At 72.0% G+C, this 55417-nt stretch carries 59 protein-coding genes (2 of these 59 only partly in view); 37 read left to right on the forward strand and 22 right to left on the reverse strand.

The features are described 5' to 3' along the window. On the forward strand, positions 1–425 hold the 3' portion of the coding sequence (locus QRN49_RS02910; protein ID WP_042538188.1) for a histidine phosphatase family protein. Its footprint begins 232 nt before the window's first position; 425 of the gene's 657 nt are visible here — the last part of the coding sequence; the start codon falls outside the window, past its left edge; it ends in the stop codon at positions 423–425. Between the two features lie 133 nt (positions 426–558). Here QRN49_RS02910 and QRN49_RS02915 read toward each other — a convergent pair whose 3' ends face one another. Then, entirely contained in the window at positions 559–2292 is a 1734-nt protein-coding gene (locus QRN49_RS02915) for a glycerol-3-phosphate dehydrogenase/oxidase (RefSeq protein ID WP_042538186.1), read from the reverse strand. A 192-nt stretch (positions 2293–2484) separates the two neighbouring features. Between QRN49_RS02915 and QRN49_RS02920 the strand changes: the two genes are divergently transcribed. The 3 genes from QRN49_RS02920 (at position 2485) to ald (ending at position 5706) form a co-directional block, all read left to right on the forward strand. After that, complete coding sequence (locus tag QRN49_RS02920) at positions 2485–3447, forward strand: sugar-binding transcriptional regulator (RefSeq protein WP_284753889.1); 963 nt, start codon at positions 2485–2487, stop codon at positions 3445–3447. A 48-nt stretch (positions 3448–3495) separates the two neighbouring features. Next, a complete protein-coding gene (locus QRN49_RS02925; RefSeq protein WP_284753890.1) occupies positions 3496–4455 on the forward strand; it encodes an AraC family transcriptional regulator in 960 nt (319 codons plus the stop codon). Positions 4456–4596: 141 nt separating this feature from the next. Beyond that, positions 4597–5706: an alanine dehydrogenase gene (ald, locus tag QRN49_RS02930; protein WP_284753891.1), complete on the forward strand. Its 1110-nt coding sequence runs from the start codon at positions 4597–4599 to the stop codon at positions 5704–5706. Positions 5707–5859: 153 nt separating this feature from the next. Here the strand turns inward: ald and QRN49_RS02935 are convergent, their stop codons facing one another. Further along, complete coding sequence (locus tag QRN49_RS02935) at positions 5860–6669, reverse strand: TspO-related membrane protein (protein WP_284753892.1); 810 nt, start codon at positions 6667–6669, stop codon at positions 5860–5862. Positions 6670–6822: 153 nt separating this feature from the next. Here QRN49_RS02935 and QRN49_RS02940 point away from each other — a divergent pair, with 153 nt between their 5' ends. The 7 genes from QRN49_RS02940 (at position 6823) to QRN49_RS02970 (ending at position 13940) form a co-directional block, all read left to right on the forward strand. Further along, positions 6823–7806: a magnesium and cobalt transport protein CorA gene (locus QRN49_RS02940; RefSeq protein ID WP_284753893.1), complete on the forward strand. Its 984-nt coding sequence runs from the start codon at positions 6823–6825 to the stop codon at positions 7804–7806. Positions 7807–7931: 125 nt separating this feature from the next. After that, positions 7932–10043, forward strand: a complete 2112-nt coding sequence (locus QRN49_RS02945; RefSeq protein ID WP_284753894.1) for an alpha-galactosidase — start codon at positions 7932–7934, stop codon at positions 10041–10043. Between the two features lie 100 nt (positions 10044–10143). Further along, a complete protein-coding gene (locus tag QRN49_RS02950) occupies positions 10144–11427 on the forward strand; it encodes a chloride channel protein (RefSeq protein ID WP_071405054.1) in 1284 nt (427 codons plus the stop codon). 95 nt (positions 11428–11522) lie between these two features. After that, positions 11523–11735: an Rv0909 family putative TA system antitoxin gene (locus QRN49_RS02955; RefSeq protein ID WP_071247674.1), complete on the forward strand. Its 213-nt coding sequence runs from the start codon at positions 11523–11525 to the stop codon at positions 11733–11735. 135 nt (positions 11736–11870) lie between these two features. Continuing rightward, the gene (locus tag QRN49_RS02960) at positions 11871–13163 is read left to right on the forward strand and encodes an aminotransferase class V-fold PLP-dependent enzyme (RefSeq protein WP_111032084.1); all 1293 of its coding nucleotides are present in this window, start codon (positions 11871–11873) and stop codon (positions 13161–13163) included. Next, a complete protein-coding gene (gene sufU, locus QRN49_RS02965) occupies positions 13160–13609 on the forward strand; it encodes a Fe-S cluster assembly sulfur transfer protein SufU (RefSeq protein ID WP_111022150.1) in 450 nt (149 codons plus the stop codon). The genes QRN49_RS02960 and sufU overlap by 4 nt, the downstream gene beginning before the upstream one ends. 196 nt (positions 13610–13805) lie before the next feature. Continuing rightward, positions 13806–13940 (forward strand): N-acetyltransferase, encoded by a 135-nt coding sequence (locus tag QRN49_RS02970; protein WP_284753895.1) that lies wholly within the window; start codon positions 13806–13808, stop codon positions 13938–13940. Positions 13941–13943: 3 nt separating this feature from the next. On the opposite strand, the gene QRN49_RS02975 is transcribed toward QRN49_RS02970, so the two are convergent. Continuing rightward, positions 13944–14753: a hypothetical protein gene (locus QRN49_RS02975; protein ID WP_284753896.1), complete on the reverse strand. Its 810-nt coding sequence runs from the start codon at positions 14751–14753 to the stop codon at positions 13944–13946. Positions 14754–14771: 18 nt separating this feature from the next. Further along, positions 14772–15824: a zinc-binding alcohol dehydrogenase family protein gene (locus tag QRN49_RS02980; protein ID WP_284753897.1), complete on the reverse strand. Its 1053-nt coding sequence runs from the start codon at positions 15822–15824 to the stop codon at positions 14772–14774. 95 nt (positions 15825–15919) lie between these two features. On the opposite strand from QRN49_RS02980, the gene QRN49_RS02985 reads away from it, so the two are divergent. Then, complete coding sequence (locus QRN49_RS02985; protein ID WP_284753898.1) at positions 15920–16495, forward strand: TetR family transcriptional regulator; 576 nt, start codon at positions 15920–15922, stop codon at positions 16493–16495. On the opposite strand, the gene QRN49_RS02990 is transcribed toward QRN49_RS02985, so the two are convergent. Then, positions 16449–16904, reverse strand: a complete 456-nt coding sequence (locus QRN49_RS02990) for a GNAT family N-acetyltransferase (protein ID WP_284753899.1) — start codon at positions 16902–16904, stop codon at positions 16449–16451. The two genes, QRN49_RS02985 and QRN49_RS02990, sit on opposite strands and share 47 nt — an antisense overlap. A gap of 53 nt (positions 16905–16957) precedes the next feature. Here QRN49_RS02990 and QRN49_RS02995 point away from each other — a divergent pair, with 53 nt between their 5' ends. Then, positions 16958–17527 carry a uridine kinase family protein gene (locus QRN49_RS02995; RefSeq protein ID WP_284753900.1) on the forward strand — a complete coding sequence of 190 codons (570 nt, stop codon included), beginning with the start codon at positions 16958–16960 and terminating at the stop codon, positions 17525–17527. Here QRN49_RS02995 and QRN49_RS03000 read toward each other — a convergent pair. Then, positions 17515–17967 carry a MarR family winged helix-turn-helix transcriptional regulator gene (locus QRN49_RS03000; protein WP_209082194.1) on the reverse strand — a complete coding sequence of 151 codons (453 nt, stop codon included), beginning with the start codon at positions 17965–17967 and terminating at the stop codon, positions 17515–17517. The genes QRN49_RS02995 and QRN49_RS03000 overlap by 13 nt on opposite strands. 62 nt (positions 17968–18029) lie before the next feature. Between QRN49_RS03000 and QRN49_RS03005 the strand changes: the two genes are divergently transcribed. The 3 genes from QRN49_RS03005 to QRN49_RS03015 all read left to right on the forward strand — a co-directional run bounded on the left by QRN49_RS03005 (position 18030) and on the right by QRN49_RS03015 (position 20435). After that, entirely contained in the window at positions 18030–18398 is a 369-nt protein-coding gene (locus QRN49_RS03005; RefSeq protein ID WP_284753901.1) for a VOC family protein, read from the forward strand. Between the two features lie 137 nt (positions 18399–18535). Beyond that, positions 18536–19939, forward strand: a complete 1404-nt coding sequence (locus QRN49_RS03010) for an LLM class flavin-dependent oxidoreductase (RefSeq protein ID WP_284753902.1) — start codon at positions 18536–18538, stop codon at positions 19937–19939. A gap of 4 nt (positions 19940–19943) precedes the next feature. Then, positions 19944–20435, forward strand: coding sequence for a GNAT family N-acetyltransferase (locus QRN49_RS03015; RefSeq protein ID WP_284753903.1), 492 nt, complete (start codon positions 19944–19946; stop codon positions 20433–20435). A gap of 6 nt (positions 20436–20441) precedes the next feature. Here QRN49_RS03015 and QRN49_RS03020 read toward each other — a convergent pair whose 3' ends face one another. The 4 genes from QRN49_RS03020 to QRN49_RS03035 all read right to left on the reverse strand — a co-directional run bounded on the left by QRN49_RS03020 (position 20442) and on the right by QRN49_RS03035 (position 24633). After that, positions 20442–21209: an SGNH/GDSL hydrolase family protein gene (locus QRN49_RS03020; RefSeq protein WP_284753904.1), complete on the reverse strand. Its 768-nt coding sequence runs from the start codon at positions 21207–21209 to the stop codon at positions 20442–20444. 75 nt (positions 21210–21284) lie between these two features. Then, on the reverse strand, positions 21285–22214 hold the full coding sequence (locus QRN49_RS03025; protein WP_284753905.1) for an acetamidase/formamidase family protein: 930 nt from the start codon (positions 22212–22214) through the stop codon (positions 21285–21287). Continuing rightward, the gene (locus QRN49_RS03030; protein ID WP_209131112.1) at positions 22211–23617 is read right to left on the reverse strand and encodes an APC family permease; all 1407 of its coding nucleotides are present in this window, start codon (positions 23615–23617) and stop codon (positions 22211–22213) included. The genes QRN49_RS03025 and QRN49_RS03030 overlap by 4 nt, the downstream gene beginning before the upstream one ends. Positions 23618–23727: 110 nt before the next feature. Further along, positions 23728–24633: a proline iminopeptidase-family hydrolase gene (locus tag QRN49_RS03035; protein ID WP_284753906.1), complete on the reverse strand. Its 906-nt coding sequence runs from the start codon at positions 24631–24633 to the stop codon at positions 23728–23730. Positions 24634–24719: 86 nt separating this feature from the next. Between QRN49_RS03035 and QRN49_RS03040 the strand changes: the two genes are divergently transcribed. After that, entirely contained in the window at positions 24720–25451 is a 732-nt protein-coding gene (locus tag QRN49_RS03040) for a FadR/GntR family transcriptional regulator (RefSeq protein ID WP_284753907.1), read from the forward strand. 34 nt (positions 25452–25485) lie between these two features. Here the strand turns inward: QRN49_RS03040 and QRN49_RS03045 are convergent, their stop codons facing one another. Next, positions 25486–26049 (reverse strand): VOC family protein, encoded by a 564-nt coding sequence (locus QRN49_RS03045; RefSeq protein ID WP_035808811.1) that lies wholly within the window; start codon positions 26047–26049, stop codon positions 25486–25488. A 273-nt stretch (positions 26050–26322) separates the two neighbouring features. Between QRN49_RS03045 and QRN49_RS03050 the strand changes: the two genes are divergently transcribed. The 6 genes from QRN49_RS03050 (at position 26323) to QRN49_RS03075 (ending at position 33568) form a co-directional block, all read left to right on the forward strand. Continuing rightward, positions 26323–27888, forward strand: coding sequence for an NCS1 family nucleobase:cation symporter-1 (locus QRN49_RS03050; RefSeq protein ID WP_284753908.1), 1566 nt, complete (start codon positions 26323–26325; stop codon positions 27886–27888). Positions 27889–28047: 159 nt separating this feature from the next. Then, entirely contained in the window at positions 28048–28812 is a 765-nt protein-coding gene (locus tag QRN49_RS03055) for an aspartate/glutamate racemase family protein (RefSeq protein WP_284753909.1), read from the forward strand. Then, a complete protein-coding gene (allB, locus tag QRN49_RS03060) occupies positions 28809–30185 on the forward strand; it encodes an allantoinase AllB (RefSeq protein WP_284753910.1) in 1377 nt (458 codons plus the stop codon). The genes QRN49_RS03055 and allB overlap by 4 nt, the downstream gene beginning before the upstream one ends. A gap of 43 nt (positions 30186–30228) precedes the next feature. Beyond that, positions 30229–31482 (forward strand): pyridoxal-phosphate-dependent aminotransferase family protein, encoded by a 1254-nt coding sequence (locus QRN49_RS03065; RefSeq protein ID WP_042538143.1) that lies wholly within the window; start codon positions 30229–30231, stop codon positions 31480–31482. Next, entirely contained in the window at positions 31479–32738 is a 1260-nt protein-coding gene (locus QRN49_RS03070) for an allantoate amidohydrolase (protein ID WP_284753911.1), read from the forward strand. The genes QRN49_RS03065 and QRN49_RS03070 overlap by 4 nt, the downstream gene beginning before the upstream one ends. Continuing rightward, complete coding sequence (locus QRN49_RS03075; RefSeq protein WP_284753912.1) at positions 32735–33568, forward strand: MurR/RpiR family transcriptional regulator; 834 nt, start codon at positions 32735–32737, stop codon at positions 33566–33568. Before QRN49_RS03070 ends, QRN49_RS03075 begins: the two co-directional genes overlap by 4 nt. Here QRN49_RS03075 and QRN49_RS03080 read toward each other — a convergent pair. Both QRN49_RS03080 and QRN49_RS03085 read right to left on the reverse strand, forming a co-directional pair. Then, complete coding sequence (locus QRN49_RS03080) at positions 33535–34044, reverse strand: SRPBCC family protein (protein ID WP_284753913.1); 510 nt, start codon at positions 34042–34044, stop codon at positions 33535–33537. The genes QRN49_RS03075 and QRN49_RS03080 overlap by 34 nt on opposite strands. Further along, positions 34041–34616 (reverse strand): GNAT family N-acetyltransferase, encoded by a 576-nt coding sequence (locus QRN49_RS03085; RefSeq protein ID WP_284753914.1) that lies wholly within the window; start codon positions 34614–34616, stop codon positions 34041–34043. Before QRN49_RS03085 ends, QRN49_RS03080 begins: the two co-directional genes overlap by 4 nt. Positions 34617–34659: 43 nt before the next feature. On the opposite strand from QRN49_RS03085, the gene QRN49_RS03090 reads away from it, so the two are divergent. The 3 genes from QRN49_RS03090 (at position 34660) to epsC (ending at position 37479) form a co-directional block, all read left to right on the forward strand. After that, entirely contained in the window at positions 34660–35697 is a 1038-nt protein-coding gene (locus tag QRN49_RS03090) for a dipeptidase (RefSeq protein WP_284753915.1), read from the forward strand. A 262-nt stretch (positions 35698–35959) separates the two neighbouring features. Beyond that, positions 35960–36898, forward strand: a complete 939-nt coding sequence (cysK, locus tag QRN49_RS03095; RefSeq protein WP_111022171.1) for a cysteine synthase A — start codon at positions 35960–35962, stop codon at positions 36896–36898. 20 nt (positions 36899–36918) lie between these two features. Further along, on the forward strand, positions 36919–37479 hold the full coding sequence (epsC, locus tag QRN49_RS03100) for a serine O-acetyltransferase EpsC (RefSeq protein WP_110863472.1): 561 nt from the start codon (positions 36919–36921) through the stop codon (positions 37477–37479). A 153-nt stretch (positions 37480–37632) separates the two neighbouring features. On the opposite strand, the gene QRN49_RS03105 is transcribed toward epsC, so the two are convergent. Beyond that, the gene (locus QRN49_RS03105; protein ID WP_209049853.1) at positions 37633–37932 is read right to left on the reverse strand and encodes an excalibur calcium-binding domain-containing protein; all 300 of its coding nucleotides are present in this window, start codon (positions 37930–37932) and stop codon (positions 37633–37635) included. A 141-nt stretch (positions 37933–38073) separates the two neighbouring features. On the opposite strand from QRN49_RS03105, the gene QRN49_RS03110 reads away from it, so the two are divergent. After that, positions 38074–38457: an MmcQ/YjbR family DNA-binding protein gene (locus tag QRN49_RS03110; RefSeq protein ID WP_284753916.1), complete on the forward strand. Its 384-nt coding sequence runs from the start codon at positions 38074–38076 to the stop codon at positions 38455–38457. 23 nt (positions 38458–38480) lie between these two features. On the opposite strand, the gene QRN49_RS03115 is transcribed toward QRN49_RS03110, so the two are convergent. Further along, the gene (locus QRN49_RS03115; protein ID WP_284753917.1) at positions 38481–39110 is read right to left on the reverse strand and encodes an MOSC domain-containing protein; all 630 of its coding nucleotides are present in this window, start codon (positions 39108–39110) and stop codon (positions 38481–38483) included. Positions 39111–39300: 190 nt separating this feature from the next. On the opposite strand from QRN49_RS03115, the gene QRN49_RS03120 reads away from it, so the two are divergent. The 7 genes from QRN49_RS03120 to QRN49_RS03150 all read left to right on the forward strand — a co-directional run bounded on the left by QRN49_RS03120 (position 39301) and on the right by QRN49_RS03150 (position 44174). After that, positions 39301–40137 carry an alpha/beta fold hydrolase gene (locus tag QRN49_RS03120; protein WP_111032061.1) on the forward strand — a complete coding sequence of 279 codons (837 nt, stop codon included), beginning with the start codon at positions 39301–39303 and terminating at the stop codon, positions 40135–40137. Positions 40138–40261: 124 nt separating this feature from the next. Further along, on the forward strand, positions 40262–40411 hold the full coding sequence (locus tag QRN49_RS03125; protein ID WP_163342694.1) for a hypothetical protein: 150 nt from the start codon (positions 40262–40264) through the stop codon (positions 40409–40411). A gap of 9 nt (positions 40412–40420) precedes the next feature. Continuing rightward, on the forward strand, positions 40421–40975 hold the full coding sequence (locus QRN49_RS03130; protein WP_284753918.1) for an RNA polymerase sigma factor: 555 nt from the start codon (positions 40421–40423) through the stop codon (positions 40973–40975). Continuing rightward, positions 40972–41667, forward strand: a complete 696-nt coding sequence (locus QRN49_RS03135; protein WP_259532203.1) for an Asp23/Gls24 family envelope stress response protein — start codon at positions 40972–40974, stop codon at positions 41665–41667. Before QRN49_RS03130 ends, QRN49_RS03135 begins: the two co-directional genes overlap by 4 nt. Then, entirely contained in the window at positions 41664–41972 is a 309-nt protein-coding gene (locus QRN49_RS03140) for a hypothetical protein (protein WP_284753919.1), read from the forward strand. The genes QRN49_RS03135 and QRN49_RS03140 overlap by 4 nt, the downstream gene beginning before the upstream one ends. A gap of 219 nt (positions 41973–42191) precedes the next feature. After that, on the forward strand, positions 42192–43469 hold the full coding sequence (locus QRN49_RS03145) for an NAD(P)/FAD-dependent oxidoreductase (RefSeq protein WP_284753920.1): 1278 nt from the start codon (positions 42192–42194) through the stop codon (positions 43467–43469). A gap of 15 nt (positions 43470–43484) precedes the next feature. Beyond that, the gene (locus QRN49_RS03150; RefSeq protein WP_152376640.1) at positions 43485–44174 is read left to right on the forward strand and encodes a hypothetical protein; all 690 of its coding nucleotides are present in this window, start codon (positions 43485–43487) and stop codon (positions 44172–44174) included. Positions 44175–44210: 36 nt separating this feature from the next. On the opposite strand, the gene QRN49_RS03155 is transcribed toward QRN49_RS03150, so the two are convergent. Continuing rightward, positions 44211–44570, reverse strand: coding sequence for a UBP-type zinc finger domain-containing protein (locus tag QRN49_RS03155; protein ID WP_111022178.1), 360 nt, complete (start codon positions 44568–44570; stop codon positions 44211–44213). A gap of 140 nt (positions 44571–44710) precedes the next feature. Between QRN49_RS03155 and QRN49_RS03160 the strand changes: the two genes are divergently transcribed. Beyond that, positions 44711–45370 carry an acetolactate decarboxylase gene (locus QRN49_RS03160; protein ID WP_284753921.1) on the forward strand — a complete coding sequence of 220 codons (660 nt, stop codon included), beginning with the start codon at positions 44711–44713 and terminating at the stop codon, positions 45368–45370. Between the two features lie 33 nt (positions 45371–45403). Here the strand turns inward: QRN49_RS03160 and QRN49_RS03165 are convergent, their stop codons facing one another. Together QRN49_RS03165 and QRN49_RS03170 are read right to left on the reverse strand one after the other, a co-directional pair. Beyond that, positions 45404–48271, reverse strand: a complete 2868-nt coding sequence (locus tag QRN49_RS03165; RefSeq protein WP_284753922.1) for an ATP-binding protein — start codon at positions 48269–48271, stop codon at positions 45404–45406. Between the two features lie 179 nt (positions 48272–48450). Continuing rightward, a complete protein-coding gene (locus QRN49_RS03170) occupies positions 48451–50412 on the reverse strand; it encodes a LuxR C-terminal-related transcriptional regulator (protein ID WP_284753923.1) in 1962 nt (653 codons plus the stop codon). 261 nt (positions 50413–50673) lie between these two features. Here QRN49_RS03170 and QRN49_RS03175 point away from each other — a divergent pair, with 261 nt between their 5' ends. Together QRN49_RS03175 and QRN49_RS03180 are read left to right on the forward strand one after the other, a co-directional pair. Next, positions 50674–51729 (forward strand): Dyp-type peroxidase, encoded by a 1056-nt coding sequence (locus QRN49_RS03175; RefSeq protein ID WP_284753924.1) that lies wholly within the window; start codon positions 50674–50676, stop codon positions 51727–51729. Beyond that, positions 51726–52532: a family 1 encapsulin nanocompartment shell protein gene (locus QRN49_RS03180; RefSeq protein WP_284753925.1), complete on the forward strand. Its 807-nt coding sequence runs from the start codon at positions 51726–51728 to the stop codon at positions 52530–52532. The genes QRN49_RS03175 and QRN49_RS03180 overlap by 4 nt, the downstream gene beginning before the upstream one ends. 168 nt (positions 52533–52700) lie before the next feature. Here QRN49_RS03180 and QRN49_RS03185 read toward each other — a convergent pair whose 3' ends face one another. The 4 genes from QRN49_RS03185 to QRN49_RS03200 form a co-directional block, all read right to left on the reverse strand. Continuing rightward, positions 52701–53573: an aggregation-promoting factor C-terminal-like domain-containing protein gene (locus QRN49_RS03185; RefSeq protein WP_284753926.1), complete on the reverse strand. Its 873-nt coding sequence runs from the start codon at positions 53571–53573 to the stop codon at positions 52701–52703. Positions 53574–53871: 298 nt separating this feature from the next. Next, complete coding sequence (locus QRN49_RS03190; protein WP_027466277.1) at positions 53872–54327, reverse strand: MarR family winged helix-turn-helix transcriptional regulator; 456 nt, start codon at positions 54325–54327, stop codon at positions 53872–53874. Positions 54328–54503: 176 nt separating this feature from the next. Beyond that, positions 54504–55154, reverse strand: a complete 651-nt coding sequence (locus QRN49_RS03195; RefSeq protein ID WP_111022186.1) for a GntR family transcriptional regulator — start codon at positions 55152–55154, stop codon at positions 54504–54506. A 175-nt stretch (positions 55155–55329) separates the two neighbouring features. Further along, a protein-coding gene (locus QRN49_RS03200; protein ID WP_284753927.1) for a DUF1810 domain-containing protein crosses the window boundary here: on the reverse strand, positions 55330–55417 show its 3' end. Its footprint extends 380 nt past the window's final position; 88 of the gene's 468 nt are visible here — the last part of the coding sequence; the start codon falls outside the window, past its right edge; its stop codon occupies positions 55330–55332.

Raw genomic sequence — 55417 nt, forward strand, 5'->3', positions numbered from 1 at the left:
CGGGCCTGCGCGAGATCGAGGCGGGCGACACCCAGGGCAAGAGCGACAAGGTGTCCGTGCAGACCTACATCTCCACCGTGCACGGCTGGTCCGGCGGCGACCGGACGACCCGGATGCCCGGTGCCGAGAGCGGCGTCGAGTTCTTCGAGCGCTATGACGACGCCGTCCGGCAGATCGAGGCCACCGGGGTCGCGGTCGCCGCCGCCGTCAGCCACGGTGCCGCGATCCGCACGTGGGCGAGCGCAGCTGCGCAGAACACCCCGGACCACTTCGGCACGAAGCGTCACCTGGAGAACACCGGCATCGTCGAACTCGAGGGCTCGTTCGCCGACGGCTGGCGCCTGGTCGACTGGGAAGGCGAGCCGGTCGGCGGCGACCAGCTCATCGACCGCACGGCGCTCGACCCCACCGGCGAGCGTTTCTGACGCGACCAGCAGACAGACGGGAGGCCCGGTACCAGCTGGTACCGTCCTCCCTCGCAGGCTCGGTCGGCGCGCCCCGCACAACGCTTCGCGTTGCCGCTGAGCGGGGCGCGCCCGTCCGTTGTCCTTGCGTCGACTACGCGAGCTGCGACGCCGACGCGGACGTCAGCGGCACGATCACGCCGTGCGACTCACGCAGCACGTCGAGCGTGCGCTGGACCTCGTCCGCGCGCTCCTCGGTCGTCCAGCCGAGCGCACCGGCGAGCACATCGGCCAGCTCGTCGAGCAGGTCGATCGTGACCCCGCCGACGAACGCCAGGTTCGTGCGGCGCAGGACGACGTCGACCAGGTGGACGGCCTGCTCGTGGCGGGCGAAGTACGCGACCTCGGCGCGGGTGAGCGACGGGTCGGACTCGAGCGGCTCGACCGGGCCGTCGGTCAGGACGTCCACGACCTCGGCGGCACGGGTGCCGTAGCGCTCGAGCAGCCCCTCGACCAGGGACTCGTCCAGGCCGTCGCGGTGCGACTTGATCCACAGGGCACGCTGCGCGTCCGTGGTCGGGAACTCCTTGCCACCGCCGATCGGCATGCCGGTGGTGTCGACCTTGCGGCTCATGCCGAGCTTGGTCGTCGCCTCGGTGGACAGGTGTGCAGCGAGGGCGCGGAAGGTCGTCCACTTGCCACCGACGAGCGACAGCACGGTCGACTTCGGCAGCCCGGCGATCTGCGTGTCCACGATCCGGTAGTCCCGGGACACGAAGCCGGGGGCGGTGTCCTCGTGGCGGGGGAGCGGACGGATCCCGGAGTAGCTGTAGACGATGTGGTCGCGGGTGACGTCGATCTGCGGGAACACGTGCTTGACGAGCCCGAAGAAGTAGTCGATCTCCTCGTCGGTCGTCGTGACCGGCTTCGAGGGGTCGGCGTCGATGTCGGTCGTGCCGATGAGCACCCGGCCCTTGAGCGGGTAGATGAGGACGATGCGGCCGTCGTCGTTCTCGAAGAACAGCTCGCGGCCCTTGGTGGCCTCGAGCAGCTCGTCGTTGTGGACGACGATGTGCGAGCCCTTCGTGCCGCCCATGAACTTCGTCTCGCCGCCGAACGCCTCGTTCGTCAGGTCGGTCCAGGGGCCGGAGGCGTTGATCACGACGTCGGCCGTGAAGACGAACTCGTCGCCGGTCTCGCGGTCACGCAGCAGGACGCCGCCGTCGCGGGTGCCGGCTGCCTCGACGTAGTTGACGGCGCGTGCCTTGTCGGCTCCCGCGGCCAGGCCGTCCTTCAGGACGTCGAGGGCCAGGCGCTCGGGCTCGTGCACGCTCGCGTCGTAGTAGGTGCCCGTGTACTTCAGGTCCTTGTTGAGGGCGGGCATGTCCTCGAGCGCGGCCTTCTTGGTGCGGAAGACGTGCTTCGGGACGGAGCCGCCGTCGCGCGAGAAGGAGTCGTAGATCGTCATGCCGATCTTGATGAGCATCGCGCCGCGCTCCTTCGTGGAGCGCTGCTTGTGCGTCAGCATGCGCAGCGGGGCGTTCATGATGCCGGAGAACGTCGAGAAGATCGGCATGGTCGTCTGCAGCGGCTTGACGTAGTGCGGGGCGATGCGGATCAGGCCGTTGCGCTCCTGCACGCTCTCGCGCACCAGGCGGAACTCGCCGTTCTCCAGGTAGCGGATGCCGCCGTGGATCATGTGGCTCGAGGCCGCGGAGGCGCCGGAGGCGTAGTCGCCACGCTCGACCAGGGCGACGTCGACGCCCTGGAGCGCCAGGTCGCGGAACGTCGCGATGCCGTTGATGCCGCCGCCGACGACGAGGACCTGCGCGTTCGGGCGCTCGGTGAGTGCGGTCACCGTGTTCCGGGGCTGTGTCTTCTTCGACATGGTTCGTCGCTTCCTTCGTCTGTTCGTGGGGTCAGGATCGATCGTGCGCTCGTTCGACAGGGCGGGCAACTCGCATGCACGAACGTGCAGCACACGTATCGTCCAGGCCCGACACGGCGGTCAGGAGGCGCGGCAGGGGTTGCAGAGGCCCTGCACGTCCGTGCATGGTTGCGTTCGACAGATCGGAGCACCATGAGCGATGCGGCTCAGCCCATGCGCACGCAGCAGGCGCTGCGCGCCGCCCACCTGTACTACCTGCAGGACCTGACGATGGACGCGATCGCCGACGAACTCGGCACCTCGCGCTCGTCGGTGTCGCGGCTGCTGAAGTACGCCAGGGACACCGGGCTCGTCGACATCCAGATCCGTTCGCCCCTGGACCAGGCCGCTGCGCTGAGCCGGAGCATCCGCTCCCGCTTCGGGGTGCACGCGCACGTCGTCCCGGTGCCGGACCACACGAGCGACGTCGACCGGCTCGAACGGGTCGCGCTGTCCGCCGCCCGGATCCTGACGCAGTACGTCGAGTCGAACATGGTGATCGGGATCTCGTGGGGCTCGACCGTGAGCGCGGTCAGCCGCTACCTGGTGCCGAAGACCACCCACGGCTCGACGATCGTGCAGATCAACGGCGCCGCGAACACCCGCACCACCGGCATCGTCTACGCGTCCGAGATCCTCCGCCGGTTTGGCGAGGCCTACGGCGCGTTCGTGCAGCAGTTCCCGGTGCCGGCGTTCTTCGACGACCCCGGGACGAAGGAAGCGCTGTTCCGGGAGCGCTCGATCCGCCGTGTGCTCGACCTGCACGAGCGGATGGACCTCGTCGTGTTCGGTGTCGGTGCCCCGCAGGCCCCGGTGCCCTCGCACGTGTACTCCGGCGGGTACCTCGACCCCGAGGACCGCGACGAACTCACGCAGGCGGGGGTCGTCGGTGACGTCTCGACGGTGTTCTACCGGGCCGACGGCTCGTGGAAGGACATCGGGGTGAACGCCCGCGCCGGCGCTCCGGACCTCGACACGATCAAGCGCGCGCCGCGGCGGGTCTGCGTCGTCGCCGGGCGGTCGAAGGCGGCGTCGCTGCGGGGCGCGCTGGCCGCCGGGCTCATCACGGACCTGATCCTGGACGAGAGCGTGGGGCAGGCGATCCTGCAGCCCTGAGTCAGGACCTGACGCAGTTTGTCGGTGGTCCGTCCTAGGTTCTGGTGCATGGTGCTTTCTCTCGAACAGCCCGGTCAGCGGTACTTCCGGCGGATGGTCGGCAGCGACGTCGACCAGGCGCTCGCGTTCTTCACGGGCGACTACGACTTCCGTGCGCCACTGGTCCGTCGCACCCACGAGAACGCCCACTGGGACTTCGCCGGTGTCGGTGACGAGCGGATGTCCCTGCGCTCGTCACGGTTCATGGTCGACCTGCGGAGCGAGAGCCAGGTCGACGACGAGTTCCTGGTCGCGTGGCTGCGCAGCGGTTCGAGCCGGATCACCACGGGCGGCGAGACGTTCGAGCTCGAGGCCGGGGTGCCGGTCGTGCTCCCCTTCGCCGAGCCGTACGCGCTGCACCACCACGACATCGCCCTGAACCTGGTGCAGCTCGACCGCGACTTCGTCCGTGCCGTCGCCGGTGACGACGACTTCGCCTTCGAACCGATGCGCCGCCCGACCGCCGACGGCATCGCGCTGTGGCGGTCGGTGGTGCGGAAGTACTCGGCCACGTGGCTCGACGTCGACCGGTCGATGAGTCCGATGGTGCAGTACGACATCGCCGAGGCCTTCGCGACCGCAGCGATCCAGGCGTTCCCGCAGCGCAACAAGTGGCGGGCGACGGTGTCCGGCAGCGGCCCGGAGCACGACCGTCTGCGCCGAGCGCTCGAGTTCGTGCACGAGCACGCGCGCGAAGCGATCGGCACGCCGGACATCGCGGCGGCGGCCGGGCTCAGCCCCCGCGGGTTGCAGCAGTCGCTCCGTCGTCACCTCGACCAGACGCCGGGGGAGCTCCTGCGCGGCGTGCGGCTCGACGGCGCCCGGACCGACCTGGTCGGCGGTGCGCTGGACGAGACGACCGTGGCCGAGATCGCGCGGACGTGGGGTTTCGGGCACCTCGGACGCTTCTCGGCGACCTACCGCAGCCGTTTCGGGGAGCTGCCGAGTGAGTCGTTGCGCGGGCACTGACCCACTGCCGCTGCGGACCGTTCCGCCGAATCTCGTGACACGGATCGCGCTGCCGCTGTCCGGATGTTCGGCTCAGCGCTGTCGTGGGCGAATCCGGTGCTGAATGGACGGGACGAACGCACCGCCCACGAAGGAGTCAGCATGCGCATCGGCGTCCCCACCGAGATCAAGAACAACGAGTACCGCGTCGCGGCCACGCCCGCCGGTGTCGCCGAGCTCGGGTCGCACGGCCACCAGGTGCTGGTGCAGGCCGGTGCCGGGGCCGGTTCGGCCTTCACCGACGACGAGTACCGCACCGCCGGCGCCACGATCGTCGACACCGCGGCCGAGGTCTGGGAGCGCGCTGAGCTGATCCTCAAGGTGAAGGAACCGGTCGCGTCGGAGTACCCGATGATCCGGCCGGGCCAGGTGCTCTTCACCTACCTGCACCTCGCCGCCGACCGGCCGCTGACCGATGCCCTCATCGACTCGGGCGCGACGGCGATCGCCTACGAGACCGTGCAGCTGCCGGACCGCTCGCTGCCACTGCTGTCGCCGATGTCCGAGGTCGCCGGGCGACTGTCCGCCCAGGTCGGCGCGTTCCACCTGATGCGCACGAACGGCGGGCGCGGGCTGCTGCTCGGCGGGGTCCCCGGCACGCCGAAGGGCCGCGTGGTCGTCATCGGCGGCGGCGTCGCGGGGGAGCACGCCGCGACGATGGCGCTCGGCATGGGTGCCGACGTCACCGTGTTCGACATCAGCCTGCCGCGCCTCCGGGCACTCGACGCCCGGTTCGACGGCCGCGTCACGACCCTGCGCTCGTCGGCGCACGCCATCGCCGAGGCCCTGCGCGACGCGGACCTGGTGATCGGCTCCGTGCTCATCCCCGGGGCGTCCGCGCCGAAGCTCGTCACCGACGCGATGGTCGCCGACATGCGGCCGGGCTCGGTGTTGGTCGACATCGCGATCGACCAGGGCGGCTGCTTCGAGGGCTCCCACCCGACCACCCACGACGACCCCACCTTCGCCGTGCACGACACCGTGTACTACTGCGTGGCGAACATGCCTGGTGCCGTCCCGCGCACGAGCACGATCTCGCTGACGAACGCCACGCTGCCGTACGCCGTCGCGATCGCCGACCGTGGCTGGGAGGCCGCGCTCGAGGCCGACGCCGCACTCGCCGCCGGCCTGAACGTGCACGACGGCCGGGTCACGAACGCCGCGGTCGCCGCCGCCCACGGCCTGGTCGCGTCCACGCAGTCGTCGCGCTGAGGCCGGGGGCGTCTGGCTGTCCGGCCGCCCACTTCGCGGAAGCGACAGTTCCCCGCCGAACATCGGCGGGGAACTGTCGCTTTCGCGGTCCGAACGGGTGCGGGGCCGCGGGAACTGTCGCTTTCGCGGGCCTGACGTGCAGGCAGATCCGCGTCAGGCCGCGACCGGGGCCGCCGCCCGACCGGCACGGCCGCCGACCCAGCCGGCGCGGGCACGCACCACCACGGTCACGACGACCACGGCCGCAGCAGCCACCACGGCCGCGACCGCCGTCGGCACGGAGACGAGCGGTCCCTCGAACCGGGCCACGGCGACCCACGCCAGACCCCACGCGACCGAGGCCATCGGTGCCAGGCGTCCGCGGCCCCACAGCGCGATGAGGACCCCGACGAGCCCGGCCACCGCGGCGACGAGCACGCCCCACGGGTCCTGCCCGAGTCCGAAGCCCCGGAAGCCCGCCGCCGTCAGCACCGCAGCGGTGTTCGCGGCCGTCGCGACGCAGACCCACCCGAGGTACAGCCCGAAGGTGCCGTCGGTCAGGATCGCCTCGACGACGCCGCGGGACGGGGTCCGGCGCAGGATCGTGAACGTCCAGATCAGCACGACGAGCAGGGCGACGATGATCGGCTCGCTCGCCCACAGGAACCCGAACTGCACCGACAGGATCCACGCGGCGTTGAGCAGCAGGGAGAGCACCGCCGGCACCACCAGCCGCTCGTGCCGCTCGTCGTTCGCGGTGCGGAAGAGCTGCAGCACGGCGTAGCCGATGAGCCCGGCGTAGACGACACTCCAGATCGAGAAGGCCGGGCCGTCCGGGGCGATCGCGGTCGAGGACGCCGACAGGGCGCCACCGGCGGCGTCCTGGATGGGCGTGCCACCGGCAGCGCCCGACCCGACGTACGCGCCGATGACGGCGACGACCGCGCTCACGGCCACCGCGATGCGCTTCCAGATCCTCTTCATGACAGTCCCTTTCGTCAGCATGCTGATGACCCGCACCGTAGGCGGCCGGTGACGGCGGTCGTGCAGCGCGCGTTCAGGCAGGACGCGGGGCGTGTGGCGGGGCCGCCACGGGCCTCCAGGCCGGAGACCGGCCACCCTGCGTACGGTGGGCGCGTGAGCGTCGAACTGAACACCGTCTACATCGACCGGATCGCACCGATCGCGAGTCCGTCCCTCGACGACACCTTCCGGATGCTCGACGAGCAGGGCGCCAGCGCGTGCATCGTCCTGCACCAGCCCGACGCCGAGGAACTCGGCGACGTCGCGGTCGCCCTCGGCCTGCACGAACTTGCCGTCGAGGACTCCGCCGAGGGACACCAACGACCGAAGCTCGAGCGCTACGGCTCGACGCTGTTCGTGGTGCTCAAGCCCGCGCTGTACAACGACCAGCAGGAAGAGGTGGCGTTCGGCGAGGTGCACGCCTTCGTCGGTGAGACCTTCTTCCTCGCCGTCGTGAAGGCCGACCCCCGCGGCAAGCAGACCGTTCCCAAGGCGCTGCAGCGGTTGAGCGGCAAGCCGGGGCTGGTGACCGTCGGCCCGCAGGCGCAGCTCTGGGCGCTCATGGACTCGATCGTAGACGGCTACGTGCCGGTGATCGACGGACTCGAGGAGGACATCAACCAGATCGAGGACCAGCTGTTCTCGGGCGAGGCCGGGGTGTCCCGGCGCGTGTACGAGCTGTTCGGCGAGGTCGTCGACTTCCAGCGAGCAGCGCGCCCCCTGGTCTACATGATCGAGAACCTGCACCGCGGCGCCGAGAAGTACCACCTGCCGATCGAGATGCAGCGGCGGTTCCGCGACGTCCTCGACCACGCGATCCGGGCGGTGGAACGCCTCGACACGTTCCGGCAGCTGCTGCAGAACGCCCTGACCGTCGATTCGACCCTGGCGGCGCAGAAGCAGAACGACGACACGAAGAAGATCTCCGGCTGGGCGGCGATCCTGTTCGCGCCGACGCTCATCGCCGCGATCTACGGGATGAACTTCACGCACATGCCCGAACTCGGGTGGACGTGGGGGTACCCGCTGTCGATCGTCGCGATGGTCCTGTTCGCCGCGATCCTGTACGTGGTGTTCAAGGTCAAGCGCTGGTTCTGAGCCGCAACCGGAGCCGCGCCGCAGCCTGGGCTGCGCCGCAACCGGAGCCGCGCCGCCGCAGGATTTGCAGCGGACGGCCCCGGACCGGAAAGCTCTGATGTGCAACGACGCCGACTGGAGCCCGCATGCCGCACGAACTCGTCCACCTGACCGCCGGTGGCGTCTCGCTCGTCCTGGACTGCCGCGACGACGCGCTCCCCGCCGTCGTGCACTGGGGAGCGGCGCTCGGACCGCTCGACACCGACGCGCTGACGGCCCTCGCCGACGCCGACGTCGCCCCGGTGTCCCCGAACGAGATGGACGACCCGGTCCGCCTGTCCGTGCTGCCCGAGCCACACCGGGGCTGGAGCGGTCGTCCGGGGCTCGCCGGGCACCGTGACGGCGCGGACTGGTCGCCCGCGTTCACGGTGACGTCGCTCGCGGTCACCGACACCACGGTCACCGCCGACGCCGAGGACACCACCGCCGGACTCACCGTCCGGGTGACCATCGAGATGCTCGGCTCCGGGCTGGTGCGGGCCCGCGCGAGCGTGACGAACACCGCCGACGGCGTCTACACCGTCGACGACCTGACGCTCGCGATGCCGATCCCGTCCGGGGCCCGCGAGATCCTGGACTTCGCCGGCCGCTGGGGCAAGGAGCGGACCCCGCAGCGCCGCGAACTCGTCGTGGGGACCCACCAGCGCGAGGGACGGAAGGGCCGGACCGGCACCGATGCCGCGACCGTGCTGACGGTGGGGGAGCCGGGGTTCGGCTTCGCCCACGGTCAGGTCTGGGGCGTCCACACCGCCTGGAGCGGCAACCACCGGCACCACGCCGAACGGCTCGCCACCGGCCGCCAGGTCATCGGCGGCGGCGAACTCCTGCTGCCCGGCGAGGTCCGGCTCGCCACCGGCGACACGTACGAGGGGCCGTGGGTGTACTTCGCCCACGGGGACGGCCTCGACGACCAGGCCCGACGGTTCCACCGCTGGCTCCGCAGCCGCCCGCAGCACCCGACGACGCCCCGCCCGATGACGATCAACGTGTGGGAGGCCGTGTACTTCGACCACGACCTGGCCCGCCTCGTCGACCTCGCCGAGCGTGCCGCGGCCCTCGGCGTCGAACGCTACGTGCTCGACGACGGCTGGTTCCGTGGCCGCCGCGACGACCACGCCGGCCTCGGTGACTGGTACGTCGACGAGGACGTCTGGCCGGACGGACTCGGCCCCCTGGTCGACCGGGTCCGTGCGCTCGGCATGGAGTTCGGCCTGTGGTTCGAACCCGAGATGGTGAACGAGGACAGCGACCTGGCGCGTGCCCACCCGGAGTGGATCCTGCAGGCCGACGGTCGGCTGCCCGCGCGTTCCCGCGACCAGCAGGTGCTCAACCTGGCGATCCCCGAGGCCTTCGACCACGTCCTCGAGCGGATGACCGCGATCATCGGCGAGTACGCGGTCGACGCCGTGAAGTGGGACCACAACCGCGACCTCGTCGAGGCGGGGTTCCCGGGCGGTGGCGCAGCGGTCCACGAGCAGACCCTCGCCGCGTACCGGTTGATGGCGACGCTCGGCGAGCGCTTCCCGTCGCTGGAGATCGAGTCGTGCTCGTCGGGTGGCGGTCGGGTCGACCTCGGCGTCATCGAGCACACCGCGCGGGTGTGGGTGTCGGACGACATCGACCCGCTGGAGCGCCAGCAGATGCACCGGTGGACGCAGCAGCTCCTGCCGCCGGAGTTGCTCGGCTCGCACATCGCGAGCGGCCGGAACCACACGACCGGTCGCGTCCACGACCTCGCCTTCCGTGCCGGCACGGCGTTGGTCGGCCACCTCGGCATCGAGTGGGACCTGGCCGGCGCGACCGCCGACGAGTCCGCCGCACTCACCGAGTGGATCGCGCTGTACCGCGAGCTCCGCCCGCTCCTGCACGGCGGCGACCTGGTGCGCTCGGACGAGGTCGACGCCGCACGGCTCGTGTACGGCACGGTCGCGCCGGACCGGCAGCAGGCCGTCTTCTTCCTCGCCAGCATCGGCCGCTCCGAGGTCTCCGGCACCGGTCGGGTCACCTTCCGCGACCTCGACCCCGACACGTCGTACCGCGTCGACCCGGTGGTCATCGGCGACGGCCACGACCTGGTGCGACCGGACTGGTGGTCCGGCCCGCGGGTGTTCAGCGGCCGGGTGCTCGGCACCGTCGGCCTGCAGCCACCGCTCATGCCGGCCGACTGCGTGGTGCCGTTCCGGGTGACGGCCGTCTGACGGCGGGTGGTCGGGGCTCCCGGCCTGGAGGCCCGCCCCGCGTCCGGCGGGCCCGTCGCGGTCCGTCATCGGGTGCGTCCAGCCCGTTAGGCTTCCGGTCATGCCGCACTCCGGACACGCGACCCCGGTCTGGGCCCTCAAGCTCGCCGTCGTCACCGCCCTGGTGGGCGTCTCCGGCGGCATCGCCGGCATCGCGGTCTGGCTCGCGCTCCAGCTCATCCAGTTCGTCGCCTTCGGGTACGGGTTCGGCGGGCACCTCGAGGCCGCCGACGCATCGTCGGGCCTGAACCGGTTCCTCGCGCTCACCGCGGCCGGGGTCCTGACCGGGTTCGCCTGGTGGGCACTCCGTCGGTGGGGGCGCTCGATCGTCTCGGTCACCGCGGCCGTCGACGGCAAGCGGATGCCGGCCCTGGCGACGCTCGCGAACGCCGGCATCCAGATCCTGGCCGTGGGACTCGGCGCGTCCATCGGCAAAGAGGTCGCGCCGCGTGAGGTCGGGGCATGGCTGGCCCAACTCGTCACCCGTCGTGCGGGGCTGACCGCGCGCGAGACGAAGATCCTCGTCGCCTGCGGTGCTGCGGCCGGCCTCGCCGCCGTGTACGACGTACCCCTCGGCGGTGCGCTCTTCGCGGTCGAGGTCCTGCTCGGCGAGATCAGCTTCGCGACCGCCCTGCCCGCCTTCGCCACGAGTGCCGTCGCCGCCATCACCGCCCGGCTCGTGATCCCGGACGAGGTGCTCTACCACGTGCCCGCGATGCACCTGTCGCCGTCGCTGCTCGTCTGGGCGATCGTCGTGGGACCCGTGCTGGGACTCGCCGGGGTCGGGTTCGTCAAGCTGACCAACCGGCTGCAGGGCATCGCGCCGAAGGGCTGGCACCTGCTCGTCGTGCTGCCGGTGGTCTTCGCGATGGTGGGGCTCATCGCGATCCCGTTCCCGGAGATCCTCGGCAACGGTCGGGCGCTCGGCCTCGTCGCGATGAACACCACGCTCGACGACGCCTCGTTCGCCGGCCTCTCGCCGATCGTCCTGCTGCTGTTGCTCGGTGTCCTGCGGACCGTGACCACCTCGGCCACCATCGGAGCGGGTGCGGTCGGTGGCACGCTGACCCCCTCGATCGCGATCGGTTCGGCGATCGGTGGCGGGCTGGGCGGTGCGTGGCTGCTGCTGTGGCCGGCCGACGGCCCGAGCCTGGCGGCCTTCGCGTTCGTCGGGGCGGCGGCCTTCCTCGCGACCACCATGCGGGCGCCGTTCACCGCCCTGGTGCTCGTCGTCGAGTTCACCCAGCAGGGCACCGACATCCTCGTGCCCTCGTTGCTCGCGGTGTCCGGTGCCGTCGCCGTCGGGTACGTGCTCGCCCGCCGTCGCAGCGCCCAGATGGTGTGAAGACCCCGAACGTTCCGGTACGGACGGCTACCCGGCGGCCTACTGTCGGCGCCAGGACGGAGCGACGGGCTCCGCACCGAGACGAGGAGCAGCCGATGGCGGGTTTCGACGACATCACGAAGAAGGCCCAGGAGTTCCTGAAGGACGGCAAGGTCCAGGACGCCCTGCAGAGCGAGAAGGCCGAGGGCGTCAGCGACAAGGTGCTCGGCGGTGTGGCCGACGCGGTCAAGAAGGCCACGGGCGGCAAGTACGACGACAAGATCGACGGTGCCCGCGACGCAGCGGACAAGAAGATCGGCAACGAGTAGCGAACGACGTGCAACGGCCCGGGACCCGGCGTGGTCCTGGGCCGTCGCCGTGCCGACTGGACGCGGTCGGGAACAACGGACACCATGGACGGGTTGCTCCGGACAGCAGCACCAGGAGGACGAGACGTGACAGTCGTGGCGCCGAACCAGCCGCTCACCGAGACCGAGGTCGAGGCGATCAAGCGGGACTTCCCGATCCTCGCGCAGGACGTGAACGGGCAGCCGTTGGCGTACTTGGACTCCGGGGCGACGGCTGAACGCCCGCGCCAGGTCCTCGACGCCGAGCGCCGGTTCCTCGAACACGACAACGCCGCCGTCCACCGCGGGGCCCACACGCTCGCGGCGCTCAGCACCGACGCCTACGAGGACGCCCGCGCCACCGTCGCCGGCTTCATCGGTGCCGCCGCCCCGACCGAGGTCGTCTGGACCGCGAACGCCACCGACGCCCTCAACCTCGTCGCCTACGGCATGGCCAACGCCAGCCGCGGCCGCGGCGGTGTCGACGCCGAGCGCTTCCGCCTGGGCGCCGGTGACGAGATCCTCGTCACCGAGGCCGAACACCACGCCAACCTCGTGCCGTGGCAGGAGCTCGCCGCGCTGACCGGTGCCACCCTGCGCTGGATCCCGGTCGCCGACGACGGCACCTGGACCGCCGACGACGCCGCGGCGCTGATCACCGACCGCACGAAGGTCGTCGCGTTCTCGCACGTCTCGAACGTCACCGGGATGATCGCCCCCGTCGAGCAGGTCGTCGGCCTCGCCCACGCCCGCGGCGCCCTCGTGGTGCTCGACGCCTGCCAGTCCGCACCGCACCGTCCCCTCGACGTGCAGCAGCTCGGGGTCGACTTCGCCGCGTTCTCCGGGCACAAGATGCTCGGCCCGAACGGCATCGGCGTGCTCTGGGGCCGTGCGGAGTTGCTCGACGCCCTGCCGCCGTTCCGCACCGGTGGCTCGATGATCACCACCGTGACGATGGAGGGCTCCGAGTTCATGCCGGCGCCCGAGCGGTTCGAGGCCGGCACGCAGCCCGTCTCCCAGGCGGTCGCCCTCGCCGAGGCCGTCCGTTACCTGCAGGGCATCGGCATGGAACGCGTCCGCGCCCACGAGGAGCACCTCGCCCGCCGGATGCTCGACGGTCTCGCCGCCGTGCCCGGCATCCGCCTGGTCGGCCCGCCCGCCGGTGTCCCGCGCTCCGGCCTGGTGTCCTTCGACGTCGACGGCGTGCACGCCCACGACGTCTCGCAGTACCTCGATGCGCAGGGCATCGCCGTGCGTTCCGGCCACCACTGCGCCCAGCCCCTGCACCGCCGGCTCGGCCTCGTCGCGACGAGCCGTGCCAGCACGTACGTGTACACGACCGAGCACGACGTCGACCGGTTCCTCGCAGCCGTCGCCGAGATCCGCGACTACTTCGGAGCGACTGCGTGAACGCCCTCGACAGCCTGTACCAGCAGGTCATCCTCGACCACGCGAAGGCGCGGCACGGCGACGGTGCGATGCCCGACGCGGATGCCTCGCACTTCGAGCGGAACCCCACGTGCGGCGACGAGATCACGGTCAGCCTGCGGCTCGAACCCGGCACCGACCGCATCGCCGGGCTCGCCTGGCAGGGCGACGGCTGCTCGATCTCGATGGCCTCGGCATCGGTCCTCACCGACATGGCCGTCGGCCGCACCGTGCCCGAGTTCCTCGCACTGACCGAGGAGTTCCGCACCATGATGCGCTCGCGCGGTGTCGGTGAGCCCGACGAGGACGTCCTCGAGGACCTCGTCGCCTTCCACGGCGTCTCGAAGTTCGTCATGCGCGTCAAGTGCGGCATGCTCGCCTGGGTCGCGGCGGAAGCAGCCGCGCGCGAGGCGACCGCGGCCCGCTGAGCCGGCTGCGGCTCGCGATCGCGACCACCGACCGACCGGGAGGCCCGTTGCGGGCCCGCCCCGCGCCTCCCGTCCGCAGCTGGTCGCCGACCAGGCCCCGGAAGGCCTGAATGGTATGCCTGTTCAAGGGGCGCGATGATCATCGAGACGGAGCGACCCGGCGCAGGGCGTCCGCCGGGGACGCGGGACCACGTCGTTGCGGCTGGACACCCGCGCTGAGCTCGCCGAGGCCTGTGCGCTCTACGAGCGGCTCGGCTTCGTCCGGGTGGCGCCGTTCAACGACGATCCGTACTCCGACCGCTGGTACGCGAAGTCGCTCACTGCGGGGTAACGATCAGGCGATGGCGCCGATCTCGCGGAGCGCGTCGCCGACGGTGATGCGCTCGCCGCGTTCCTGCGCCCGTGCCCAGCGGGACTTCGCGAGCGCGACGGTGTCGTCGTCGAGACCGAGGAGCTCGTAGAGGCCGTCCAGCTCTCGGGGAACGAGGTCGGCGAGCGGCACGGGGAACTTCCGTTCGGGGCTCGCGTAGCTCTGCTGGGCGAGCTGTTCGAGCATCTCCGGGTCGGTCTCTCGCTGTTCCATGAGCAGGACGACGGCTCGTGACCTCGTCATCATGAGGAAGGCGGACCGCACGTTCTCGTCCGGATCGGTCGCCAGGGTGATCTCGACGGCGAGGGGGAGGTCCTCTTCGCAGGCGAGCTCCCAGCGCTGCGAGGTGTCCCCGTGGATCGCCGTGAGCATGTCCGGGTGGACGCCGAGGCCGCGCTCGCCGCGTTCCGGTCGCAGCGAGGTCGGGCGGGGGTCGTCCCCGACGCGGGCGGTGGGGAAGCCGACGCCCGTGTACACGGTGTGGGCGATCGGCAGGAACTGGAGCGCCTGGTGCAGTGCGGTCGCGGCGTCCTGCACCGCCGGAGCGGTCACGTCACAGTCGGCGGCCGCGATGGCGGTGGCGTAGTCGGAGAGTGCGGTGTGCTGCTGCTCGATGGCCCGGGCGAACATCTCCTTGCCCCTGGCGGTGTCGCCGAGGAGCCGTGGGTCCAGGTGCAGCGTGACGGCGCCCGGGTCCTGCAGGTGTCCCCGTGGCGTGCCACCGCCCGACATCATGATCTCGAACGTGTCGTCTTGCTCGTGGGCATCGGTCACGTCGCTGACGCTACCGGCTCAGGGGAGCGTGACGACGAGCTTCCGGGCGGAGACGCCTGCGCGGAGCTCGGTGAGGGCGTCCGGGATCGCGGCGAGTCCCGATCCGACGACGGATGCGGTCGGCGTCGCCCGGTACCGACCGGTGCGCAGCGCCTCGGGCAGGAAGTCGCGGTAGATCGCGGGGCCGACCTCGGACTCCGTCGGGCGGCCGCCCCAGATCGCGGTGACGTGGACCCCGTGTCGGCGCTCGAGCCGCGCACGGATCGTCGTCACCGGTGTCGGGTACGCCGACGCGAGTCGACCGGAGCCGGTGGCGGCTCGGACGATCGGGAGCGTGCGGGTCAGCGAGCTCTGGCCGAAGGCGAGGGTGCCGGCGAGCTCCCGGTCGGCGAGTGCCTCGAGGATTCGGCGTGCGGCACCGTCGTCGCGGTAGTCGAACACAGCTTCGGCCCCGAGGTCCTGCACGAACCCGTGGTTCTTCGGCGATGCGGTGCCGATCACGGCGTAGCCGGCGGCCCGGGCGAGCTGGACGGCGTTGGCGCCGACGCTCGTGGACGCACCCCACACCAGGACGACCCCGTCGCGATCGACCGTGTCGGCCGTCGGGAGCGACAGCGCGAGCTGGTCCGGCTCGAAGAGACCTGCCGCTGCGGTCGAGACGGCGAGCGGCAGGACCGCCGCCTGCTCGGCGGGCAGGGCATCCGGAACCGGGGTCGTCACACGGTCGAGCAGCAGGACCAGGTGCTGGAAGGCGCCCTCGGCAGCACTGTTCCGGTGCTGTTCCTGCCCCGCGGCGTGCCCGACGACCCGGTCGCCCACGCGGAAGCGCTCGACGTCCGGGCCGATCGCGACGACCGTGCCGGCGACGTCCGATCCGACGACCGCGGGGAACCGCAGTTTCGGGAACACCAGGTGCCGGAAGAGCCCGCCGACGGCGTCGACCGGGTTGACGGCGACCGACTCGGCGCGGACGACGAGTTCGCCGGGGCCGGGCTGGGGGACCGGTGCGGGCCCGACGGCGAACCGCCCGGTCGACGTGGTCCAGAGTGCTGCGTTGCCGGATGGCGACATGGTGTCCCGATCTCTTGCTCGAAGTGAGTCATGACACGACGTGCCATCGCTCAGTCAACCGTGACACGACGTGTCATCACTACTACTGTGGACACATGCGTTGGTCTCCGGATGCCCGAGGGCGACTCGAGCGTGCGGCGTTCGAGCTCTTCGCCGAGCAGGGCTACCAGGCGACGACCGTGCCGCAGATCACCGCACGGGCCGGCCTGACGACCCGCACCTTCTTCCGGTACTTTGCCGACAAGCGCGAGGTGATCTTCGCCGGTGACGAGATCCCCGACCTCGCCCGGGCTGCCATCGAGGGCGCACCGGCCGGGATCGATCCGCTCGACATCGTCGTGCACGGCCTCCGCACCGTCGCCGACGAGCGGTTCGAGGGGCGGCACGGCGAGGTCGGCTCGGTGCGGCGGCTGGTGCTGTCCGAGTCCTCGCTCCGGGAGCGCGATGCCCGGAAGCGTGCCGACCTGACGGACGCGGTGCGCGATGCCTTCGTCCACCGCGGGCTCGATCCGTCCGAGGCAGCGGTGATCGCCGAGACGACCGTGATGCTGTTCCACCTGGCGCTCGAGGCCTGGCTCACCGGACCGGCCGAGCGCCGGATGGCCGACCTCGTCGACGAGCAGCTCAGTGCGCTCCGTGGGGTGCTCGATCGGCGGTCCGCAGTGTCATGAACACGTCGACGCCGTCGTCGGTGTCGAGCGCGAAGCCGTGTCGTTCGTAGAGTCGGCGAGCCGGGCTGCCCACCAGCACGTTGAGCCGCGTCGGGCCGTCGTGGGGCTCGTCGAGGACGGCGCGCAGCACGGTCGACCCGACTCCACGCCCCTGGACGTCGGGCGCGAGGTAGAAGTGCTCGACCCAGCGGACGTCGTCCTCGACCCGCACGGTGACCGACCCGACGTCGCGGCCGTCGACCACGACGATGCGGGTCAGCTGCGGCTGGAACGCGTCGCGGAGGCGCTGTCGGACGCGCGTCTCGTCGAACACCCCGAGGCGCATCAGGTCGTCGCGCAGCACCACGGCCCGGAGCTCGACGAGCCACTCGAGGTCCTCGGTTGTGCTGTCCCGCAGTGCGACGTCCATCCGCTCAGCCTACGAACCCCGGTGCACCGTCATCGACCTCGTACGCTTGCCCGATGGACCGCGACGGCGTCATCGACCTTGTCGCGTCCCGCCGCGCCTCGGCCCGTGCACCGATCGTCGTCGGTGTCTCCGGCTACTGCGGATCCGGCAAGTCGACGCTGACGCGCACCCTCGCCGAGGGGCTCCCCGGCGCGGTCCGCATCCGCGGCGACGACTTCCTCGACCCCGTTCGGTCCCACCAGCGGTCCTCCGACTGGGACGGCGTCGATCGTCCCCGTCTGGTGTCGTCGGTGCTCGAACCGCACCGAGCCGGTCGTGCGAGCACGTTCCAGCGGTTCGACTGGTCGGTGCGAGCCCTCGGCCCGGCCGAGCCGCTGCCGCGGACGGACGTCCTGATCATCGACCTGATCGGACTCTTCCACCCCGAGGCGCTCCCGCACCTCGACGTCAGCATCTGGTGTGACGTCGACCTCGACACGGCGGTGTGTCGGGGCACGGCTCGTGATCGTGCGCTCGGGCGCAGGCACGATGCGCTCTGGCGAGATGTGTGGGTCCCCAACGAGCGTGACTTCGAGGATCGGTACGCACCGAAGGACGCCGCTTCGGTGCGCTACGTGCCCTGACTGCGGAGCGACGTCACCATGCTCCGCAGGATCTGACGTGCCTCGGTCTGCTGGTCCGCGCTCAGATCGGCGAGCATCCGCTGCTCGACCCCCCGGATCGCCGCACTCGCCTGCGCCAGGCTCCGTCGCCCGCTGTCGGTCAGCTGCGTGGGGAGCGCCTTGCCGACCGACGGCTCGGTGGCACGGGTGACGAAGCCGTCGCGCTCCAGGGTCTGCAGCAACACGTTCATCGACTGCCGGGTCACGAACGTGCCGCGCGCGAGTTCGGAGTTCGACAGGCCGGGGCGCTGCGCGAGCAGCTCGAGGCAGGAGTAGTGCGTCACCGTCATGCCGAGCGGGCGCAGCACGGCTTCCATCGACGCCCGGAGGGCGCTCGCGGTCTCCTTGAGCAGGTAGCCGATCGACGTCTCGAGGTGGATACCGGTGTCGTCTTGACGCATGTCAGTAGTCTGACATAGCTTGTCCTGTGTCAGAAGACTGACACGAACCCGAGGAGCACCACATGCCCGTCACCGGCCCCGACTTCATCTCCCTGCAGACCCGCGACCTCGATGCCTCGCGGGCGTTCTACGAGCGGTACCTCGGCCTCGTGCGCTCGCAGGCCGGTCCGCCGCACGCCGTCGTGTTCGAGACCACGCCGATCGCCTTCGCCCTGCGCGACCTGGTGCCCGGCACGAACCTCGACGCGGTGGCGCAGCCCGGCATCGGCGCCGCGATCTGGCTGCACGCGACGGACGTGCAGGCGATCCACGACGCGCTGGTCGCCGACGGACACCGCATCGTCTCGGCGCCGATCGACGGACCCTTCGGTCGGACGTTCACGTTCGCCGACCCCGACGGGTACCACGTCACGCTCCACGACCGCGCCTGAGCCCTGGAACCGGCCACGCGCCCGGCGCGGGCGACGTGGCGGACGCGGGGCGGGCCTCCAGGCCGGTGCCGGAGCCGACCGTCACGCTTCGTCACGATCCGTGACGGTCGCAGGTGTCCGACGTAGCGTCTCGACCCGTGACCACCAGCAGCGAGCACCGGCAGATCCGCTTCAACGCGTTCGACATGAACTGCGTCGCGCACCAGTCCTCCGGACTGTGGCGGCACCCCCGCGACCGGTCGCGGGACTACCGCGACCTGACCTACTGGACGGACCTGGCGAAGACGCTCGAGGGCGGGGCGTTCGACGGCATCTTCATCGCCGACGTCCTGGGCACCTACGACGTGTACGGCGGCTCGAACGAGGCCGCGCTCCGCACCGGGTCGCAGGTGCCCGTGAACGACCCGATCCTGCTCGTCTCGGCGATGGCGTCGGTGACCGAGCACCTGGGCTTCGGCATCACGGCCGGCACCGCGTACGAGCACCCGTACCCGTTCGCCCGACGCATGTCGACGCTCGACCACCTGACCAAGGGGCGGGTCGGCTGGAACGTCGTCACCGGGTACCTGCCGAGCGCCGCGCGGAACATGGGCCAGACCGACCAGCTGTCGCACGACGACCGGTACGACGTGGCGGACGAGTACCTCGAGGTGCTCTACAAGCTGTGGGAGGGCTCGTGGGAGGACGACGCCGTCGTCGCCGACCGCGAAGCCGGGGTCTTCACGGACCCGGCGAAGGTGCACCCGATCGAGCACCACGGCACGCACTTCGACGTCCCCGGCATCCACCTGTCCGAACCGTCCGTGCAGCGCACGCCCGTCATCTACCAGGCGGGCGCGTCGCCGCGCGGCATCCGCTTCGCCGCGGAGAACGCGGAAGCCGTCTTCGTGGGCGCACCGACCGTCGAGCAGCTCGCGTCGACCGTCGCGAAGGTCCGGGACGCCCTGGAGGCAGCTGGTCGCGACCGGTACGCCGCCCGCGTCTACACGCTGCTCACCGTGATCACGGACGCCACCGACGAACTGGCCCAGGCGAAGTACGAGGACTACCTGTCCTACGCGTCGGAGCTCGGTGCGCTGGTGCTCAACTCCGGCTGGATGGGCGTCGACCTGTCGCAGTGGGACCCGGACCAGCCCCTCGGTGACGTCGAGTCGAACGCGATCCAGTCGGCGGCGGCGAACATCGCGGCAGCGACCGGGGAGGACGGGTCGAAGTGGACGATCGGTGACCTGGCGCGGCAGACGGCGATCGGCGGGCTCGGCCCGGTGGCGGTCGGTGGGGGAGCGACCATCGCCGACCGGCTGCAGGAGATCCAGGAGCTGACCGACGTCGACGGCTTCAACCTGGCCTACGCGGTGACCCCGGGCACGTGGGAGGACGTCATCGAGTTCGTGATCCCGGAGCTCCGTGCCCGCGGGGCCTACCCGGAGGAGTACGAGTCGGGGTCGCTCCGCCAGAAGCTGCACGGCCGCGGTGACCGGCTGCCCGACGAGCACCGTGGAGCGTCGTTCAGGATCGGGAGCCGGGCGGTCGTAGGCTGATCGGGTGATCGAGTCGTCCGTGGTCGTGCGTCCTGCGACCCCGGACGAGACCGACACCTGCATCGACCTGTGGGCCGCGGCCGTGGCTGCCCGTGACGGTGCCGCCGAGGACCCGGCGGTGCGGGAGCGCGCGCGGCAGAAGTTCGCGGCGGAGCACGTCGCCTGGTTGGTGGCTCCCGGCCCGGACGGTGCGGTCGACGGCTTCGTGCTCGTGACGGTACCGGGCACCGGGCGGTCGACGGACCCGGCGGACGCCGCCTACCTGTCGTTGCTCGCGGTGCGTCCCGGGGTGCAGGCCCGCGGGGTCGGACGGTCGCTGCTGTCCGAGGCGGTGCACGACGCCCGGGCTGCCGGACACCCCCGCGTCGTGCTGCACGTGCTCGGCGACAACGACCGGGCGGTGCGGCTGTACGAGGCGGGCGGCTTCGTGGCGACGGGCGACGAGTTCGCGCACGCGCTGAGCGGGGTCACCACCCGCGTGTACGTCGCGGGCTGACGCTGGCTACGCGTCCTGACCGCGCACCGGCGTCCACGTCGGGTAGGTCGCCGAGCGTCCGTCGCCCGACGACGTGCGGGTGATCCGGCGCTGCACCCACGGCAGGACGTACTCGCGGTAGTAGCGGAGTTCCTCGCCCAGACGGGTCCGGGCGGTACCGGGGTCCGCGGGCTCGACCGGCGCGGGGCCGTCCAGGACCGCGTGCAGCGCCAGGTCCGCGACGCGCTGGTGCCCGGTGGCGTTCATGTGCAGCCGGTCGTCCGACCAGAACTCCGCACGGCGCAGGTGCGGGTCGCGCGAGACGTCGACGAACGGCAGGCCACGGCGTCGGGCGAGCGTGCCGAGCGCTTCGGCCCAGGCATCACCGCGGCGGTTGATCAGGGAGCCGAGGGGCAGGCGGGCGCTCGGGTCGGCCGGGCTGAGGAGTGCCAGACGCGCGCCGGTGGCCTCGACGCGGTCGGCGGCGGCCTCGACCTGCCCGATCAGCGCCTCCACCTCGAAGCGCGGGCGCAGCAGGTCGTTGCCGCCGGCGCAGAAGGTGATCAGGGTCGGCGCCGGGTCGAGCGCGAGGGCGGCCTCGAGCTGGTCGTCGAGGACCCCGGCGAGCAGTCGGCCGCGCACCGCGAGGTTCGCGTACGAGACGTGGGCGTCCGAGGCTCCCGCCATCGCGCTCGCGAGTCGTCCGGTCCAGCCGGGGAACGGAGCGGGTCCGGCGTCGCCGATGCCCTCCGAGAAGCTGTCGCCGATCGCGACGTAGCGGATGGTGTCGTGCATGCGCCCATCATCGTGCACACGCCTGTGCAGGTTCCCGGCGCGACAGTCGTACCGGGACCCCGCATCAGCGAACCCTCACAGCACCGCCTTCGGCACCCGGTGCAGGGTGACCGCACCGACGGCGGCGAAGGGGTGCAACGGGTCCGGGGTGGTGGAGCCGGTCGGCCCACCGAGCTTCGAGTCACCGACCGCGCTGAGCACCGCGTAGGCGTCCTCGGCGGTCCAGCCGTGCTCGTCGACGAGGAACGCGAAGGCGTCCTCGTACCCGCGGCGGACGCTCTCCTGCACGGGGTCGCCGAGGCCGACGAACAGCCAGTCGTCGGCGGTCTCGATGCGGGGCGCGCGGAGCACCGGACCGCCCTTGACCAGGTCGACGGAGACGATCGCGGTGCCCTGGGCCTCGATGGCGACGAACGACGACTCGCCCTCGGCCATGAGCGCGTGGATGTCGCCGATCGACAGCAGCGCACCGGGGGTCCGGACGGGCAGGGACACGGTCGAGCCGGGGCGGGCCTCGGTGACGTCCATGTTGCCGCCCTCGGGGTAGGCCGGCATGATCGTCGAGTTCTCACCCTCGGCCGGGGCCGTCCCGATGCACCCGATCATCGGCCGGACGGGGAACCGGTGCCGGTCGGACACCTGCACCGTGCCGTCCGAGATCGGGCAGCGGCGGGCGAAGACCCGGTCGCCCATCACGTGCTGCAGGGCCCCGGAGCCGGGCAGGGACACCGACCACCCGTGCGTGGTCAGCTCGATGGCGTGGATCGTCACCACGAGGGTGTCGCCGGGTTCCGCACCCTCGACGAACACCGGGCCGGTCACCGGGTTGATCGGTGCCTGCAGCTGCGCCATGTCGTGGTGCTGGTCGAGTTCGGCGTAGACGGCGTCGGTGGTCTCGAAGCCGATGGTCTCGCCGGTGCCGGGGCGGACCCGCAGCACGGGCTCCCGGTCTGCGGAGAACCCGGGGCGGCCGAGGGTGTTCGGCAGGAAGTGGTCCGGGGTCATCGCGCGTCCTCCGTCGTCGGTTCTGCTTCGGATCCGACCTCGGTGGAACGGCCGGTGCGTCGGTAGTACAGGAACACGGCCGCGCCGACGATCAGCCAGATGATCCCGCCGACCTTCGCCTCGACCGCGGCGTTCAGCAGGACGTACCCGATGATCAGGAACCCGATCAGCGGCACGACCAGGTGCAGCAGCCAGTTGCGCGACTTCCCCCTGACGACGTGGTGCACGAAGACCGACACGTGCAGGAGCATGAAGCCGAACAGCGCGCCGAAGTTCACGAGTGACGAGATCGTGTCGATCTGCCCGACGAAGAACAGCACCAGGATCGCGGAGAGCACCGAGACGACGATGATCGCGTTCTGCGGCACCTGGCGCCCGTTGAGCTTGTGCAGGAACGCGGGCAGCTGACGGTCGCGGCTCATCGAGAAGAGCAGGCGGCTCGTCGCGGCCTGTGCGGCCATGGCGTTCGCGATGCCGACGGCGAGCACGTTGACGGCGAAGAACGCGGTGGCCCAGCCGCTCGACGACGCCTGCTCGACGATGGTGAAGAAGGCGTTGCCGGCCTCACCCTTCGGGAACGCGTCACGACCCCCGGCGAGGGCGCTGGCGAGCCAGGTCTGCAGGATGAACAGGAACGCCACGATGACGAGCGCCAGGATCATCGCCGTGCCGGCTCCGCCACGACGGCCGGTGGACTCCTCGGACAGAGTCGAGATGCCGTCGAAGCCCAGGAAGCTCAGCACCGCGATCGACAGGGCCGAGGCGATGAGCGGGGCCGACACCTTGGCGGGATCCCAGATCTGCTCGGTGCCGAAGGACGCGTCGGGGATCGTGCCGCCGGTCAGCGCGACGATCGCGATGACGACGAAGATCGCGACGAAGACGAGCTCGATGAGCAGGAAGATGCGGTTCGCGAGCTTGAGCGAGGACACCCCGGCCAGGTTGATGACGGTGTTGATCGCGACGAACACGAGCGCCCACAGCCAGCGGGGCGTGCCCGGGAAGATGCCGACCATGCTCTCGGCGGCGAACACGTAGAGCAGCGTCGGGACGAGCAGGTAGTCGAGCAGGATCGCCCAGCCGGCGAAGAACCCGGCGGTGGGGTGGATGCCGCGGCCGACGTACGAGAACACGCTGCCGGCGAGGGGGATCGACTTCGCCATCTGCGCGTAGGCCAGGGCGGTGAAGATCATCGCGACGAGGCCGACCAGGTACACCAGCGGCACCATGCCGCTGGAGGCGTTGTAGACGGTCCCGAAGATCGCCCACGGGGCGATCGGGACCATGAAGACCAGACCGTAGATGAGCAGGTCGGTGGTGGAGACGGAGCGCTTGAGCTCCTGCTTGTAGCCGTAGGCCTCGAGCTGCTGCTGTGCGGAGAGCTCGCTGTGCTGCTGCGACATGTCGGGTTCCGTTTCGGGTGGAGGGACGGGTGCGGCGGTGGGGGTGGGGACTGCTTGCCTGGAGGCGAGGGGCGGGCCCGTCCCGCGCCTCCAGACCGAAGGTGGCCGGGTCAGGCGTCGTCGTGCGCGGCCAGGAAGGCCGCGACGACCCGGCGGAACTCCGTCGGCTGCTCCAGGTGCGAGCAGTGGCTCGCGCCGGGGAAGACGTGCTGCCGGACGTCGGCGATCCGCTCGACGAACGGCGCCCACGTGGCGGGGGTGGCCTCGTCGTGCTCGCCGGCGACGACGAGTGTCGGCACGGCGACGCTCTCGAGCCGGTCGACGATGGTCCAGTCACGCATCGTGCCGATGACGTGGAACTCGTTCGGGCCGTTCATCGTGTGGTAGACCGTCGGCTCGCGCTCCATCTGCTCCTCGGAGTCGACGAAGTCCGGATGGCTCGGGACCACGCGGCAGACGTGCCGCTCGTAGAAGACCTGCGTCGCCGCCAGGTACTCGGGGTCGTCGACGGTGCCGGCCGTCTCGTGCCGGGTCAGGGCGTCCTGCACGTCGGCGGGCAGCTGCGCGCGGAGCTCGGCGGCGCCGTCGACCCAGAGCTGCATCGACGCGGGGGAGTTGCAGATCGCCAGCGACCGGAGGCCCGCGGGCTGCCGCACCGCGATCTCGGCGCCGAGCATGCCGCCCCACGACTGCCCGAGGACGTGGTGGTCGCCGAGCCCGAGGTGCTCGACCAGGGCGGCGTACTCGTCGACGAAGAGCTGCGGCTGCCAGGTGTCGACCGGGGCGTCCGGGCGGTGGCTGCTCCGGCCGCAGCCGAACTGGTCGTGGTGGACGACGGTCCGGCCGGTCTCGTCGGCCAGGGCCGCGAGGTTCCGGAGGTAGTCGTGGGCCATGCCGGGCCCGCCGTGCAGGACGACGAGGGGCAGCGCGCCGGCGACCGGGGTGTCGGGCGTGGTGACCCGGTACCAGGTCTCGCCGTCGCGGAACGGCATCGTGGATTCGGTGATGCTGGACATGGGGGTCAGCATGGAGCGGAAAAAGGTCCCACGCAATACCTTTTCTGCTGCCTTAACGTGGTCGTAACACCGCGAAGGGGGTCCGTGTGTCCGATCGTGCGACCGAGACGCGCGTCGACGAGGTCGAGGACCGCCTCGTGACCGCCGTCGCCGTGGGCGAGTACCTGCCGGGCGCGAACCTGCCGCCGGAACGCGAACTCGCCGGCCTGCTCGGCGTCGCCCGGGTCACCGTGCGCGGTGCGATCGCCCGGCTCGTCGAACGGGGGCTGCTCGAGACCCGTCGAGGCCGGGGCGGTGGCACGTTCGTCCGCACCGAGTGGCCGGACAGCTCATCGGACGCGGTCGGGCGGGTGCTGCTCGCCCGGTGGGAGGCGATCCAGGACACCGCCGACGCCATCGCGCTGCTGCACGGGGCGCTCGCGACGGCCGCCGCGGAACGGGTCACCCCGGACGACGCCGCCCTGATCCGAGCACGGCTCGAGGTGTTCCGCGACGCCACCTCGGGGCTCGAGAAGCAGCGGGCCGATGCCGTGCTGCACCGGACGATCATCGACGCCGCGCGGAACGACGCCCTGCGGACGGCCCTCGCCGGGTTGGAGGCGCAGATCTCCATCGCCGCTCCGGCGCACCTGTGGGGCACGGCCGAGGGCATGGCGGAGATGGAGACCCGCGCGCTCCACGAGCACGAACTGCTGGTGGACGCGGTGTGTTCGGGGCGGGCGCCCGAGGCGGGCGTGATCGCCCGGCAGCACGTCGGGATCGACGTCGAACTGCTCGAACGGGCCGTGCGGCGGACGGGACAGGTGCCCCGCCACTGAGGGGCGGTATGTCGGTCGGGGCGGCGGTTGGTCGTCAGTGCACGGCGGGTGCCGGCACCGGGTAGACGTCGTCGGGCATCGGCCACGGCGCCCACTTCGGCCGCGGCGCGTACACCAGGTACGGCTGCGGCGTCGGGTAGCTGACGAGCTCGAGCGTCGACCCCCACGGCGTGCGGGTGTACACGAACCGGTTGCCGGCCCCCGCCTCGTCACCACGCAGGTCGCGCGGGTCGGAGTTCCGGGTACCGCCGGCCGCCTCGACCCGGGCGAGCGTCTCGTCCAGGTCGTCGGCGTACATCGCCAGGTGCTGCCACCCCAGGTCGGACGGGTGTGCGGCGTTCCGCTGCTCGGGCCCCAGGTACTCGAACAGCTCGAGCCCCGGCCCCTCCGGCAGCGCGAGCATCCGCATGGCCCCCTGCGCCATGGTGCTCGGGATGCCGAGGTAGCCATGCGCCTCGGAACTGCTGTTCGGCGTCTCGTCACGACGCCGCATGTCGTACAGGACGACGGCGTCGAACGCCGCCTCGAAGAACTGCGTGGCTGCGTCGATGTCCGGCACCGTGACGCCCACGTGGTCGATCCTGATTCCCCTGCTCATGGTCGATTCGTACCACCGGCGGTCCCCGCCGCTCGGGTCGGGGCGGGGTCCGTGCGGAGTCGGTGCCCATCGATGCGGCAAGCCGCACCGCGGCTCGGCGCGCGGCACCGGGAGCGGTCGGCGCCGGTCTCGACCACCGTCCCGGAACGGTCGTTCCAGGACGGGGTGCGGGACACACGACCGTTACACGAGGGAAACGGCGGGGGCGAAGTCGCTCCGTAGCTTCGTGCTCAAGCACGCACCGCCCCGCTTCCCACTCCCTCGGAGGACGCCATGGCTACCGACATCGCGACACCAGTCGCCGCGCCCCACGCCCCCACCACGACCGCCGCTCCCGCACCAGCGGGTGCCGGTGTCGTCAAGCCCGGGTACGACCCGGCGCTCACGAACGAGGACCTCGCCCCGCTGCGCGAGCAGCGCTGGACGAGCTACAACTTCTTCGCGTTCTGGATGTCCGACGTGCACTCCGTCGGCGGCTACGTCACCGCCGGGTCGCTCTTCGCCCTCGGGATCGCGAGCTGGCAGGTGCTCATCGCCCTGGTGGTCGGCATCCTCATCGTGCAGGTCTTCGCCAACCTCGTCGCGAAGCCGTCGCAGCGCACCGGCGTGCCGTACCCGGTGATCAACCGCGCGGTGTTCGGGGTGCTCGGCGCGAACGTCCCCGCCATCATCCGCGGCCTCATCGCGATGGCCTGGTACGGCGTGCAGACCTTCCTCGCCGCCCAGTCGCTGAACATCATCTTCCTCAAGTTCATCCCGGCGTCGGCGGCGCTGCTCGACCACTCGTTCCTCGGGCTGTCGGCCCTGGGCTGGATCTCGTACGCGATCCTCTGGGTGGCACAGGGCGCGCTGTTCTGGATGGGCATGGAGGCGATCAAGCGGTTCATCGACTGGGCCGGACCGGCGGTCTACGTGGTGATGATCGTGCTCGCGGTCTACCTGGTCAGCCAGGCGGGCATCGGCAACATCTCGTTCACCCTCTCGGCCGGGGAGCCGCTGTCGTTCGGGGCGTCGATCCCGGTGATGCTGTCCGCGGTCGCCCTGGTGGTCAGCTACTTCTCCGGCCCGATGCTGAACTTCGGTGACTTCTCGCGCTACGGCCGGTCGTTCCGTGCGGTCAAGCGCGGCAACTTCTGGGGTCTGCCGATCAACTTCCTGTTCTTCTCGGTCCTGACGGTCCTCTGCGCCAGCGCGACGGTGCCGGTGTTCGGCAAGCTCATCACCGACCCGATCGAGACCGTGCAGGCCATCGGAGCACCCTTCGCGATCCTGCTCGGCGGCCTGACCTTCGTCACCGCGACCGTCGGCATCAACATCGTGGCGAACTTCATCAGCCCCGCGTTCGACTTCTCGAACGTGGCGCCCCGGAAGATCTCGTGGCGGGCCGGTGGCATGATCGCCGCGGTCGGCTCCGTGCTCCTCACCCCGTGGAACTGGTACGGCAACGACCAGGCGATCCTGTACACGCTCGGGGTGCTCGGTGCGCTGATCGGCCCGCTGTTCGGCATCCTCATCGCGGGCTACTACATCGTCGGCAAGCAGCGCATCGCGATCGACGACATGTACTCCACGAGCCGCACCGCCCGGTACTGGTACCGCGGCGGGTTCAACCCGAACGCCATCTGGACCCTCGTGGTCACCGGCGCGATCTCGGTGGCGAGCGCGGTCCTGCCCCCGGCACTCGGTGTGCTGCCGTGGCTGGCGAGCTACAGCTGGTTCATCGGGTGCGGCCTGGGCCTCGTCGTCTTCTGGGCGCTCGAGCGTGTCCGGCCGAGCATGCCCGTGCTCGACGCGGACGACCCCTCGGTCGACGACGGCGCGGCCGTCGGTCGCGCCTGACCGCCGGCGTCGCGGCCCGTCCTCCACAGGGCGGGTCGCGGCGCTCGGTCGTCCACCGATCCAGACCACGGCCGGGAGGCCCGCCCCGCCTCCGCCACGATGGTCACCACCCAGCACCACCGGTTCCACCGCTCCACTCGCTCCACCGGAAGGACCCCGATGCGCATCCGCGTCGTCAACCCCAACACCACCGCGTCGATGACGCGGGCGATCGGCGTCGCGGCCCAGGCCGCCGCCGCTCCCGGCACGCTGGTCGAAGCGGTCGAACCCTCGATGGGGCCGGCCTCGATCGAGAGCCACTACGAAGAGGCCCTGGCCGTGCCCGGGCTGCTCGAGCAGATCGCCCGCGGTGAGCAGGACGGGGTGGACGCCTTCGTCGTCGCCTGCTTCGGGGACCCGGGGCTCGACGCCGCGCGGGAGCTCGCGACGGTGCCGGTGATCGGGATCGCGGAGGCCGGGTTCCACGCCGCCGCGATGCTCGGCCGCCGGTTCGGCGTCGTCACCACCCTGGCGCGGACGACCGGCCGCGCCCACGAGCTCGCCCAGCGCTACGGCTTCGCCCCGCTCGTCACGGAGATCCGGGCGTGCGAGGTCCCGGTGCTCGAACTCGACGACCCCGAGTCCGGTGCACGGGCGCTCGTGATCGAGGAGTGCCGAGCAGTCGTCGACGGCGGAGCCGATGCCGTCGTGCTCGGGTGCGCGGGCATGGCCGACTTCTGCGCCGAGGTCTCGCTGGCCATCGGGGCACCGGTCGTCGACGGCGTCGCGGCCGCCACGGTCCTGGCGGAGTCGCTCGTCCGGCTCGGGTTGTCCACCGGCAAGCGCGGCGAGTACGCCCTGCCGCCGGTGAAGGCGATGTCGGGGCTGCTGGCGGGCTTCGAACACCACCCGGCGACGGTCGTGACGGCCGGAGCGGGCGCGTGACGGGCCTCCCGGCGGGCGGCACGGCAGACCTGGTCGTCCGCGCGCAGCGAGCTTGGGTCGACGGCACGTTCCGTCCAGCTGCGGTCGTCGTCCACGACGGCCGGGTCACCGGCGTCCTGCCCGTCGACGCGGTCGTCGACGCCGTGCAGGACCACACCGTGCCGGACGGGCAGGTGCTGCTCCCCGGACTCGTCGACACCCACGTGCACGTCAACGAACCCGGCCGCACCGAGTGGGAGGGCTTCGCGTCCGCGACCCGGGCCGCCGCGATGGGCGGGGTCACCACGATCGTGGACATGCCGCTCAACTCCATCCCCGCGACCACCACGGTCGAGGCGCTCGCCGTCAAGCGTGCGAGTGCTGAGGCCCGGGTCGCGGTCGACGTCGGGTTCTGGGGCGGCGCGGTCCCCGCGGGTCTCGGCTCGCTCGACGCCCTGCACGACGCCGGCGTCTTCGGGTTCAAGTGCTTCACGGCACCGAGCGGTGTCGACGAGTTCCCGCACCTCGACCCCGAGCAGCTCCGCGTCGCGATCACCGAGGTCGCCCGGATCGACGCCCTGCTGATCGTGCACGCCGAGGACCCGGAGCACCTCGTGCCGCACCAGGCGCTCGGCGGTCGGTACGCCGACTTCCTGGCCACCCGGCCCGTCGCCGCCGAACGGTCCGCGATCGCGCAGGTCATCGACGGCGCGCGGGCGACCGGTGCGCGGGTGCACGTGCTGCACCTGTCCGACGCGGGCGCGCTGCCGATGCTCCGCGCGGCGAAGGACGACGGCGTCCGGATCACGGTCGAGACGTGCCCGCACTACCTGTCGTTCGAGGCGGGCACGATCCCGGACGGCGCGACCGCCTACAAGTGCTGCCCGCCGATCCGCGACGACGCCAACCGCGACGCACTGTGGGCCGGCGTGCTCGACGGCACGATCGACCTCGTGGTGTCGGACCACTCGCCCTCCACCGCCGACCTGAAGACCGACGACTGGGGTCTTGCGTGGGGCGGGGTCGCCGGCCTGGAGGTCGGGTTCCGGGCGGTGTGGACCGAGGCCGAGCGTCGCGGGATCCTGCTCGAGGCGCTGCTGCCGCTGTTCACGACCGGTCCGGCCGCCCTGGTCGGACTGCACGACCGCGGGGTGATCGCTCCCGGGGCCCTGGCGCACTTCGCCGTGTTCGACCCGTCCGCCGAGTCCGTCGTCGACGTCGCCGGGCTCGAGCACCGCAACCCGGTGTCGGCGTTCGACGGGCTCCGCGTGCGTGGCAGCGTCACCGAGACCTGGCTCCGCGGCCGTCGCATCGCCACGGCGGACGGCGGCGTGGTCGGCGTCGAGGGACACCTGGCCGGACGGCCCGTGCTCGCGGCGGAAACACCCCTGTAACGATCGTTCCGGTATCGTCGGATCAGGAACGGAAGGAACCACCATGCTCCCAGTGAACCCACCCACCCGTCTCCTCATGGGGCCCGGCCCGATCGACGCCGACCCGCGCGTGCTCCGTGCCCTGTCGACGCCGCTCGTCGGTCAGTACGACCCGTGGATGACCTCGACGATGAACGAGACGCAGGCGCTCTACCGCCGCGTGTTCGGCACCCGCAACGATGCGACGCTGCTCGTGGACGGCACCTCGCGCGCGGGGATCGAAGCGGTGCTGGTGTCACTGCTCGCCCCGGGTGACCGCGTGCTCGTGCCGGTGTTCGGTCGGTTCGGGCACCTGCTCGCCGAGATCGCAGGCCGTGCCGGGGCCGAGGTCCACACCATCGAGACCGACTGGGGTCAGGTCTTCACGCCGTCCGCGATCGAGTCGGCCATCGCCCGCGTCCGTCCGAAGGTGCTGGCGGTCGTGCAGGGCGACACGTCGACCACGATGAACCAGCCGCTCGACGAACTCGGTGCGATCTGCGAGCGGTACGGCGTCCTGCTCTACACCGACGCCACGGCGACGGTCGGCGGCAACCCGCTCGAGGTCGACGCCTGGGGGATCGACGCCGTGAGCGCCGGGCTGCAGAAGTGCCTCGGCGGCCCGTCCGGCAGCGCACCCGTCACGCTGTCGCCCAAGGCCGTGGCCGTGCTCGACGAGCGGCGGAGCGTCGAGGCCGGCATCCGCGAACCCGGTGACGACGTCGCAGACGAACCCATCCGCTCGAACTACCTCGACCTCGCGATGATCCTCGACTACTGGGGCCCGCGCCGCCTGAACCACCACACCGAGGCCGCTTCGATGCTCTACGCCGCCCACGAGTGCGCCCGCATCCTGCTCGAGGAAGGCCGTGACGCCGTCGTCGCCCGCCACCAGATCGCCGGGCGCGCGATGCTCGCCGGGGTGCAGGCTCTCGGACTCCGGGTCTTCGGTGACGTCGCCCACAAGATGCACAACGTCGTCGCCGTCGAGATCCCGTCCGACGTCGCCGGCGACCAGGTCCGCGGTGCGATGCTCGACGACCACGGGATCGAGATCGGTACCTCGTTCGGGCCGCTGCACGGACGCGTCTGGCGCATCGGCACCATGGGCTACAACGCCCGGAAGGACACCGTCGTCACGACCCTGGCCGCGCTCGAGCACACCCTGCGCCGGGCCGGGCACGCGGTCCCGCACGGCGGCGGTGTCGATGCCGCCCTCGACGTCTTCCGCGACGACACCGCAGCGGTCGCTCCCGCCGGGGCGGAGGTGCTCGCGTGAGCGCCGTGCCCGTCCTGAACGCCACCGCCGTGGGCACCGCCGACGCCGAACTCGTCGCCCGCTGGTGCGACGAGCTCGCTGCCCTCAGCGCAGAACCCGGCCGCATCACCCGCGTCTACCTGTCACCCGAGCACGCCGGGGCGAACGCCCTCGTCGCGGGCTGGATGCAGGACGCCGGACTGTCCACCTGGCAGGACGCCGCCGGCAACCTGCACGGCCGGGCCGCGGGCGCGACGCCCGACGCCCCCGTGCTGCTGCTCGGCTCGCACCTGGACACCGTGCTGGACGCCGGACGGTACGACGGCGTCGTCGGGGTGCTCATGGCCATCCGGACCGCCGCCCGACTCACCGCCGACGGCCCGCTGCCCGTCGCGCTCGAGGTGATCGCGTTCTCCGACGAAGAGGGCACGCGCTTCGGCAAGGCCCTGCTCGGGTCGTCCGCGGTGGCCGGGGTCTGGGACGACGCCTGGTGGGACCTGGCCGACGGTGACGGCGTCACGCTCCGGCAGGCCTTCACCGACTTCGGCCTCGACCCGGAGCGCGTCGGCGACGCCGCGGTCGACCCGGCCTCGGTGGTCGGCTACCTCGAGGCGCACATCGAGCAGGGGCCGTACCTCGAACAGGCCGGGCAGGCCCTCGGGGTCGTCACGAGCATCGCGAGTGCCCGCCGGTTCTCGGTCGAGTCCGTGGGAGAGGCCCGGCACGCCGGCGGCACACCCTACGAGCGCCGGCACGACGCCCTCCTCGCCGCTGCCGAGGCCGCGCTCGCGGTGGAACGCATCTGCCGGGCATCGCACCAGGTCGGCACCGTCGGCACGATGACCGTCGAACCCGGAGCCGTCAACGTCGTCCCCGGGCTCGCACGGTTCTCCGTCGACCTGCGCGGCGAGTTCGACGACGAGCGCGACGAGGTCTGGGACGAACTCACCAAGGCCTTCACGCTCATCGGTGAACGGCGCGGGGTGAGCGTCACCCCGACCGAGGTGCACCGGGCGCCCGCGGTGTTCTGCTCGCCCCGCCTGATGGACGCCGTCCGCGCCGGGATCGCGTCGACGGGTGAGACCGCGCCGATGGAGCTGTTCTCGCGAGCCGGCCACGACGCGATGTCGCTCGGGCTCGTGACCGACGTGGCGATGCTGTTCCTCCGCAACCCTGACGGCATCAGTCACCACCCGGACGAGTTCGTGTCGACGCCTGACATCGCCCTCGGCCTCGACGCCCTGGCCGTCGCCGTCGACCGGGTGGCCCGCGCATGAGCGCCGCCGGCCCCGACGTCCGCGCCCGGATCGACTCCGTGTGGGAGCAGCTCTCGCCCGCCGAACGTCGGGTCGCCGCGATGGTCCGCCACGACCCGGAACTCCTGCTCGTCGGCACCTCCGCCGAACTCGCGGCCGAGTCCGGCACCTCGAAGGCCACGGTCTCGCGACTCGTGCGGTCGCTGGGGTTCCAGGACGCCGCCGAGGTCCGGCAGAACCTGATGTCCGCACGGGGTTCGGGCCTGCCGTGGGTCGCCGAGGACGCCGCCCACGTCGACCAGCGCGCGGTCGAGGCGCGCAACCTCGACGCGGCCTTCGCATCCCTCGGCCGAGCGGACCGCCCGCGGCTGGCCCGTCGGATCGTCCGTGCCCGCCGCGTGCTCGTCCTCGGTGAACGCGGCGCGTACCCGATCGCGCTGCAGCTGCGGTCCCAGCTGGCGCAGGTGCGGTCCGACGTCCGGGTCGGTCCGTCGCCCGGGCAGCGGCTCGGCGAAGAGGTCGCCGACCTCGACCGGCACGACCTCGTGATCCTGGTGACCGTGCGTCGGCACACCGCCGGGGTCGAACGGATCGTCCGGCACTGCGTCGACTCCGGGGCGGACGTCATCGTCCTCGGCGACCCGACGGCCGCGGTCATCGCCGCTCCCGCCGCCACCGCGATCCTCTGCCCGGTCGACTCGCCGTCGGCGTTCGACTCGATGGCCGCGCTGTTCGCCGTCGTCGCCGCGATCACGAACGACGTCTACGATGCCTCGGGTCCCGGTGGCCGGGTGCGGGTCGACGCCGTCGCCACCGCCTACGACGCGCTCGGGGAGCTCGCTGCGCCCTGATCGCCGTCCGACCCGGCGCGCAGCTCGGCACGCAGTTCGGCGGCGAGCGAGGCGTTGCGGTCGGCGATGAGCCGCGGCATGTACCGGGCCAGCGCGAGCACCTCGGCCAGGCGGCCCAGCGGGCCGAGCGGTGCGCGGAACGTGATGGTGTCGACCATGCGCGTGCCGCCGGCCGACGGCTCGAAGCGGTGCTCGTGGTGGAACCGGGCGAACGGCCCACGCACCTGTTCGTCGACGAACCGGTGGGGCGCCTCCAGGGCGGTGATCCTGCTCGTCATCCGCCAGACGATCCCGAAGTGCCGCGCACGCCAGGTGACGGACTCGCCCAGGCCGATCATGCCGGCCGTCGTGCCGGCGACGGCGCGTTCGTCGGTCGCGGCCATCGATCGCTCGTGCGCGCCGATGTCGAGCGACAGCGCGAAGGCGCGCTCCGGCGGAACCGGCAGGTCCGTCACGACCCGGAACGAGACGGTCACGACGTCGGCCAGACCGTCGCGGCGGACCGATCGTCGTCGAGCAACGCGGCGGCGAGCAACTGGTCGTGCCGGCTGCCGCGGTGCAGCACGCTCGACCGCGTACGTCCTTCGAACCGAAGACCGAGCCGCTGTGCGACTGCGGCCGACGCGGTGTTCGTGGCGATCGCGCGCCACTGCACCCGGACGAGACCGAGTCCCTCGGGCGGACCGGCGAAGGCCCACTGCAGCACGCGCTCGGCGGCCTCGGTCATGATGCCGGAGCCGCGACCGTCCGGGTGCATGGCGTACCCGATCTCGGCGGCCCCGTCGGCGAAGGCGAACAGGCCGACCGTGCCGAGCAGCCTGAGGTCGTCCGCGCGCCGGATGCCGAACTCGTACCGGGTGTCCGCGGCCCATCCGGCACCGACGACGTCCGAGATCCAGTACCGCGCCTCGGCGTGCCCGTACGGCACCGGCACCGGGGTGGACGCGATGACGTCGGGGTCGTTGGCGTAGGCCACCACGTCGTCGGCGTCGCCGAGCTCGGGGACCGAGAGCACCAGTCGCTCGGTGCGGAGGGTGACGGGCTGCACGGTTCGAGCCTAGCCACGACGGCGCGGGCGGTAGCGTCGGGGGATGACGTTCGACGCGCTCCCGTTCCCGGTCATCGACGGCCACAACGACCTGCCCTGGGAGCGCCGTGACAGCCACGACTCCGGCGTCGAGGGCATCGACACCGAGACCGACTCGCTGCACACCGACATCCCGAAGCTCCGCGCCGGCGGCGTCGTCGGGCAGTTCTGGTCGGTGTTCGTGCCCGCGGACGACCCGGACCCCGTGACGACGACGCTGCAGCAGGTCGACCTCGCACACCGGATCATCGAGCGCTACCCCGACGACCTCGCGCTCGCCCGCACCGCCGCCGAGGTCCGTGCCGCCGTCGACTCCGGCCGGATCGCGTCGCTGCTGGGCGCCGAGGGCGGGCACTCGATCGGTGACGACCTCGCGGTCCTCCGCACCCTGGCCCGGCTCGGCGTCCGCTACATGACGCTCACCCACAACGACGACACCCCCTGGGCAGACTCCGCGACGGGGAAGCGGGCGCACGGCGGCCTGACCGACCGCGGGCGGCAGATCGTGGCCGAGATGGAGCGGATCGGCATGCTCGTCGACCTGTCCCACACCGCCCCGGACACCATGCGGGACACCCTCGACGTAGCGACCCGGCCCGTCGTGTTCAGCCACTCGTCGACCGTCGCGATCGACGACCACCCGCGGAACGTGCCCGACGACGTGCTCGCCCGGTTGGCCGACAACGGCGGCGTCGTGATGATCACCTTCGTGCCGAAGTTCGTGTCGCGGGCGTGGGCGGACTGGGAGGAGTCGGGCATGGCCGGCGAACCGCCCCTGGTCACGGTGTCGGACGTCGCCGACCACGTCGAGCACGCCCGCGACGTCGCCGGTGTGGCGCACCTGGGCCTCGGCGGCGACTACGACGGCACCCCGGTGCTGCCGCCGGACCTGCGGGACGTGTCGCGGTACCCGGTGCTCGCGGCGGAGCTCGTCCGACGCGGGTGGGGCGAGTCGGACCTGCGGGCGCTGGCCGGTGGCAACGTGCTGCGGGTGCTGGAGGCGACCGACGAGCGGTTCGCCCGGACGGCGTTCGTGCGCTGAAGCGGTGGGGCGAGCCGCGAAAGCGACTCTCCTCGGCGCTGGTCGTGCTCACTCCCGCGAAAGCGACAGAACCCTGCGAACCTTCCGCGGGCATCTGTCGCTTTCGCAGGCCTGGGCAGGAAGGGGCCTGGAGGCGCGACTCGCGTCCGGCGCGCACGCGCCGTCACGGACAGGACCGCCTGGGGTCCGGTCGCTAGGATCGGGCGCACACCGCGCCTCCAGGAAGAGCGATGCGCGACCTGAGCTGCGAAGGACGGACCGGATGAGCGGCACCATCTACGAGAACATCTCCCAGGCGTTCGGCAACACCCCCCTCGTCAAGCTGAACCGGCTGCCGAAGGCGGGCGGGGCCGAGGTGCTCGCGAAGCTCGAGTTCTACAACCCGGGCGCCAGCGTCAAGGACCGTCTGGGCGTCGCGATCATCGACGCCGCCGAGGCCTCGGGCGCGCTGCAGCCCGGTGGCACCATCGTCGAGGGCTCGTCCGGCAACACCGGCATCGCCCTCGCGCTGGTCGGCGCCGCCCGTGGCTACCGGGTCGTCATCACGATGCCCGAGACGATGAGCGTCGAGCGCCGTGCGGTCATCCGTGCCTACGGGGCCGAGATCGTCCTGACCCCCGGGCCCGAGGGCATGAAGGGCGCGGTCGCCAAGGCAGAGTCGATCGTCGCGGAGACCCCCGGCGCGATCCTCGCCCACCAGTTCGAGACGGCTGCGAACGCCGAGATCCACCGGAAGACCACGGCGGAGGAGATCCTCCGCGACACCGAGGAGCACGTCGACGTGTTCGTCGCGGGTGTCGGCACCGGCGGCACGATCACAGGTGTCGGGCAGGTGCTCAAGGAGCGCGTGCCCGGCGTGCAGATCGTCGCCGTGGAGCCGAAGGACTCGCCCCTGCTCACCGAGGGCAAGGCCGGTCCCCACAAGATCCAGGGCATCGGCGCGAACTTCGTGCCCGAGGTCCTCGACCAGAGCGTCATCGACGAGGTGTTCGACGTCGAGCTCGACGACGCGCTGCGCGTTGCCCGTGCCCTGGCGACGCAGGAGGGCATCCTGTCGGGCATCTCGTCCGGCGCGATCATCCACGCGGCCCTCGAGATCGCCGCACGCCCCGAGAACGCCGGCAAGCGGATCGTCGCCATCGTGTGCGACACCGGAGAGCGCTACCTGTCGACGGTGCTCTTCGAGGGGCTCACTGCGTGAGTCGTCCTCTTCGACGAGGCGTGCTGCGGACCATCCGGGAGGACCTGTCCGCAGCACGCCGCGGTGACCCCGCTGCCCGGGGTGACCTGGAGAACGCGATCGTCTACTCCGGGTTGCACGCCATCTGGACGTACCGGGTGACCCACCGTCTCTGGAACGCGCAGGGGCTGCCCGGGTCCCGGTTCGCGGCCCGTCTGCTCGGGCAGGTCGCACGGTCGGTCACCGGCATCGAGATCCACCCCGGCGCGCGCATCGGCCGTCGGTTCTTCATCGACCACGGCATGGGCGTCGTGATCGGCGAGACCTCGGTCATCGGTGACGACGTGCTCGTGTTCCACGGCGTCACCCTGGGCGGACGCGGCGGAGACCACGGGCCGGGAGCCCGACGGCACCCGGTGGTGGGGGACCGCGTGGTGCTCGGCGCGGGGTCGTCGCTGATCGGGGCGATCACGATCGGTCCGGACTCCGTCGTCGGCGCCAACACGGTGGTCACGAAGGACGTGCCGGCGGGGTCGGTCGTCACGGGCGTCGCCGGGACTCCGCGTCCCCGTTCCGGGCACGAGGGCGTCCCGACGCTCTGAGCGCGTCGCGCCGCACCGCGGCGCACCGCGCCGCGCCGTGCCGTGCCGTGCCGGGCACGCAAGACACCGGTGTTCGCGCATCGCACCCCGGCCTGCGGGTGCTCAGGACGCGAACACCGGTGTCCTGCCGGTGTCACCGAGCGAGCGAGAGCGTCAGCTCTTCTCGCAGGCGATGCCGTCCTTGTCGCGGTCGAGCTTGGTGTTCGCCTTGTACAGGGCGTCGTCCTTCTTCACCGTGCCCTTGAGCGCACGGTAGGTGGTCTTGCCGCCGGAGACGACCTTGTTCTTCGTGACGGACTTCTTGGCGATGCCGCCGGAGTACACCTTGTGCACCGCGGTGCAGTTGGCGTAGGACTTCGGCGCGGCCTGCGCGGTCGAGGTCCCGCCGACGACGACGGTGGTCGCGAGGACGGCGGTGGCGGCGGCGATGCCGAGGGTACGGATGATGCGCACGGGTTCCCCCTGGAACTGGTGGTGATCGCGCGAGCGACCGCCGCGTCGGGTGCGCGGCGTGGTGATCATACGACGTGATCGACGCTCACGACCTGCCCCCGAACGGGGTGCGCTGTCGGCGGCCTGCGGCATCCTGGTCGCATGGACGGCGAGCAGCTGCACGACATCGCGAGCCGCACGGCCCTGGGGCTGCCGGCGGCCGTCGAGACCCAGCCGTTCGGCGAGGGCTCGGTGGTCTACAAGGTCGTCGGCAAGATGTTCGTGATGGTGACCGCGGTGCGTGGGACCCCGATCGTGAACCTCAAGTGCGCGCCGCCGCACGGAGCCGCGCTGGTGCGCGGCCACGACGAGATCACACCCGGGTGGCACATGAACAAGCGGCACTGGATCACGCTGACCCCGGGCGACGGCATCGACGAGACCCTGGTCGAGGACCTCGTGGCGAACGCCTACGACCTGGTCGTGGCCGGGCTGCCCGTGGCGAAGCGTCTGATCGACCCCTCGCGCGGCGTGGTGCCGAGCTGATCGGTTCGACTGGCTCCACGGGCTCAGGCTCGCGCGGCGACCTTCGACAGGTCGTGGACGACCTTCGGTGCCAGCCGTTCCCCCGACTCGAGCACGGCCCGTGCACGATCGGGCGCCAGGTCGCCGAAGATCTCGCCGATGGTCACCCCGTGCTCCGGCCGGTACGTCACCTCGATGGGGTCACCCGCGGCGATCGAACCGGACTTGACCACGCGGAAGTACGCCCCCGGCCGCCCCTCGTCGGCGAACCGCTTCACCCACCCGTCGATCCCCATGCGCCGGGCGAAGGTGCCGCAGGGTGTGCGGGGGACCGTCACCTCGAGCACGAGGGTGTCGCCGATCCGCCACCGTTCCCCGGTCACGGCCCCGGTGACGTCGATGCCGCTGGTGCGGAGGTTCTCGCCGAACAGGCCGGGCGGGACCTCGCGCTCGAGCAGGTCGGCGAAGTACGCGGCGTCCTCGTCGGCGTAGGCGTACACGGCCTGGTCCACACCGCCGTGGTACTTGCGGTTCGCCTGCACGTCGGCGCGCAGGCCGAGCGGCCGGACCCGGACGCTGCCGGTGACCGGACGCTTGTCGATGGCGGTGACGCCGATGATGCCGGAGTCGGGCAGCAGGCGGTCGACGCGGCAGACGGCGGTGACGAGCGACATGGAGCAACTCTGGCGCACACACGCCCCCGCACCAAGCGGGGCCCCACGCGCGGCCCCACGGATCGGGATGAATGACCCAAGCGGTCGCCGGAGCGCCGGTCCTACGGTGGAGGGGCTTCGGTCTCCCGCCGAACGGGAGGCAGCGGCCAGTCCGCGTCACATGTGGAGCAGAAACTCACGGAGGTTCACGATGGCGTTCGTCACCACGAGCGATGGTGCAGAGATCTTCTACAAGGACTGGGGGCCGCGCGACGCGCAGCCGATCGTCTTCCACCACGGATGGCCCCTGTCGTCGGACGACTGGGACGCGCAGATGCTGTTCTTCCTCGGCAAGGGCTACCGGGTGATCGCGCACGACCGCCGCGGGCACGGGCGTTCGTCGCAGATCGGCACCGGTCACGACATGGACCACTACGCGAGCGACACGGATGCGGTCGTGCAGCACCTCGACCTGCAGAACGCGGTCCACATCGGGCACTCCACCGGTGGTGGCCAGGTCGCACGGTACGTCGCGCAGTACGGCGAGCCCCAGGGCCGCGTCGCCAAGGCCGTCCTGGTGTCGTCGGTGCCCCCGATCATGCTGCAGAGCGACTCCAACCCCGAGGGCACGCCGATCTCCGTGCTCGACGGGTTCCGGAGCGCCCTCGCCGCGAACCGCGCCGAGTTCTTCCAGGCCGTCGCCGAGGGGCCGTTCTACGGCTTCAACCGACCCGGCGTGGAGGTCTCCGCCCCGGTGGTCGCGAACTGGTGGCGACAGGGCATGACGGGCAGCGCCCTGGCCCACTACGAGGGCATCAAGGCGTTCTCCGAGACGGACCAGACCGAGGACCTCAAGGCGATCTCCGTCCCGGTCCTCGTCACGCAGGGCGACGACGACCAGGTCGTGCCGTACAAGGCCGCATCGCTCAAGCAGGCCGAGCTGCTCAGCAACGCCACGCTCAAGATCTACGAGGGGTACCCGCACGGCATGCTGACGACCCACGCGGACGTCATCAACCCCGACCTGCTCGCCTTCATCCAGCAGTAGGGCGAGCCGACACGCACGACGTCAGGGGCGCAGACCGGAACCGTCCGGGTGCGCCCCTGACGTCGTGCGTGACGAATCGGGTGCGACGCACGTCCCATCGGTGACCACACCACGAGGAGCCGACGTGACCCGCACCGCTGCTGTCCCCAGGAACGCCCCCGCACACGTGCTCGCCATGGCGCGTGTCCGCTCGCTCGCCGCCCGGCCGGCCGGACCGTTCAAGGTCGTGCCGGCACGCTGGCGCACCCAGCCGTTCACCATCCACCACCGGTAGAAGGAACGCGTGCAGCACCAGTCCCTCGCCGAGCTCGACGACGCGGTCCTCGCCGGCCGGTCGTCCGACGGCGACGTCCGGGCCTTCGAGGTCCTGATCCGTCGCCACACCCCGCTGCTCCGCGCCTACGCCCGTCGGACCCTCGGTTCCACCGACGAACTCGACGACGTCGTGCAGGAGACCTTCATCACCGCGTGGGACCGCCTCGACTCCCTCGAGGACCTCGCACGCGTGAAGTCGTGGTTGATGCGCATCCTGAGCCGGAAGTGCCTCGACCGTATCCGCGCGCGGCGCGTCCACGACGACGTCACCGAGCTCGAGGTCGCCGCGCCGGCCGACGACGCACCCGACCGGGTCGCCGAGGCGCGCTCGCGCGAGGACGCGGTCGAACGTGCGCTGGCCGAACTGCCCGAAGCCCAACGACGGTGCTGGATCATGAAGGAGGTGCTCGAGTACCGGTACGACGAGATCGCCGCCGAACTCGACCTGCCACCCTCGACGGTCCGGGGACTGCTGTCCCGAGCGAGGAAGAACATGATCCGACTCATGGAGGGATGGCGATGACCGACCACGACGGCATCCGGCCGGACCTGCCCGACAGCCCGGAAGCACTCGACGCCCTCGAACCCGGTGACCTCGACGGCCACTCGATCGACGAACTCGCCGACTACCTCGACGCCGGCATGCAGCCGGCTGACCCGAGCATCGACGACTCGCCCGCCTGCCAGAACGCCCTGGCCGCGATCATCCGCGTCCGGCACGCGTCGCTCCGCTCGCTCGAGGCGGCCGCGCGCGACGAGGCCCCGGCCGACGAGTCCTGGATCAGCGGCGTCCTGGCGAACATCTCGATCGAGTCCCGCTCCGGTCGCGACGTCCCGCTCCGCCCCCTGTCCGAGACCGAGCGCCCGGTGATGACCGAGGGCGCCATCCGGTCCCTCATCCGCCGCACCGGCGACGAGGTCCCCGGCGTGCTCGTGGCCCGCTGTCACCTCGACGGTGACGTCACCGAACTCGCGTCCCCGATCCGGGTGGTCGTCGAGATCGCGATCGCGTCCGGACCGTCGATCCCGGCGACCGCCGAGCTGGTCCGCGCCGCCGTGGCCGACGCCCTGGCCGAGCAGACCGACCTGCTCGTCGAGGCGATCGACGTCGTCGTCCGCGACCTGCTGCCGGACCCCGAGCCCGGCACCGACGAAACAGGCACCGACGAAACAGGCACCGACGAGCCCGGCACCGACCCGGAGGAGGCCCGATGAGCACCACCGACGAGACCCTCGCCGCGATCGAGGCCGCCGTCCTCGAGGTCCCCGGGGTCACCGACCTGTACCGCTCCCGCCCGACGGTCGCGAGCGCCGTGCAGGCGGTCCGCAGCATCGCCACGAGCACCGGACCGCTCCGGATCGTCGTCGATGACGACGCCCTTCGCGTCGTCATCGGCACCGACGGCTTCCGCCCGGCCCCCGAGGTCGCCAGCGCCGTCCACGACGTCGCCCTGGCGACCGCCGCAGCACACGGCCTGGCGCTCAGCCGCGTCGACGTGCGCGTCGCGCGGGTGGGCTGACCGCGACCACACACCGGACGGGAGGCCCGTGGCGACACCGCCACGGGCCTCCCGTCCGCCGTGGGCGCAGCTGATCCCGCCCGACGCGACCCGACGCCGCCTCCGGTACCGAAGGAGACCCTCGCAGGACCACGTGCAGCGCGCCGGCAGTCCGTAGCGTGCTCGTGAGGGCGCGGCAGCAGTTCCGCACCGATCGTCGTCGCACGGACCGGAGGAACCATGGAGACCGACGCCGCCGTGGTCCCGTCCCGTCGCGTCCGCGTGTACGGACGGCCGTTCGACGCGGACTCCTACGCCCTGCGGGACTTCCTGTCGCGCTCCGTGGTGCAGTTCGACTGGTTCCCGGTCGACGTCGGTGGTGCCGTACCCGGCGACCAGGTCGCGGCCGCCGACCGGGTCGCTCCGTCGCGGCTCCCGCTCGTGGTGTTCCCCGACGGCACCGAACTCGTCGCACCCACCCTGCGTGAGGTCGCCGACCGGCTCGGGTGGATCCACGCACCGCGCCGCCAGGAGTACGACCTGTCGATCTACGGTGCCGGACCCGCCGGGCTGTCCGCGGCCGTGTACGCCGCCTCCGAAGGGCTCGACGTCGTCCTGCTCGAGCGGGACGCCGTGGGCGGACAGGCCGGTTCGAGCAGCCTCATCGAGAACTACCTGGGGTTCCCCGAGGGCATCGCCGGGGCGGACCTCGCCGAGCGCGCCCGGGAACAGGCGGTCCGGTTCGGCGCCGAGCTCCTCGTGATGCGCGAGGGGGTGCGCGGGGTCTTCCACGACGGCCGCATCCACGCCGACCTCGCCGACGGCGGCCACGTCGTCGCCCGCGCGAACATCTGCGCGACCGGTGTCGAGTGGCGTCGGCTCGGGCTGCAGCGCGAGCAGGAGCTGCTCGGCTGCGGTGTCTACTACGGTGCCGGGACGAGCGAGGCGGACGGCTGCGCCGGCGAACAGGTCTTCGTGGTCGGCGGGGCGAACTCGGCGGGCCAGGCGGCGATGAACCTGTCCCGTTCCGCGGCGCACGTCACGATGCTCGTCCGGGGAGCGTCACTGTCGGCCACGATGTCGGAGTACCTGAGCGCCAGGATCGCGGCCGCACCGAACGTGACGGTCCGGACGGGCTGCCAGGTCTCGGCGCTGTACGGGGACACCCGACTCGAGTCGATCGAGGTCACTGACGGCGACGGTGCCACGGTGTCGCTGCCGACCACACGGTTGTTCATCTGCATCGGTGGACGACCGGACACGAGCTGGGCCGAACAGACGCCGATGGTCCGCGACCGGCTCGGGTACCTGGTCACCGGCCCGGACCTCGACGCCGTCGACGGCTCGCTCGAGCACTGGCCGCTCGAGCGGCGTCCGTTCTGGCTCGAGACGAACGTGCCGGGGTCCTTCGCAGCCGGGGACGTCCGCGCCGGGTCCGTCAAGCGCGTCGCCGCAGCGGTCGGCGAGGGCGCCATGGCCGTGACCTTCGTCCACCGCCACCTGGCGACGAGCGACTGACCGAGGAGCCCCGTGATGCCCGACGAACCCGACACCACACTGCCGACCGCCGCCGAGTCGATCACCTCCCTGGACCGGCCGACCGCCTTCTTCAACGCCCTGATGACCGAGCACTTCGTCCTCGAGAGCGCGCGGAGCATCACGGTCAGTGAGTCGAGCAGCCGCTCCTCGCTGTACCTCACCACGCTCTCCAGCTCGCTCGTCGCCTTCGGGTTCCTCGCGCACACGCCCTTCGCGCTCGGGTTCCTCGGCGCGATCATCCCGGTGATCGTCCTGCTCGGCGCCTTCACCTACGAACGCCTCGTCGAGACCTCGCTCGAGGACGTCGCGGCGCTCGCCGCGATGCAACGGATCCGTCGCTACTACGGTCGGCTGCTGCCCGAGGCCGACACGTACTTCCCGATGCCCCGCGGGCGGCACGCGGCGAACGAGCTGCTCGACATCGGCCGGGCCCCGTCGTGGTACCGGCTGCTGTTCACGATGTCGTCCGCGATCGCGGTGGTGAACTCGATCGTCGCCGGCGCCGGGGTCGCCATCCTGGTCGACCAGCTCGGCGTCGACGACCCGGGTTCGATCGTGTGGGGCGTCGGATCGGCGGTGGTGCTGGCCGTGGCGCACCTGTCGTACCAGGTCCGGTCGCACACCACGATGCACGAGGTGATCGCCCGGTCGGAAGCGCTCGACACCGACCGCAGGCTGCCCTGACCGGTCGCGGACGGCCGCGACCGGCCGCGACCGGTGTCAGCGTCGCTCGGCCAGCTGCTCCGACCAGTCGCGGGGGAGCCGGTCGGCCGGACCCGGCACCGACTGGGTCGTCGGGTGCGCCTGCGGGTCGGCGAGGCGGGGTCCGTCCACGAAGTCCTGCGCGACGAAGTCCCAGAACCACCCCTCGCCCGGCTCGAACGACTGCATGACCTCGTGCCCGGTGACCGCGAAGTGCGCGGTGGCGTGCCGGTTCAGGGAGTCGTCGCAGCAGCCGACGTGCCCGCAGGCGGCGCACCGACGCAGGTGCACCCACCACGAGCCCGTCGCGTCGCACTCCACGCACCCCGTGCCGGACGGGGGGACGGACGGGGAGACCATGGTCGCGCGTGCACTCATGGTCCAACCGTGCGCCGCGGACCCACCGGAGCGCTTGAGTCAAACGGCGCTGGTACCGCGCGGGCGGACTTCCTACGGTCGAACCGAGGCCGGACGAGGAGTGCGTGGTGCGGGAGACGACGGATGACAGGACCACGTCCTTGACGACCCTCGCCACGTGGGCGCGGCAGGTCGTCGACGATCCTCGGCACCGACGACCGGCCGTCCACGTCCCGGTCGCCGTGGCCGACCTCGGTCGGCTCGGCACCCTCGGGCTCGGAGCGCTCAACGGCACCGGCACCGGCGCCGCCGATGGCCTCGTCGTGTTCGATCGCCGGTGCTTCCGGATGCTGCCGGACGGCGCCGCAGCGGTCGCGGACGCGGAGGACCCGGTCGCGTTCGCGGTCGTCTCGACGTTCTCGCCCGACCTGGTGGTGACGGTCACGTCGGTCGCCTCCGTGGCCGACCTGGAGGCCCGGATCGCCGCCGTCCTGCCGCCGCGCGACTTCGCGGTGGCCGTCTCGGTCGACGGCGTCTTCGACGAGGTCCGGACGCAGCACGGCACGACCGGGACGACCGTGCACCGCGCGGTGGCGGGTCGTCTCGTCGGCTTCCGGACGCCGGGCCCGGGCGGGGTCCGTGCCGACCTGCACCTCGGGTTCCTCGACGTCACCCGCACCCGCGCCGGCGCGCTCGCCGGGTTCGCGGGGTTCTCCGGGCGGATCGAGCTCGGCTTCTCCACCGCGCCGCACCTGGCCGTGCGTGCGCTCGGTGCCGGGTTCGACGACGACCTCGATGTGACCCAGCGTGACCCGGTGTGACCCGGTGCGGCCCGACCGGAAGTCAGCCGGAGTTCAGCCGGAGCGGTGCTGCCGGAACCGCGCCGCGAGCTCCCGGCGGGAGGCCACGCCCCACTTCGCGTAGACGTGCCGGACGTGGCTCGTCACCGTGTGGGTCGAGATGAACAGGTCGGACGCGATCTGCTGCGTCGTCAGGCCGGCGGCGACCCGTTCGACGACCTGGGCCTCGCGAGCGGTGAGCCCCGGGAGTCCCGAGGCGCCCGACGCAGCGGGGTCGGCGGTGGCCGCCCGGACGGTCACGCCGACGCCCCGCAGGTGCCGCCGCGAGCGTTCGGCCTCGCGCAGGGCACCCGCACTGTCGAACAGCGTGGTCGCCTCCCGCCACACCTCGACGGCCGCGGGCACGGAGCGCCGCCGCAGGGCGCTCCCGAGGTCTTCGAGCGCCGCGGCGAGCACGAGCCGGCGGTCGACCCGGCGCAGCCGCTCCGCCGCCGCGCCGAGGTGCTCCACGGAGTCGTGGACGAGTCCGTGCACGTGCAGCCAGGTCCCGCCGCACAGGTCGTTGTCCGGGTTCGCCGTGGCCCGGAGCCGCGCCACCCGTTCGATCCGCTCGAGTCGGTCCCGTCGGCCCCCACGGATCGCGATGCGCGCGAGGTGGACGTCGTCGGCGAAGTCGGCCGGGCTCGACATCGACGCGATCGGCTCCTCCAGGCTCCGCCACGCCACCTCACTGCGGTCGACCGCGGCCCGCACATCGCCGTGTGCGTCCGCTTCGAGCGCCAGCAGCCACGAGCCGGAACGTGCGAAGGCCGGATCGGCGTGCAGGGCCTCGGCGAAGTGCCGCGTCCGGTCGGCCGCTGAACGGTCGCCCTGCAGCAGCGCCGTGCGGAAGAGGACCGTCCCGGCCGTGAGCGCCGCGAACTGACCGAGCTCCAGGTCCTCGGCCAGGTCGAGGACCGACTCGGCCGACGTCTTGGCGTCCTCCAGGCGGCCCTGGTCGAAGAGCACCCGCGTGCGCAGCATCATCCAGGCGGCAGACGGGCGGGCCAGGTGGTTGCGACGGGTCTCGATGGCGTTCGCCTCGGCGATGCGTCCGGCTCGGTCGGTGTCGCCGAGCGCACCCGCGAGGAACGCCACCCAGAGCCCCTCGGGCAACCAGGTGCTCGACGAGCCCCCGGTGGCAGCGATCCGGCTCATCGCCGACGTGATCGCCTGCGTCGCGTCCGCGAACCGGCCCTCGTTGAAGGCGAGCACGGACGCGCTGGCCTCGAAGGTGGCGACGGCGACCGGGTCCGCGTCACCGTCGACCGTCGCCCGGGCCTCCCGCAGCGCGGTCGCGAGGTCCGCGTGCCGCCCGGCCTGGGCGAGGTTCAGCGCGCGGACGGCGAGCAGACGGGACCGCACACCGGCGCTCACGCCGGGCAGGGCCAGTGCGGACTCGACCGTTTGCAGCGCTTCCGGCGTCGAGCCCTCGGTCTGCAGCCGCGCCAGGGTGAGGTGCAGGCGTGCATCGTCCTCCGGGGCGAGGCGGCCCTGCAGGTCGTCGAGCAGCGCGCGGGCCTCGGCCGTCCGACCGCTGTGCCAGAGCAGCGGCAGGACGTCGACGACGATGCCGGGCAACGCCGGGGTGCCGTGCGCGACGTCGGCGGCGCGGAGGGCGAGCGCGCCCGCCTCGGTGGGATCCGTGCTCGCGAGGTCGATCGCCACCGTGCGCAGGACCTCGGCGGCCCGGACGTCCCCGCGCTGCGCCACGGTGGCGATGCGCGCGGCGATCGAGACCGGTGGGACACCCTGCCGCAGGAGTTCGTCCACCGCTTGCCGGAGCAGGTCGTCGCGGACGGCCGCGGGGACCATCGACTCCGCCGCCTCGCGGAGGACGTCGTGGCGGAACGACAGGTCCGTCCCGTCGTCGACGAGCACCCCCGCCTCGATCGCTTCCTGCAGCCCGGGGAGCAGTCGCTGCACCGGCTGGTCGAGCATCGCCGACAACGACCGCACCGAGAATGAGCGTCCCAGGGTCGCTCCGACCTGCACGAGCTGCTGCGTGGGCTTCGACAGGCGTCGGAGGCCCTCGCGGATCGACGCACCGAACCTCGCCGGCAGCGCGGCGCCCGGCATCGTGGCGACGCCGTCCACGATCGCCAACAGGCCCTCGTCGACGAGCCCGCGGACGAGTTCGGCGACGAGGATCGGGATGTGCTCCGTCCGGCGCGCCGCACGCAGGACCGAGCCGTCCGGCGTCGCGCCGACCAGGTCGGCGATCATCGCGGCCGTGGCCTGTTCGTCCAGCGGATCGAGGTCGACGATCCGTCCCGTCGCGGCGAGCTCGTCGACGATCGCCGTCACCGGCGGGTCCTGGTGCTCGGTCCGGACTGCGACGACCCAGAGCACGGGGACGTCGGCGAGCCGACGAGACAGCGATCGGAGCACCGCCAGGGTCGTCGTGTCGCACCACTGCAGATCGTCGACGACGACCACGACGCCGTCCGACGCCGCGGCCCGCTCCAGGTCGTCCTGGAGCTGCTGGAGGAGCCAGTACCGCGCCTCCGGGTCCAGCGTCACCGCGCTGAGCCGGACGCGGTCGGAGATCGGCCGGGGCCCGGCGCCGAGCGCGTCCATGATCGGTGCGAGCGGGATCAGACGTGCGTCGCGGTCCGTGCGACCGACGGCCACGCGGAGGCCGACCGCGGTCGCCTGGTCGACGACGTCCTCGAGCAGCCGCGATTTGCCGACCCCCGCTGCTCCGCGGACGACGAGCACGTCACCGGCACCCCGTGCCAGACCGACCAGGGCATCGGCGACGACGGCCTGCTCGATGCTCCGGCCGCGGATCGGCAGCCCGCTCCGGGGCACGGCGGACACCGGCACGGAGACCTCGTCTCCGCGCGGGAGCAACTCCTCGTCCGTCAACACGGCGGCCACCAGTCCTCGTCGGTGGCTGGAGTCTACGAACGGACCGCGGGCTCGCGACGGGCCCTGCCGTTACCCCGGCGACGAGTTCCGATGACGTTCCAGGATCGTCCGCCCGGGGTGTCGCGGGTGGTGGCCGGGGCATCCGGGGCCCGCGGGGCGGGCGGCCGGCGAGGGTGTCCCTGACAGGGTCACGTCCGGGCGTCGTCCGTTCCGTCGTCTCCCAGTCGCAGGAGTGCATCCCGGAGTCCGGCCCGTGTCGTCACGCCGAGCTTCGGGAACAGCCGGTACAGGTGCCCGCTCACGGTGCGCGGGGAGAGGTACAGCTGCCCGGCGATCTGCTTGTTGGTCAGCCCGGCCGCGGCGAGGGACGCCACACGGCGTTCCTGTTCGCTCAGGTCGACCGCCTCCAGCGCCGTCGGCACCGGACGGGCGGCACCGGCTGCGCGCAGCTCGCGTTCCGCGCGGGCCTGCCAGTCACCGGCACCGAGCACCTCGAAGGCGCGCGCCGCCATCCGGAACTGGCCCCGGGCCTCCAGGGCGTGCATCCCACGACGCAACCACTCGCCGTAGGCCAGGCGGACGCGGGCCACCTCGAACGGCGAGACGTCGCCGTCGACGCTGGCCAGCGCGTCCTCGAAGAGGGCGCGGGCACCGTGCGTCTCGTCGACGACCGCTCGGCAGGCGAGCAGCACCAGGGAGCGGCGCGGGGTCGGCTGGTCGGCGAACGCCCGTTCTGCCCGGGCCACCAGCGCGGCACCGTGGTCGGCCAGGCGGAGCCGCGCAGCCGACTCCACCGCGTCGAGCAGCTCGATCGGTCCGTAGCTGCTCTCGAGCCACCGCCCCGCCCTGCCCGGTCGCGTCGCCGAGCGGCTGTAGGCCTCCTCGAACCGTCCCGTCGCGACGTCGAGCGCGGAGCGGGCGTGCTCCGCAGCCCGGGCGACCAGCGGCGTGCCGTGCTGCGCCGCCCACCGTGCTGCGCGGTCGGCCTTCCGTGCCGCCTGCTCCGGCTCGCCCTGCACGGAGAGCACCAGTGCCTGCAGCGCCTCGGTCAGCGCGACGAGCGTCCCGGCCTGCCAGCGCTCGGCCGCTCGGTGCACGTGGTCGAACGCCGCCCCCGCCGCGTCGAGCCGCCCAGCCTGGTAGTGCGTCACAGCGGTACGGCACGAGCTGAAGTAGCCGAGGAGCCCGGCGTCGCCCGCCCGTCGGAGCGCGGCCTCCACGTGGTCCCGGCGCGGATCCGTCGAGTCGAGCAGCGTCCACGCGATGTGCAGTGCCACGGCCTTCCACGGTTGCGTGTCGGCAGCGGATGCGTGCACCTCGCGGTACAGCGCGGCACGCTCGTGCTCGGTCCGGCCGGATCCGTCCACACAGTCCTCGACGAGCCGCAGCACCGGGTCGAGGTCACGGTCCGCGGTCAGCGCCAGCGCCTCGCCCCACCAGGAGTCGTGTCCGCCGAGGTAGCAGAGCACGTGCAGCGTCGCGACCAGGACGTCGTCGGTGCCCGCCCGGTCGGACTCCCCGAGCGCGGCCAGGACGCTCCGCCTGCCGGCGTGCACGTCACCGGACCGGACCGCCCGGACGAACTCGACCGCCGCCACCAGCGACGGATGCGGTCGTGTGCCCCGGCGGACGACCCGTTCGGCCTCGGTGTCGACGAGACCGAAGTCGCCGGTGAAGGCCGCCGTGACCGTGACGGAGACGTCGGCCGACGGCAGTCGGGTGCCCGATCCGGCCAGGGCCCGGCCCTCGCGCACCGCGACCACCACGACCGTCCCGAGGTCCCGCGCCAGTGCGGCGAGCAGGTCCTGCAGCACGGTCCTGGCGTCCTCGTCGAGCGCGTCGAAGTCCTCGACGAGCACGACGCTGCGGGTGGGCCCCGGTGCCCCGGCGTCGTGCGCCCGGACGAGGGCGAGCCACGGGGCCAGCGACGCGGCCTCGATGACGGGGTCACCGCCCACCGCACGCCACCGGACGACCGTGTGGCCGTCCGCCCGGGCGGCGTCCGTGATGTCCGCGAGTGCCCGTGCCCGGGCGGACGCGTCCGGTCCGGTGACGACCACGAAGGGATCGGTGCCGCCGGACGGCGAGCGCAGCGCCCGCCCCGTGCCGTCGTCGTGCGCCGGTCGTGCGTCCGAGATGCTGATCGTCATCGTCGCTCCTGGATCGTCGGTCGTCCGCCGCCCGGGAGGCCCGTGGCGGCTGCTCCGGACGCTAGCGACGACGACGCGGTCACCACATCACCCCGTGGTCGCGCGGGCATCCCCCCTTGCGGAGCGGGTCATCCGACTCAGGCGTGACGGGGCACCGGGTGGCGATGCTCGACGGGAGACACCCCACGGCACCGAACCGCACCGTCAGGACGGCTGCGGAGGAAAGGCGGACACCATGGCCTCCGTCCACGGCGCACCCTGATGCCCGGCGCACCGGGCAGCCGCGTCCCCATCGACGCGCAGAGCGTCGACGCACCGCTCTCCCGTTCGGCGGTGTTCCTGACTCTCGATGTCGGGCCGGACGACGACGACCTCGATGCCGTCCGCGACGTGCTCAGCGACCTCGACGGCCTGCTCAAGACGGTCGGGTTCCGCGACCTCGACGCGCACCTGTCCTGCGTCGTCGGGATCGGGGCGGTGGCGTGGGACCGGTTCTCGCCGCATGCCCGCCCGGACGCGCTGCACCCGTTCCCCGCCCTGGCCGGACCGGTCCACTCGGCGCCGTCCACCGGGGGAGACCTGCTCTTCCACATCCGGGGTGAACGCACCGACGTCTGCTTCGAGTTCGAACGCCTGCTGCTCGCCGCGCTCGGGGACCACGTCACCGTGGTCGACGAGGTCAGTGGCTTCCGGTACTTCGACACCCGCGACCTGCTCGGCTTCGTGGACGGCACGGCGAACCCGGTCGCGCAGGACCTGGCAGCCTCCGCACTCGTCGGCGCGGACGACCCGGACTGGGCCGGTGGCAGCTACGTCGTCGTCCAGAAGTACCTGCACGACCTGGCGGCGTGGAACGCCCTCGGGACGGACGCGCAGGAACGCATCATCGGCCGGTCGAAGTCGGACAACGTGGAGCGGGACAGCGCCACCGAGGTCCGGCCGTCGCACAAGTCGCTCGCGACCATCGTCGACGACGACGGGGTCGAGCACGACGTCCTCCGCGACAACATGCCCTTCGGTCGACCCGGCAGCGGGGAGTACGGCACCTACTTCATCGGCTACAGCGGTGCGCTCTGGGTGCTCGAACGGATGCTGGAACGGATGTTCGTCGGCGATCCTCCCGGGACGTACGACCGGCTGCTCGACTTCTCGCGTGCGGTCACCGGGGCGACGTTCTTCGCACCCGCTCGCGATCGTCTGGTGGACCTCGCCGCGCTCGCGACACCACCGTCGCCGTCCGTGGTGGCGGCTCCCGACGCCACCGGTCCCGGTCTCGGCATCGGTTCACTCCGCAGCACGGAAGGGCACACGCCATGAACCACCTCCTCCGCGAACTCGCGCCGTTCGGTGCCGACACCTGGGCGGTGCTCGACGCCGAGGCCCGTGACCGACTGGTCCCGGCGCTCGCCGCGCGGCGCATCGTCGACTTCGACGGCCCGCGCGGCTGGCAGTGGTCGTCGGTCGACCTCGGCCGCACCGACGCGGTGACCGGCGGGGTCGCAGACGGCATCACCGCACGGCGCCGCCGGGTCCTGCCGCTCTGCGAGGTCCGCGCGACCTTCACCGTCGCGCTCGAGGAACTCGTGGACTCCTCCCGCGGTGCCACCGACGTCGACCTGTGTGACCTCGACGCGGCCGTGCTGCGGCTCGCGGCCCACGAGAACCGGGCGACGCTCCGCGGGTGGCCGGAGGGCGGCATCACCGGAGCCGGACACGCATCGACCCAGCCCGCACAGTCGCACGACGGCTCGCCGGCGTCGTTCCGGGCCGCGGTCACCGCTGCGGTCGCCGCACTCCGCGACGTCGGGGTCGCCGGGCCGTACGCCCTGGCGTGCAGCCCCCGTGACTGGGCGGACATCGTCGAGACCGACGACGCCGGCACGCCCCTGCGTGAGCAGCTCGAGGGCATCACCGGCGGTCAGGTCGAGCGGGCGCCCGGCATCGACGAGTCGCTGCTGATCAGTCAGCGAGGCGGGGACTTCGTGTTCACCGTCGGCGAGGACCTGGCCCTCGGCTACCTGGGCCACGACGCCGTCGACGTCACGATGTACGTCGAGGAGACCTTCGCGTTCCAGGTGAACACCCCCGAGGCGTCCGTCGTCCTCCGCCGGTCATTCTGAGGAGTAGGCGCGACGAGCGGCGCGTCGCGCGGGTCCGTTGCCCACCCGCGCCGACGTACGCGTCGCGCGGGTGGGCTGACCGCGACCACGCAACGCAACGGGAGGCCCGTGGCGGATCAGCCACGGGCCTCCCGTCCGTCTGCCGGTCGCCGTCGCGACCAGCGCCGATCAGTAGAAGTTGTTCGCCTGCGAGTGCCCCCACGCCGCGCACGGGGTGCCGTACGCCGAGCTGATGTACTGCAGGCCCCAGGTGATCTGGGTGGTGGCGTTGGTGCGCCAGTCCGCGGCGATCGTGGCCATCTTCGAGCCGGGGAGCGCCTGCGGGATGCCGGTCGCGCCGCCGTTCGCGTTGACGGCCTGGTAGTTCCAGCCGGACTCCTTGGTCCACAGGTTGTCCAGGCACTGGAACTGGTCGGCACCCCAGCCGTACTCCGACGACGCGAGCGAGCTCGCCGTGGCCTTGGCACCGGAGACGGTGTTGCCGGCGGCGAGCTTCCGGGCGGCCTCCGCTGCCTCGGCGGCAGCCTTCCGCTCGGCTGCGGCCTTCGCTGCGGCCGCGGCCTTCGCGTCGACGTCCCGCTTGTCCTGCGTGGCGCTGGCCTGGGCGACGTGCGTGGTCGACGCGACCGTCGTCGAGATGCGGTTCGTCAGGGCAGCGCCGGACAGGTCCGGGTAGTCGCTCAGGGCGTCGACGCGCTGTTCGAGCGCCGAGGTGTCGACCTTGTGGTTCGCGGTCTGCATGACGGTCTTCGCCGTGGTGATCGTGGCGGCGGCCTGGGCACGGTCGAGCGCGGTGCCGCGCAGGGCGGGCTCCGCGGTCGCCGAGGCGCTCGGGGTGCCGGTCGGCATGCCGAGGGCCTCGCCGATGGCGGGCTGCGTGCCGACGGTCAGGGCGCCACCGGCGACGGCCAGGACCGCTGCGCCGCCGGCGATCAGCGTCGCGCGGTGCCGCAGGGCCCGACGCATCCGGCGGGTGGGGGTGTTCAGGGCTTCACGTCGGGTCGAGGCCGTCGTGGTGGGGAGCTCAGGGGTGTGTCGCATCGGTTCCGCAGGTCGGCGGCTCGGTGGGGGAGGGACTCCTGCTCGCGCGACCGAGGTCGTGCGGGCACGCCGGAGGCTGGCGGTGTCGGTGACACCGTCGGCGACGACGAGGAGTCCTCGAGCCGGTGAGGACCGGACGGTGGTGTGGGGCCCGTCCGTCCGCCGGGAGCAGCCGTGGGGTGGCCGCGGTCAGGCGGAGCCGACACCATGACCGGTCAGACTGGGCAGCGCGTCCAGGAACGCTGGCAGAACGGTCCGTCCACCACGTGGTAACGGTTCGGTAACGGTCCTACGGGGCCTAGAAGGTGTGAGGTTCCTGGGCGTGCTCGCCCTGGGCGACACGCTCGAGCGCGGCCAGGGCGCCGGCGATCGCCTGGACGTCCGACTCGTCGAGCTCGGCGATGAGTTCGGCGACGATCCCGGTGCGGTTCGCGCGGGCCTGCTCGACCGCCTCGATGCCCTCCGGTGTGGCCGTCACCATGAACGCCCGGCCGTCGCGCGGGTCGGCCTCGCGCTGGATGAAGCCGCGCTGCTCGAGCTCGGTCAGGATGCGGGTCATCGTGGGCTTCGTGACCACCTCGATCCGCGACAGGTCGCCGGGGCGCAGGGGTCCGTGCCGCTGGATCGACGCGAGCGCCGACACGATGCCGTACCCGAGCGAGGCCGAGTCGGTGCGGGCCCGTCGGTTGATCCGACCGACCGCGGCGGCCAGGCGTGCGGCGACCTCGGTGCGGTCCGTCGGGCGGGGGTTCATGTGCTGCTCCGGGTGCCTGGTTCAGGTGGTCGCCAGCGATGCTATCGGTCCGCGCGGCCCCGGGACTGGGAGCGTCACGCGCGTGGCCGGGCCACCGACCGGGAGGCCCGTGGAACGTCGACCGCCCGCCTCGCGTGCGCGAGACGGGCGGTTCCTGTACGCGGGTACAGGTGGACTCAGTGCTTCTCGCCCGGCAGCTGGTGGATCGCCTCGGTCGCGAGCTCGGCCGCGACGTTGTCGCCGGACTCGGTCGCCGCCCGGAGACGCCGGAAGTCCTCGGTCATCCGGTCCCAGTCGACCAGTTCGTCGAGGTTCGGCAGTCGCAGCCGGAACGCCAGGCCGTCCATCGTGTCGCGGCAGACGCGCTGCAGGTTCTCGTTGCCGCACTCGGCGACGTACAGGCCGAAGACGTCGAGGGCGTCGTGGTTGACGGCGGCGACCTCGTGGGCCTCGAGCTCGGTGATCGTCTTGTCGAGCTGGGCCAGGATCTTCTTGCGGCTCGCCGAACCGAGGCGCGGGACCGCGAGCCGGACCACGCCGCCGAACAGCACGCCGAGGGTCTGCATCGCTTCGATGACCTCGGCGGGGTCCGGCGTGGTGACGCGGGTGTACCGGTTCGGGGCCATCTCGATCAGGCCGGCCCGGGACAGCTGGCTCAGGGCCTCGCGGATGGGCGTCCGGGAGACGCCGAGCCACGAGATGAGCTCGTCGTCGTTCAGTCGTTCGCCGGGGAGCAGGGTTCCGTCCATGATCGCGTCGTGGATCTTGTGGCGGACGGTGTCACGGAGCAACTGGTGCTCGGTCGGGGCGCTGCGGGGGACCGGCATGCGTTCTCCTTCGGGGGCGGCGGCGTCGGGGCGCCGGGCGAACGGGCACGGTCGACATCGCACGTGCTCGCATCACCGTACCTGATATGACAACGGCGTTGCGGTCGGCTCAGCGCGTGTCAGTGTCGACGTTCAGATGCCGGTCACGCGTGTCGGGCGTCGTGCGTCGCGTGCGTCACTCGCGACCCGAGTGCTCCTCGAGCATGCGGACGGTGGCCGGGTCCTCGGCACCGTCGTACCAGCGGTCCAGCACGGCGACGAAC

It is taken from the genome of Curtobacterium sp. ME-Dv--P-122a (assembly GCF_030209645.1).
Lineage (GTDB): Bacteria > Actinomycetota > Actinomycetes > Actinomycetales > Microbacteriaceae > Curtobacterium > Curtobacterium flaccumfaciens.

Coding starts and splice junctions, on each gene's coding strand:
- QRN49_RS02915 (WP_042538186.1), bottom strand. CDS start 2,292: ATGTCGAAGAAGACACAGCCCCGGAACACGGTGACCGCACTCACCGAG.
- QRN49_RS02920 (WP_284753889.1), top strand. CDS start 2,485: ATGAGCGATGCGGCTCAGCCCATGCGCACGCAGCAGGCGCTGCGCGCC.
- QRN49_RS02925 (WP_284753890.1), top strand. CDS start 3,496: ATGGTGCTTTCTCTCGAACAGCCCGGTCAGCGGTACTTCCGGCGGATG.
- ald (WP_284753891.1), top strand. CDS start 4,597: ATGCGCATCGGCGTCCCCACCGAGATCAAGAACAACGAGTACCGCGTC.
- QRN49_RS02935 (WP_284753892.1), bottom strand. CDS start 6,669: ATGAAGAGGATCTGGAAGCGCATCGCGGTGGCCGTGAGCGCGGTCGTC.
- QRN49_RS02945 (WP_284753894.1), top strand. CDS start 7,932: ATGCCGCACGAACTCGTCCACCTGACCGCCGGTGGCGTCTCGCTCGTC.
- QRN49_RS02950 (WP_071405054.1), top strand. CDS start 10,144: ATGCCGCACTCCGGACACGCGACCCCGGTCTGGGCCCTCAAGCTCGCC.
- QRN49_RS02955 (WP_071247674.1), top strand. CDS start 11,523: ATGGCGGGTTTCGACGACATCACGAAGAAGGCCCAGGAGTTCCTGAAG.
- QRN49_RS02980 (WP_284753897.1), bottom strand. CDS start 15,824: ATGTCGCCATCCGGCAACGCAGCACTCTGGACCACGTCGACCGGGCGG.
- QRN49_RS02985 (WP_284753898.1), top strand. CDS start 15,920: ATGCGTTGGTCTCCGGATGCCCGAGGGCGACTCGAGCGTGCGGCGTTC.
- QRN49_RS02990 (WP_284753899.1), bottom strand. CDS start 16,904: ATGGACGTCGCACTGCGGGACAGCACAACCGAGGACCTCGAGTGGCTC.
- QRN49_RS02995 (WP_284753900.1), top strand. CDS start 16,958: ATGGACCGCGACGGCGTCATCGACCTTGTCGCGTCCCGCCGCGCCTCG.
- QRN49_RS03000 (WP_209082194.1), bottom strand. CDS start 17,967: ATGCGTCAAGACGACACCGGTATCCACCTCGAGACGTCGATCGGCTAC.
- QRN49_RS03005 (WP_284753901.1), top strand. CDS start 18,030: ATGCCCGTCACCGGCCCCGACTTCATCTCCCTGCAGACCCGCGACCTC.
- QRN49_RS03020 (WP_284753904.1), bottom strand. CDS start 21,209: ATGCACGACACCATCCGCTACGTCGCGATCGGCGACAGCTTCTCGGAG.
- QRN49_RS03025 (WP_284753905.1), bottom strand. CDS start 22,214: ATGACCCCGGACCACTTCCTGCCGAACACCCTCGGCCGCCCCGGGTTC.
- QRN49_RS03030 (WP_209131112.1), bottom strand. CDS start 23,617: ATGTCGCAGCAGCACAGCGAGCTCTCCGCACAGCAGCAGCTCGAGGCC.
- QRN49_RS03035 (WP_284753906.1), bottom strand. CDS start 24,633: ATGTCCAGCATCACCGAATCCACGATGCCGTTCCGCGACGGCGAGACC.
- QRN49_RS03045 (WP_035808811.1), bottom strand. CDS start 26,049: ATGAGCAGGGGAATCAGGATCGACCACGTGGGCGTCACGGTGCCGGAC.
- QRN49_RS03050 (WP_284753908.1), top strand. CDS start 26,323: ATGGCTACCGACATCGCGACACCAGTCGCCGCGCCCCACGCCCCCACC.
- QRN49_RS03055 (WP_284753909.1), top strand. CDS start 28,048: ATGCGCATCCGCGTCGTCAACCCCAACACCACCGCGTCGATGACGCGG.
- QRN49_RS03065 (WP_042538143.1), top strand. CDS start 30,229: ATGCTCCCAGTGAACCCACCCACCCGTCTCCTCATGGGGCCCGGCCCG.
- QRN49_RS03075 (WP_284753912.1), top strand. CDS start 32,735: ATGAGCGCCGCCGGCCCCGACGTCCGCGCCCGGATCGACTCCGTGTGG.
- QRN49_RS03090 (WP_284753915.1), top strand. CDS start 34,660: ATGACGTTCGACGCGCTCCCGTTCCCGGTCATCGACGGCCACAACGAC.
- cysK (WP_111022171.1), top strand. CDS start 35,960: ATGAGCGGCACCATCTACGAGAACATCTCCCAGGCGTTCGGCAACACC.
- QRN49_RS03110 (WP_284753916.1), top strand. CDS start 38,074: ATGGACGGCGAGCAGCTGCACGACATCGCGAGCCGCACGGCCCTGGGG.
- QRN49_RS03115 (WP_284753917.1), bottom strand. CDS start 39,110: ATGTCGCTCGTCACCGCCGTCTGCCGCGTCGACCGCCTGCTGCCCGAC.
- QRN49_RS03120 (WP_111032061.1), top strand. CDS start 39,301: ATGGCGTTCGTCACCACGAGCGATGGTGCAGAGATCTTCTACAAGGAC.
- QRN49_RS03135 (WP_259532203.1), top strand. CDS start 40,972: ATGACCGACCACGACGGCATCCGGCCGGACCTGCCCGACAGCCCGGAA.
- QRN49_RS03140 (WP_284753919.1), top strand. CDS start 41,664: ATGAGCACCACCGACGAGACCCTCGCCGCGATCGAGGCCGCCGTCCTC.
- QRN49_RS03145 (WP_284753920.1), top strand. CDS start 42,192: ATGGAGACCGACGCCGCCGTGGTCCCGTCCCGTCGCGTCCGCGTGTAC.
- QRN49_RS03150 (WP_152376640.1), top strand. CDS start 43,485: ATGCCCGACGAACCCGACACCACACTGCCGACCGCCGCCGAGTCGATC.
- QRN49_RS03155 (WP_111022178.1), bottom strand. CDS start 44,570: ATGAGTGCACGCGCGACCATGGTCTCCCCGTCCGTCCCCCCGTCCGGC.
- QRN49_RS03170 (WP_284753923.1), bottom strand. CDS start 50,412: ATGACGATCAGCATCTCGGACGCACGACCGGCGCACGACGACGGCACG.
- QRN49_RS03175 (WP_284753924.1), top strand. CDS start 50,674: ATGCCCGGCGCACCGGGCAGCCGCGTCCCCATCGACGCGCAGAGCGTC.
- QRN49_RS03180 (WP_284753925.1), top strand. CDS start 51,726: ATGAACCACCTCCTCCGCGAACTCGCGCCGTTCGGTGCCGACACCTGG.
- QRN49_RS03185 (WP_284753926.1), bottom strand. CDS start 53,573: ATGCGACACACCCCTGAGCTCCCCACCACGACGGCCTCGACCCGACGT.
- QRN49_RS03190 (WP_027466277.1), bottom strand. CDS start 54,327: ATGAACCCCCGCCCGACGGACCGCACCGAGGTCGCCGCACGCCTGGCC.
- QRN49_RS03195 (WP_111022186.1), bottom strand. CDS start 55,154: ATGCCGGTCCCCCGCAGCGCCCCGACCGAGCACCAGTTGCTCCGTGAC.